Here is a 57,671-nt window from a genome sequence, read left to right as displayed (position 1 = left end):
TACTAATAAAATCAGGGGAAGCTTTAGAAATTGCCCATCACGTTGATACTATCGTATTAGATAAAACAGGAACTATCACAACCGGTACTCCAACTATAACAGATATTCTCCCTTACTCACTAGACCAAAACCGACTATTATCCTTGGCCGTAGGAATGGAAATAGGCAGTGAACATCCTTTAGGCGAAGCCATCAGATCTTATGGCAAACACCATAAGATCACACCTACAACTGTAGATACGATGAAAGCGATTTTTGGTAAGGGAATAGAAGCCACCATTCAAGACAGAATATATTACGCTGGCAATACAACATTACTACAAGAAAAACACCTTGATTTAACATCTATATTACCAAAAATACATCAATTATCGGACGAAGGAAAAACGCCTTTGATCTTTGCCTCAGCCACACAAATACTCGGTATCATTGCAGTTGCTGATCCCCCTAAGCAAACTAGTGAATCGGCTATCAATGCATTAAAAAAGCTTGGATTATCAATAATTATGCTTACAGGTGATAATCAACGAACAGCAAATGCACTAAAAAAACAATTAAAAATTCCCCGTGTCATAGCCGAAGTACTCCCGCAAGATAAAGAAACGCACATTGCTAACTTACAATCGGAAGGACATGTAGTAGCAATGATAGGAGATGGAATTAATGACGCCCCAGCACTAGCTAGAGCCGATCTCGGAATAGCCCTTAGTGCCGGCACAGATATTGCCATGGACAGTGCCGATGCCATCTTGATAAAAAATGACTTAAATGATGCCGTCAACGTTATTCGTTTAAGCAAATGCGTTTTACGCAATATAAAGGAAAATTTATTTTGGGCATTTATTTATAACATCATTGGGATTCCTTTAGCTGCTGGCCTATTATATCCATTATGTGGAATAAAATTAAATCCAATGATTGCCGCTGCTGCTATGAGTTGCAGTAGTATTTGTGTCGTATTGAATGCCTTGCGCCTTCGCCATTTTAATACAGAGCATAAATTATAAACTCCTTATCTAGTGTCATCTTCTTGATTCATCTATCACGATGCCACCTTGTTTCACGTGAAACAAGGTGGTATTTTATATAGCCTTCCTCAAAAAAAGAAGACTAATGTTTCACGTGAAACATTAGTCTTCTTAACATATATTCTTTAATTATTCTATATGCCCATGGGACTCTACATAACTATCCTCCCGAATAGTATTATCCTTATTTAATAACAACACTGTTGGTTTATGCTGTTTCGCTTCGGTTTCATCCATCCATGCATACCCCATAATGATAACAACATCATTTACTTGAACACAACGTGCCGCCGCACCATTTAAACAAATAACTCCAGAATTTCGTTTTCCTGGAATAACATACGTTTCTAACCGAGCACCATTATTATTATTAGTAATCTGTACCCGTTCATTAGGCAAAATATGTGCTGCTTCCATTAAGGCTTCATCGATAGTAATACTTCCCACATATTGTAAATTAGCTTCTGTAACCGTAGCACAATGAATTTTCGACTTTAACATATGCAAATACATCTTTTATTCCCCCAATATAATATTATCGATCAATCTAGTTTTACCAATATACACAGCAATAGCAATAATAATTTTTCCCGTATAAGAAGAAAATTCTTCCAACTCAGGAAACGTATATACTTGAACATAATCAACAACAGCCATTTTTTCTTGTGCCAATGTTTCTGTTACTACTTTTATCAAACATTCTCTATTCCGTTCCCCAGCTAAATATGCTGTTTTAGCTTTTTGTAAACTTTGAGAAAGAATCAGTGCTTGCTTTTTTTCTATACTCGATAAATAGGTATTGCGAGAACTATAAGCTAAACCACTAGGTTCACGTACAATAGGTACCATATGAATCTGAATTGGCAAATTTAAATCAGCCACAACACGCGATAATACAACCACTTGTTGTGCATCTTTTTGTCCAAAAAAAGCATGTTCAGCTGCGGTAATATTCATCAGCTTTGTCACCACAGTTGCAACCCCACGAAAATGGCCGGGTCTCTTTGCACCGCACAATTTATTTGTGAACTCGTTTTCTACTTCAATATATGTATGGTATCCTTTAGGATACATTTCCTTGACCGATGGACAAAACAAAGCGTCCACTCCAACTTGTTCCAAGGCTGATGCGTCACGCTCAATTTGACGCGGATAAGCATCATAATCTTCATTAGGCCCAAATTGTATAGGATTAACAAATACTGATGCAATAACCACATCACAATTTTTTTTCGCTTCTTTCATTAAAGTCAAATGTCCCTCATGTAAACATCCCATCGTTGGAACTAAGCCAATCGACTTTCCTAATGCCCGTTGTTTTCTACTATATTCGTGCATCTCTTGAACCGTACTAAATAATTGCATAATACACCCCTTTATGATATTTTGGCAAAAGAAAAACCTTTTTAGCCCAAGCCAAAAAGGTCAACGACACCAGGTTCCTCAAATAAGACTCCCCTACCGTGGATAACTTCCTGTCTCAGTCCTTATGATCCAAGCAGTAAAACATATCTATATAAAATTCATTGCCGTATCATAGCATATCTTTTTTAAAGTATAACTCACTTATGTGATGCTATCTTTTGCCTTATTTGTATAATAGCATATTTACTACCACCATATCAATAGTGATTTACTTCACGTAGCATCTCTTTTGCTCTCATCGCTAATACTAAAAATATACTATCACTGTCTAAGTACTGCGGTCATAAGATTACTTGCCGTCAAAAAAAGAGGTCATCCCCATTTTCTTGATGACCTCTTTGGGTTCTATGCCTCCATGTTATGTTTCCCTATTATTGGTACAATTGACGTAATTCTTTTAACTTATTCTGAACCTGACTAGCTGCCTCATTAATAGGTACAACATATTTTTCACCAGTTCGCCGAATTTTAATTTCTATATTTCCCTGTTGTACCGCATCTTTACCTACTATTACTTGTATAGGATAACCTATAAGATCGGCATCCTTAAACTTAACACCAGCTCTTTCATTGCGATCATCTAACACAAATTCATCGTTATCTACCATTAATTGTACATAAAGATTTTGAGCAATCGTTACCATCGATTCATCTTTCATATTTAAAGGTAATATTACTCCTTCATAAGGTGCAATAGCAACTGGCCAAATAATTCCATTTTCATCATGATACTGTTCAATAGATGCTGCCAATGTACGCGTTACCCCAATGCCATAACACCCCATCACAAATGGTTTGGCCTTGCCGGTTTTATCTAAAAAAGTAGCTTGTAACGCTTCGGAATATTTTGTTCCTAACTGAAATACTTGTCCTACTTCAATGCCATGAGCCCGTTGAATGGGTGCATTACAAAGCGGACATTGATCCTGTTCCGTCATAAAACGAATCGTTTCAACGCGAACGTCCGTAAAATCTCGTTGCGGAGTGACATAACGATAGTGATAGCCTTCTTCATTTGCTCCAGCCACCCCATTATATATTTGCATTACGGTAGGATCTACCAATATGACAAAAGACTCATCTGTTTTATTAGCTCCAATAGGACTCATATATCCTGGTACTAATCCATGTTGCTTAAGTAATTCGGCACTTGCTGTCGTAACATCATTGCCCCCCACAATACGCTGTACCGCCACATCATTTACATCATGATCACCCCGGACCATACACAAAGCCAATACTCCGTCTATATCAAAGGCGACAGCTTTAATTGTTTTTTCAATAGGAACAGCTGCAACCTTAACTAACTCTTCAATCGTTGAGCAATGCGGCGTCGCAAATTTACTAAGTTCTACCATTGGTTCTACGTCCATAGTTAAAGTCTTTGGTTCAGCCTGTTCAATATCGGCAGCATACTCACAGTGCGTACAAGACACCACTTCTGCTTCCCCTGATTGAGCTAATGCCATAAATTCATGGCTATATTTTCCGCCGATTTGTCCAGAATCAGCCAAAACAATACTATATTGCAATCCGCAACGAGTAAAAATACGGCTATACGCATTATACATATCTTGATAAGTAAGTGCTAATCCTTCTTCATCCATATCAAAAGAATAAGCATCCTTCATCACAAATTCACGACTTCTCATCAAGCCAAACCGCGGCCGAATTTCATCCCGATATTTATTTTGAATTTGATATAAGTTAATAGGCAATTGTTTATATGACCGTAATTCATTACGTACCAATGTCGTAATCAATTCTTCATGTGTCGGTGCTAAACAATGTTCTTTTCCGTGGCGATCCACTAATTTAAACATTTCTTTACCATATACATCCCAGCGACCAGATTCTTGCCAAATTTCTGCGGGTTGGACAATCGGCATCATAATTTCCTGCGCTCCCGTTTTATTCATTTCCTCACGTATAATTTGTTCTATTTTTAAAATAGAACGCCGTGCAAGAGGTAAAAAAGAATAAAAACCCGATGCATTTTTACGAATCATACCAGCCTTTAACATATATTTATGACTAACTATATCCGCTTCTACCGGATCATTTCGTAATGTAGGACAATATAATTTTGATGCTAACATACAAAAACCTCCTTGAATATCGGGATTACCAATAATAAACACATAGAAAACTGCGGTCTTGTCCACCAACACCGCAGTTAATATAATCTCTTGTCATTTTATAACGACAACCTATAATACGTCAATTACTACCCAAGAAAATATTTTAACTATGGTTTTATATCTCTCCCCCATGTTTTACCGCTTCTACCGTATGCTCTACAAACAATTTACGAATCGCTGCATTTTCTCCTAAGCCATGCATATATGTATGAACCGTAAATCCTGCTGCTTTTAATAAGTGTAAATGCGACCCTTCATTCTCACTAGCCATATCATTATGTGCATGATCGCCCGCCACCAACATCATCGGTATTAAAACTATATCGGTAATTTTCAGTTTTACTAATTTCGGGATAATATCTTGCAACTCCGGCCATCCTTCTATGGAATAAATAAATACAGGTCGAGTTGTTAATTCATCTAATTTCGCCTGTATCACCGCATAATAGGCATTAGCAGGGTGATTCGTACCATGTGCCATAAGTAAAATGGCTGTTTTATCCGAATACGATAAAAATTGACTTTCCAATGCTTCAATAAATAATTTTACGTCATCACGACATGCTGACTGTCCCATCCAATATAACAGCGGAGTACTTAAAGTAATCTGTGTAAACGCCTGCTTATATGCTTCTAATAAAGCCATTTTATAAGTATATTCAATACCTGGAATAATATCTAACGACACCATCACCACTCGCGTATAACCTTCCGCTTGTAACTGGTCTAACGCTTCTTCAGGAGAAAGAATATCAATTCCTTTTTGTCTTAACCGCTTAACAATAATTCGTGAAGAAAACGCAAGTACCACTTTTGTATCAGCATATCGATGCTGAATATCTTGCACAATAGAATCAATCGTTACTTTTTTAGTATGTTCATAGGTCGTTCCAAAACTTAACACCAATATAGCATCCTTAGTTGGGTAAATTGCTTTGCCATATGTTTTTACTCCTAATCGAGTTTCTTTTATGATATTCATACTACTCCTTCTGCGAAAATAAATCGTATATAACTATACATGTATCCCTACCTTACAATGGATTCTTTGCTGCTACCTTAGGCTTACGAGGATATTTTTTTGGTGCTGATGCTATTTTGCGAATATAAATAATAGCACGCTTATCAGCAAACTGTCCCAATTGCACAGGGCGCACTTCCTCAATCATTCCACCTAAAATCTCAATCGCCTTTTGTGCTTCTTTGATTTCTACTTCATATTGAGCACCTTTAAGTGCTATCATATAGCCACCCTTTTTTACATAAGGTAAACACCATTCTGCCAATATAGGCAACCGTGCCACAGCCCGACTGGTAACTATATCAAACGCTTCACGATACCCTTCCTGATGGGCCATATCTTCTGCTCGTCCATGCAAATACGTTAATTGCTGTTCACTCAACCGCTGAATGACCGATTCGATAAAATACAGCCTTTTTTGCAAAGAATCAAAAAAAGTAATCTCCAAATCAGGATTATATATAAACAAAGGCACCCCAGGAAACCCCGCGCCACTACCAAGATCTAACACTTTTTTGTGACCTAAAAAATACCGTTCATCATAACAAGATAAACTATCTGCAATATGCTTCCATGCCACATCCGTAGACGATGTCAAAGCAGTTAAATTCATCACTTTATTCGTTTCTACCAACGCCTCAAAAAACAATGTATATTGTGTGATTTGTTTCTCCGTAAGTGAAATGCCTATAGCTTGCATCGCTTTCTTAAGCTCATTTTGAAACATATTCTTTTCTCTCCCGTTGATGTTGTTCCAAATAAATTAATAAAGCCGTAATATCTGCCGGCGATACTCCAGAAATTCGTGCAGCCTGTCCTAATGAACGAGGACGAATTTGAGCTAACTTTTGTCTACCTTCAACCGATACCGTATCAATGCTTTCATACTTCACATCCGTTGGCATTAATTTTTGTTCTAATTTATTTAATTTTTTAACCTGTTCTTGCTGTCGTTCTATATATCCCTCATACTTCACCATGATTTCAATTTCTTCCATTACTTCCACAGATACAGTAGGTAAAGAAAAAATAGATTGCAACGACGCATACGTAACATCTGTGCGGCGCAATAAATCATAAGCCGTTGTTCCCGTTTTAATTGGAGCGGTACCTATTTGAACTAATTTAGCTTGACTATCTGCAGTCGGTGTAATAACCGTTTCTTTTAACACGTTAATCCCCATTTCTAAAGCCTGCTTTTTCTTTTTAAATAAGGTATAACGTTCTTCCGTAACTAATCCTAAATCATATCCTTTTTGCGTTAACCGTAAATCCGCATTGTCTTGTCGTAATAACAGACGATATTCTGCCCGACTCGTCATCATTCGATAGGGTTCTTGCGTCCCCTTAGTAACCAAATCATCAATTAAAACCCCAATATACGCTTCTGCACGTGTTAAAACAAATGGTTCCCTTCCTTGTACATATAAAGCCGCATTAATTCCTGCCATCAATCCCTGTGCCGCCGCTTCTTCATATCCACTCGTACCATTTGCTTGGCCCGCTGAATACAATCCTTTTTTTCCTAAAACGGCTAACGTTGAATCTAATTGCAACGGATCCAAACAATCATATTCAATTGCATAAGCAGGCCGCATGATTTTAACGTCTTCTAATCCTGGAATTGTCTTTAAAAAAGCATATTGTACATCTACAGGCAAACTAGTACTCATGCCTTGAATATACATTTCGTTTGTTAAAGCTCCTTCAGGCTCAATAAACAATTGATGCCTTTTTTTATCAGCAAATCGCTGTATTTTAGATTCAATCGACGGACAATATCTCGGTCCAATTCCCGTTACAGCACCATTGCAAGTCGGTGCCCGATGCAAATTTTCACGTATAATCCGATGTGTTTCTTCATTTGTAAAAGTAAGCCAACAGTGATCCGAATTTCGATTTTTCCGCATAGATAAAAACGAAAAAGCATGTCCATCGAGATCCCCTTCTTGTATATCCATTTCTTTCGTCCGCAATGTTCTTCTATCTACACGTGCAGGAGTTCCCGTTTTAAATCGCATTAATCGAATCCCCATTTTACGTAAAGAAGTAGACAATTGGTCGGCCGATCGTTGCCCCATAGGACCACTAGCATATGAACAATCCCCAATTAAAATTTTTCCTTTTAAATAGGTCCCCGTTGCTAAAATAACACAACAAGCTTTATATATTTCCCCTAATTCGGTAACCACGCCAGTAATACGATTATTTTCATATAATAGCTCCGTTATCATAAGCTGTTTTACATCTAAATGATCTTGATCTTCTAATCTTTTGGTCATCATCATTTGATATAACTTTTTATCTGATTGTGCACGTAACGAATATACAGCTGGTCCTTTACCTGTATTCAACATACGCATTTGTATACAAGTTTTATCCGTATTAATTGCCATTTCTCCACCAAGTGCATCAATTTCACGCACTAAATGACTTTTTCCTGGCCCCCCAACAGCAGGATTACAAGGCATTAACGCAATATTATCCAAATTTAACGTGGCAATTAATGTTCGTGCTCCTAACCGAGCAGACGCTAATGCCGCTTCACACCCCGCATGCCCTGCACCTATAACAATTACATCATATGAATCGACTACAAACATAGTTTGTAAGCCTCCTTTATTTTCCTAAACAAAATCTACTAAATATTTCAGTTATAATATCTTCTCCTACAGTTTGACCTGTAATAGCTCCTAGGGCCTCCCAAGCAGCTCGAATATCAATAATAGCTAGATCAAGCGGTAAGCCTGCATGAACCGTTTCTAACGCTCTGTCTATAGATAATTTGGCTTGCCTTGTTAAATCAATATGACGTGTATTCGCCAATAAAACACTACGCTCTCCTTGTAACCCCGCATCCATAATCATGTCAAGAATTGCCTGTTTTAATTCGCTTATACCTGTTCCCTGACCCGCAGAAATAGAAATAATAGGTAATCCATATACAGCTATATCATCTGCTTCAATCACGGGTGCTAAATCAGTTTTATTTAGTATAACAACGCAAGGCTTTTGTTGTTGCTGCATTAATAAATCTCTTTCCTCATGACTCAAAGAACGCGAACTATCTAACACAATTAAAATAATATCCGCTTTATCCATATAAGCTTGTGCTTTTAAAACACCGATTTGTTCTACTTTATCCTCCGTTTGTCTAATACCCGCTGTATCTACCAAACAAACAGGAATCCCTTGAATAGTAATCCATTCTTCAATAACATCTCGTGTCGTGCCTGGTACATCCGTAACAATAGCTCGCTCTTCCTCTAATAAACAGTTAAGCAAACTTGATTTTCCTACATTCGGAACACCATTAATAGCTACTAAAATACCATCACGAATACATTTCCCCGTTTGCGATTTTTTCAACATTTCCGCTAATAGTACTTGTATATTCTGCAATGCAGCAGAAATATCTTTTACTTCTATCTCTTCTAAATCTTCTTCAGGATAATCTACCATGACTTCAAGCCGTGTAATAAAATCCGTTAATGCTACTCTTACCTCTTGGATAGTTTTTGATAATCGCCCTTCTAATTGTTCTTCTGCACACGTTAAGCCACGTGAACTTTTAGCTTGAATAATATCCATAACCGCTTCTGCTTGAACTAAATCTATACGTCCATGCAAAAATGCCCGTTGCGTAAATTCACCCGGCCGTGCTAACCGAGCCCCATTTGCTAAAACAAGATTCAGTATATGTTGTAACACATAACGATTTCCATGGCATTGTATTTCCACCACATCTTCTGCCGTATACGAATGAGGCCCTTGCATTAGTAATAATAACACTTCATCGATTATCGTACCATCTGTATGTACAATATGTCCGTATTGAATACTACGATCTTGCCGCATTTTTAATGGGGTGGCTACATTACTTTGAAAAATAGCATCCCCAACAGAAAAAGCCTCAGGACCACTAATCCGAATAACCCCCACGCCGCTTTCTCCTAAAGGTGTAACAATGGCCGCTATTGTTTCATTAATTTCTATCATGCATGAACTCCTTTCAAAAAAACCGGTGCATAGCACCGGTTTTTTTTATAACTCATAATGAATGACCACATGACGATACGGCTCTTGCCCTTCACTATCCGTACGTACATTCATTTCATGTTGTAATGCTAAATGAATAATTTTTCGTTCATACCCGTTCATTGGCTCTAAAACAATTTTTTCTTTTTCTAAGCGCACTTTTTTTTGCTAATCGAAGTGCCAATTTTCGCAATGTATCTTCTCTTTTGCTACGATAATTTTCTATATCTAACATAATAAAATGGCGTTCCGTTTGTCCCTGATTCGTCGTCAAATTAGTTAAATACTGCAATGCATCTAACGTTTGTCCGTGTTTTCCTATTAAAAATCCTAAATTTTGACCATGCAAAGATAAAATAATTTTATCCGATTTAATCATTTTTTCTATCATGACCGATACCCCCATATTTTTTAAAATGGAGTATACAAATTGTTTCGCTTTAGTTGCTGCTTCTTCTTGTGTAAAAAGATGTTCCTTAACAGATTTTTCCTCTAATGGTTCCTCTGCTATCGTAGAAACTTCTCCCTTTTCATCACAAACAGTTGATTGTACGTTAACACTCGCTTTTTCCGTTAATCGTACCCGTGCTAATTTACTACCAAAACCTAAAAAACCGCTTTTAGGCTCTTCTAAAATTTCTATATCAACTTCATCTTGAATTAATCCCAAATGAACTAACCCTGAACGAATTGCATCGTCAATCGTTTTTCCCGTTCCTTCCACGCTTCTCATGTTTATTCTCCTTTACTCGTATTGCGAAACATGATCATTTGTTGAGCCCACTGAAAAACATTCGATAATACCCAATAAATAACTAAGCCACTAGGAAAACGCCAACTAATCCAACCAATAAATAAAGGCATCACAATTTGCATAATCTTTTGCTGTGATCCTTGTCCTTCACCTTCATTAGCCTGTACCCCAGTCATTTGTTTTTGAATTAAAAAAGTAGATACTGCTGATAATACAGGTAATACATGGGTCGGATCTGGTGCACCTAAACTAGATAACCACAAAAAGCTTTCAAAAGCTGGGTCATACGGATATGTACGCAATGCATAAAAAATAGAAATTAAAAAAGGCATTTGAATAATAATAGGTAAACAGCCTGAAAGAGGATTAACACCCGTTTCTTTATATAACTTTCTCATTTCTTCTTGTAATTTTTTCTGATTACCCTTATATTTCTTTTGTAACTCCTTAATTTTAGGTTGAATAACTTGCATTCCTTGCATAGATTTTATTTGCTTAGCCGTTAACGGAGATAAAATTAACTTAATAATTACCGTTAACATAATAATAGCAATACCGTAACTTGGATAACCTGCATGTTGTGTTACCGTATAACAGTAGGTTAAAAACGTTGTCATAATATATGTCAATGGGCTTATAAGATGTTCAAACAATTCTGTCAACTCCTGTCAGTTATAATCGTCCTATCAATGTATGACAATATGTTATGGTACTGGATCATACCCTCCTTTATGAAAGGGATGACACTTCAAAATTCGACGAATGGATAAATACAACCCTTTTCCCAAACCATATTTTTGTATTGCTTCTATAGCATATGCTGAACAAGTGGGCATGAATCGACAACACGGTCTATGTAAAGGAGATATCCATTGTTGATAAAAACGAATTAAAAAAATTGCTGTTTTTTTCATAATTTTTTATTATCTATCACGTTAGCTATATATAATAATTTTATAATATATTGTTCTGCTTGTATATAATTAGCATGTTTCAAGGCACTACGACCTATTAATATGAGATCAAATCCAGAAGGCAATTCATACTGATGTAAGCGATATACTTCTTTCATTAATCGGCGGCAACGATTTCTTTCTACAGCACACCCGATTTTTTTCCCTGTTACAAAGCCTATTCGTGTCGGTTGTTTAGAAGAACGTCGTAAAACATATAACACCACCAACCGACTTACATATGATTTCCCTCGACGATATACAAATTGATACTCTTTATTTTTACGTAACCTTTTTGCTTTTATTAATTCATACATATATCAAATCCCAAAAATATCAGAAGAACAGAAAAATCCACACTGGACCTTTCTGTTCCTTCCTAAAAATAATTAAGCAGAGAGTTTTTTACGTCCTTTTAAACGGCGTCTTTTTAATACCATGCGTCCGCCTTTCGTTTTCATACGTTCACGAAAACCATGCGTTTTCTTTCTCCACAATGTATTTGGCTGATATGTTTGTTTCACAAGAGACACCTCCTTTATTACATATATAGGCAATATGAATTTACACCATAACAGCATAATTATATTGAAAAAATATACTACTGTCAATTATTTTATATTCTCTTATAAAAAAAAGAACAATTTATTTTTAAATGTAGTTGCTTAAAATAATAATTTTATTGTAAAATGTGGATAGATGAACAACTTATCAACAACTTATTCACATTTTGTGGATAAGTTGTTTTATCGAAACACGATGTATATAACCTGACTTATTACTTTTTTTTCGCATCTATACACAATACTTATAAATAATTTATCCACTATCGATTTTTTTATCTCTAATCACACACATTTTATCCACACGTTATCCGCTTTTATTATTTAACCTCAAAATAATAACTATAGCGTATAATATTAAGCCGCACGACATTTTTATATATTAAATTATGCACAATATATCCACTTTTTTTATTACACATAGATAGGATGAATAGACATGACTGAATTAGATGTAACGACTTTATGGATTGGAATGTTAAATAAATTAAAAGAAACAATTCCACCTAATTTATACACAATATGGATTGAATCTTCTATTATTCCTTATTCATATGAAAACAATATACTTATCTTAGATACTTCACAAAAATTTTTGTGTTCCTATCTTTCTAATAATTATTTAGACGACTTAAAAAAAGCAGCATTTTCCGTCACAGGTGTACCTACAACGGTAAAATTAATTTGTAGTGCAAAAGAATCTCCAGATACAACTACTCCCTCTAAAACAGTAGACAAATCTGACCTTCAACCTATACCAAAACAGGTAAAAGAAACCCATACTGATTTTGAATTAGTACCTGTAAATATGACCCTCTCGACATCGGAGAAAAAAAAGGAAACGCCATCATTATCAATAAAAGAAGCAAAAAATATATCGATTCCATCAACAGAAAATCAATTAGATACAACCTATACCTTTGATTCTTTCATTGTCGGTAATAGTAATCGTATTGCTTTTGCCAAAGCATTAGCAGTTGCTGAAGCACCTGGACGAAAAGAATTTAATCCTTTATATATTTACGGTGCTAGCGGTTTAGGCAAAACCCATTTAATGCATGCCATTGGTCATAGTATTTTAAAAAAATTTCCACATATGCGTTTACGTAGCATTACTAGTGAAGACTTTGTAAACGAATTTATTAAATGTATTCAAGATAAAAATACAGAAAGCTTTCGACAACAATATAGAAATATTGATGTCTTATTAGTAGATGATATTCAGTTTTTAGGTCGAGGTGATAAAGATAGCTCAAAAGAAGAATTTTTTCATACCTTTAATAAATTACAGCAAGATAAAAAACAAATTGTCTTAACCAGTGATCGGCCTCCTTTAGATATAGAACGAATGGAAGAACGATTAAGAAGTCGTTTCCAAAGCGGATCCGTCGCATGGATTGATCCCCCTGATTTAGAAACACGTACAGCTATTTTAAAAACATGGGCAGATAAATATAATCTTTCCATTGATAATGACGCAATCAATTATATTGCTTCTAATGTAAGTGAAAATATTCGTGAATTAAGTGGTGCTTTTAATAATATTCGTGATTTAGCATCTACTGAACATACATCAATTACCTTATCGTTAACGCAACGAGCATTACGATATTTGATTCAAAATAAAACAACTAAAAAATATATTTCCATAGAAGAAATCATTAATGTAGTATGTAAATTTTATAATATTAATTATAAAGATATTATGGGCAAAAAAAAGACGAAAGATATTGCTTTACCACGACAAATAGCAATGTATTTATGCCGCGAATTAACAGAAAATACATATCCATATATCGGTACATGTTTTGGTGGGCGCGATCATACAACCGTTATGCATGCATGTACAAAAATTAATACTAAATATATAGCAGACGAACGATTTAAAAATAGCATTGATAAATTAATTAATACAATCAAACAAGTGGATAACTAGGTATATATTTTTGTGGATGGTTTGTGATATTTTAATATATTCCGAAAAACAGTGGAAATGTGGATAATTAAATTTAAATTATCCACCGATTATACACATATGTGGATAGTGTAAAATAGCTTTATCTATACACATATCCACAATTTCACAATACCTATTATTAAGAATACGATCTTATAATAAATTAATTAAAAAAATATTCATCATAAAAAAGGGGATAATCTTATGAAATTACATTTAAAAAAAAATGATCTAAACAAAGGATTACAAGTTGTATCCAAAATTGCTCAAAATAAAAATAATAATATGAACACAGAATATGGTATATTCATTAAAGCTGTTAATAATCAAATTGAAATACAAGCAAATGATTATGCTATGGGTATAAAAACAATTATTCCTGGTATTATCGAAGAAGAAGGAGAAACATTTGTTGCTAATCCATATTTAATTGAATTAATTCGTAAAATATCAAATGATGATATTACTTTTATAAAAAAAGATACCGATTCAAAATTAATAATTACTGGTGGTAATTTAAAATTTGAATGTGCAACTATGAATGCAAGTGATTTTAATGCTGTTGAAATCGTAGATTTAGGCTATACTCAATTGGAAACAAATAGTTTAATTTTAAAAGATTTGATTGATAGTACTACTTTTTCTTGTGCTACTGATATGTCTAAAGCTATTTTTATGGGAGCTTATTTAGATATACATGATACGAATATTTCTATGGTAGCAACAGATACACACCGATTAGCCATAAAAAAAGCATTACTTGAAACACCAATTGAAACACCATTACAAGTAGTTATTCCGAGTAAATTATTAGCAGAAATTTCAAGACAATTACCCGTTGATATACCTGAAATTGTAACTATTACAGCTATTCGTAATTATGTAGCTGTTCGTTTTGGTAATGTATATATTAAAACACAGTTAATTGAAGGAAATTTTCCTAATTATGAACGCGTTATTCCTACAGATTTTCAAAGTGAAATTATCGTAGATAGAGATATCTTTGCAGGTGCAGTCGAACGTACTTCAGTTGTAGCCAAAGATGCACAATATAATGTAATTAATTTTACTTTTTCTAATCAAAAAATTAAATTAATGAGCCAACATCCTGAATATGGTATTGTTGAAGACGTGGTCCCATGTACAATGACAGGTGAAGATTTAACCATCTCTTTTAATGGTAAATATATAATTGATATTTTAAAGCATTGTCGTCAAGATAAAATTTCTTTAAAAGTAAAAAATAATAGCCCCATGTTAGTAACGGATCAAGATAAAACAGATTGTTTATTTGTTGTAACACCAATGAGGAATAAATAAATGAAAACAATTACTATACATACAGCGTATATACAATTAGATCAATTTTTAAAATGGGCTAATATTACTGCTAATGGTGGAGATATACGTTTTTTTATAGAAGAAAAACGTATTTTAGTGAATAATGAAATTTGCTTAGTAAAAAGAAAAAAATTGTATCATGGTGATATTGTTACTATAAAAAATATAGGTACATGGAAAGTATTAAGGTCTGAAATATGATTATAAAATCTATACGTTTGCTTAATTTCCGTAATTACGAACAAGTAAATATAGAATTTCCTAAAATGATTCATGTATTGTATGGAAAAAATGGACAAGGAAAAACGAATTTATTAGAAGCTCTATATATGATCGGAACGAGTAAGTCATATAAAGGGATACATGATCAAGATTTAATTAATTGGCATCAAATAAGTGGATCTATTATTGTACATTGTATTCGTAATGATGTAGAACAAGAAGTAAAAATTATTCTTTCACGAGTACAAAAAAAAGAATTATGGATTAATAATACAAAATATTCATCAAAAGATTTTTTTGGCTTTGTCAATGAAGTATTATTTTCACCTGATGATTTGCAATTAATCAAAGGAACTCCTTCGTTAAGAAGACATTTTATTGATATGGAAATATCGCAAGCAAATGCTGTTTATTACAAGGATTTATTACAATATAATAGGGTACTAAGTCAACGAAATTTTATTTTAAAAGAATTAAAAAGTGGCAAACATATATCTTTAGAGGAATGGGATAAACAATTAGCGATATTAGCAGCAAAGCTTGTTAGAAAAAGAAAAGAAGTAATTTATAAAATTAATGTATTAGCTGGAATGATTCAACATCGGTTGACGAAAAAAGAAAGTATTCATTTAGTATATTATCAACCTTATGTATTAACAAAAGAAGCTCAAGAAGCAGATATATTATATGCTAAATGGTATTATGAGGCATTAAAGGCGAATGTAAAAGAGGATATATATAAAACGTATACATCTATAGGTCCGCATAGAGATGATTTTATCGTTCATATTAATGGACAGGAAGCTAAAAAATATGCTTCTCAAGGACAACAAAGAACTGCTATATTATCATTAAAGTTATCTGAATTAGAATTTATAAAATCAGAAACAGGAGAATATCCTATTTTATTATTAGATGATGTAATGAGCGAATTAGATGAACAACGTAGACTAGCTTTAATTAAATTTGTGCGAAATCGCATCCAAACATTTATTACAACTACGGATCCCTTTTTATTTTCATCTATGTCTGATTGTTATTATTTAGGTATACACCAAGGAAGGGTTTCGCATTATGGAGAAAAAGCAGAATGAGTTAAAACCAATTGGTGACTTATTACCAAAATTGTTAAAAGAGTATAAATTAGATATTCCATTAAAAATAATGAAGTTAAAAACAGAATGGGCACAAGTTGTAGGGGAGAAAATAGCATCTTTTTCATATGTCCAACATTATAATAAATCGATTTTGTATATCGGGGTTTTAAATTCAGTATGGATGCAACATTTATTTATTCAAAAAAAATCATTAATTTTTAAAATTAATGATTTTTTAGGCGGTACATTTGTTTATGATCTATGTTTTAAAAGAAGTGGGATAAAAAAAAATATATCTTCTTCAACAATACAACCAGTAGAAGAAGATAAAAAAATGGAATATGATTCATCTATCAAAGATTATGTTTTATCTTCACAAACCATAGCTAAAATAAAAAAAGATACAGAAACTATTATATCTCCCTTACGAAGACAATGGCGTAATATTCTTGTTTTACAAGAAAAAAAGAAACAGGTATTATTACAAGAAGGAAAAAAAACATGTCCTATTTGTGGTAATTGGTTAGAAAATAAAGAAAAAATATGTTTACTTTGTCAATTAAAAAAAAGAAGTGAATATAAACGCGAAATACGACAATGTTTACAACTTATGCCTTGGTTATCATTAGAAGAATTTGTTGAGCAAGGACATATTCCTAAAGGTTGTGAAAATTATATTGAATTATATAGGGAAGTTAGACGAGATTGTATTTATCATTATATGGAGAAAATTTATTTAAATGTGGATACACTTGAAGATAATATGATGCTTGCTTTATTTATTACTCAATCAAAGCCTTATGAAATAACGGATGAATTTATTGAAAGACTTACTAAAAAATATCATATGAGAAATAATAAAAATAAAAAAAAGAGGTAAGATATGTATTTACATATTGGTGGTAATTATATGGTTGATATCCATAATATTGTTGCTTTTTTTTAAAACAAATCCGAAACGCATAGAAAAAACAAATTCATTACAAAAATATTATAGACCTTTTATTTTTGTAGAAGATGGTACAGATACAAAAATACGTTCTTATATATTAACTGATAATTATATTTATGGATCACCTTTAACCTTAAAAACAATTATTCATAGATATAATCAGTTATTTAAACTTTTAAAGCGTCCTATTTGACTAGCTAAGATAAGAATATGTATAATTAAGTGTTAATAGTGTAGAGGAGGAACTTATTCATGTCGGAAGACCAACAGAAAAATTATGGTGCTGAACAAATTCAAGTATTAGAAGGGCTAGAAGCTGTTAGAAAACGTCCGGGTATGTATATTGGTAGTACATCACTGCGTGGATTGCATCATCTTGTATATGAAGTAGTAGATAATAGTGTTGATGAAGCATTAGCTGGATATTGCACTCACATAGAAGTAAATATAGAAGCTGATAATAGTATTATAGTTAAAGATAATGGTCGTGGTATTCCTGTTGCTATGCATAAAATAGGAAAGCCAGCTGTTGAAGTTGTTTTAACGGTTTTACATGCGGGTGGAAAATTTGGCGGCGACGGATATCCTATTTCTGGTGGTTTACATGGTGTTGGTATTTCTGTTGTGAATGCATTAAGTGAGTGGACTAAAATAAAAGTAAAACGAGATGGTTATTTATGGGATATTTCTTTTGCAAGAGGTATAACGAATACCTCTTTGGTTCAAGAAAGACCGTTATTAGATAATGAAGAAACGGGTACAGAAGTTCATTTTAAACCAGACCCAGAAATTTTTCCTGATATAGTTTATGATTTTGATACATTAAAAACGAGATTAAGAGAATTAGCTTTTTTAAATAAAGGTTTACATATTACCTTAGAAGATAAACGAATCAAAGATAAAAAAGAAGAATATTGTTATAAAGGAGGTCTGGTTTCTTTTGTTGAATTTTTAAATACGAATAAAGAAAACGTTCATCCGACAGTAGTTCATTTTGAAGGACAAAAAAATCAAGTCATAGTTGACATTGCTATGCAATATAATACAGGGTATAGTGAAAATATTTTAACGTTTGTTAATGATATTTTTACAGAAGAAGGGGGAACACATTTAAGTGGATTTCGTACAGCTTTAACGCGTTTAATTAATGATTATGCTCGAAATATGGGAATTTTAAAAGAAAATGAAGAAAATTTATCTGGTGAAGATGTGCGGGAAGGTTTAACAGCCATTGTTAGTGTAAAAGTAAGAGAACCACAATTTGAAGGACAAACAAAGACTAAATTAGGAAATAGTGAAGTAAAAGGCGTTGTTGATACTATTTTTTCTGATGGATTACGTGAATTTTTTGAAGAACATCCGGTAGAAGCAAAAAATATTATTAATAAAACAATTTCTGCTTCTAGAGCTAGACAAGCTGCTCGTCGTGCAAGAGAATTAACGCGTCGTAAAAATGCTTTAGAAATTAGTAGTTTACCAGGAAAATTAGCAGATTGTTCTGAAAAAAATTCAGCTTATACGGAAATTTATTTAGTAGAAGGCGATTCAGCAGGCGGTTCTGCAAAACAAGGAAGAGATAGAAAGTTTCAGGCTATTTTACCTTTGCGAGGAAAGATTATTAATGTAGAAAAAGCTCGGTTAGATAAAATTTTGGCCAATGAAGAAATTCGTTCGATGATTACTGCTTTTGGAACAGGAATTGGAGAAGAATTTGATATTTCTAAGCGGCGTTATGATAAGATTATTATCATGACAGATGCTGATGTAGATGGATCTCATATTAGAACCTTATTGTTGACCTTTTTCTATCGGTTTATGAAACCGTTGATAACAGAAGGACATGTGTATATTGCACAACCTCCTTTATATCAAGTTCGTAAGGGAAAGCAAGTATGGTATTTTTATACGGATGAAGAAATGAACGAGAAATTAGATGAATTAGGTCGCGATACTAATAATATTGTTGTACAACGATATAAAGGGTTAGGTGAAATGAATCCAGAACAATTGTGGGAAACAACAATGGATCCTCAATATAGGACTATGTTAAAAGTAGAATTAGAAGATGCGATTAAAGCAGATCGTATTTTTTCGGTGCTTATGGGAGATAAAGTTGAACCACGTCGTCAATTTATCCAAGAAAATGCTAAAAATGTTCGTAACCTTGATTTATAAATGTATGATTGTATAGAAAATCCCCCTATACCGTAATTACGGCTGGGGGTTTTTTATAAGAAAGGATCGATAATGGAAGTTTCATTAGGAAAACAAATTTTAGTTATTTTAATTTTAATTATAGCCAATGGTATATTTTCATTGTTAGAAATGGCTATTGTTAGTTGTCGAAAGACAAAATTAGAAACGATGGCGGAGAATGGCAATTCAGCTGCAGCAATTGTTTTAAAATTACAAGAAAATCCGAATAAAATGTTTTCAATGGTACAATTCGGTATTACTGTTATTGCGTTATTGACAGGTGTATATGGTGGAACAGAATTAGTTAAACCGTTATCTATGTATGTAGCACAAATTCCTTTCATTAATATGTATGCCCATATTATTTCGTTAGTGGCTATTATTGGAAGTATTACTTATTTATCTATTATTTTAGGAGAAATCGTACCTAAACGCATAGCCATTGATAAACCAGAGAAAATCGCTTGTATATTAGCTCGTCCTATGTTGTATTTTTCTTTACTCTGTACGCCTATTATTTGGTTTTTAGCTATATCTACTCAGTTTTTTACAAAACTATTTGGGATATCAACGACAACTGCTAGACCCGTAACGGAAGAAGAAATTAAAATTTTATTAGAACAAGGGGCTAAATTAGGTTCATTTGCTAAAGAAGAATCAGTCTTGATCGATCGTGTTTTTCGTTTATCTGATATGGATGCTAGTGATATTATGACGAATAAAATGCAAATAGAATGGTTAGATTTGGATGATGATGATAATACTATTATGAAAGAAATGATGTCTTTTACACACAGTAATTTACCCGTTGGTAAGGGTTCGTTAGATGAATTTTACGGTATGATTTCAATTAAACAAGTATTTAAAACGTATTATGAATTAATCCAAAATAAGCATAGTATATCTATTCAGCATTTATTACAACAATGTTTATATAAGCCTATTTATATACCCGAATCAATGAATATCATAAATGTCTTAAGTTCCTTTAGAGAGCATAGTGTGCATGCTGGTATAGTATTAGATGAATATGGTAATTTTACTGGTATTATCACGTTACATGACATTTTAGAAGAATTGGTAGGTATTATGCCAGCAGGGGAAGAAGAAAAGAAAGAAGAGGCAAATAAAATTATACAAAGAAATGATAATGAATGGCTTATTGATGGCATGGTAACGATTGAAGAGTTTAAAGATTATTTTCATATCATGGATTTATTGCCAGAAGAAGATGATGATTTATATAAGACGATAGCAGGTTTTATTATTTATGGATTAGGAAGAATTCCCATTGAAACAGATTGTTATAGTTGGCGTGGATTTACTTTTGAAGTTATAGATATGGATCATTTGCGAGTAGATAAGGTATTAGTTACAAAAAAATCATAGCGAATTATAAATATGTTTACAAATAAGGAAGAATATGGTAAACTATTAATAGTAAAAATCATTTTCGATTTAAATGTGAGAGAGTTTTTTTGAGGAGGTAATAGTAATGGAAAAATTGATTGAAAAATTAAACATGCATATGTCTAATTTGGCTGTATTACATCGTAAGTTACAAAATTATCATTGGAATGTAAAAGGACCTGAATTTTTTGTTTTACATGCTAAATTAGAAGAATATTATGATCATATTAATGATAGTATTGATGTTGTAGCTGAAGAAATTTTAAAATTACAAGGTCAACCATTAGGAACGATGGCAGATTATTTAAAAGTAGCTACTTTAAAAGAAGCTGAAAATAAAAAAGTATCAGGTGCTGTTATTATTAAATCTTTAATTGAAGATTTTACGTTTATGAAAAAAGAAATTAGCGATATTAAAGCACTTGCTGATGAAAATAATGTTTATGAAGTTTCTGCTATGGCAGATAATTATATTGGTGAATATAGTAAATCTATTTGGATGTTACATCAGTCACAAGAATAATACAGTACAAGATAAATTATAATATAAAATAGAGAATAATGTATTTACATTATTCTCTATTTTTGTGATTAGCCGGAGGAGAAGATATATGGATACATTAGCAGGTGTTAGTTCTACATTATTGATTCCTTTATATGTTCGTGCACAAGATGCTATGCAAGATAATCCTATTTTGGGTGACATGAAGGCGATAGATATTTATTATTCTTTACGAGAAAAATATGATTTTAGTATTTTTAAGGGAAAGAAAAAATCTTATTATGGTATTTTAGCAAGAGCCACTGTGATGGATAGGGAAGCTAAAAAATTTTTAATGAAATATCCTAATAGTATTGTTATCTCTTTAGGAGCAGGATTAGATAGTCGATTTTATCGTATCGATCAAGGGAAGATAGAATGGTACAATGTTGATTTTCCAGAAGTAATACAATTAAGAGAGAGGTATTTTTCTCCTCATGAACGAATTCATAATATTGGGAGGTCTTTATTAGATTCTGATTGGGTATATGAAGTAAAAAATAAGAATAAACCTATTTTGTGCATGAGTGAAGGTGTTTTTATGTATTTTCATATTGATGAAATACTAGCATTATTTCGTATTTTACAAAGTGCTTTTTCATCATATACAATTCATATTGATTTACTTTCAAAATATTTAGTGCATAAAGAAAATATTCATGATATGTGTAAAAATATGGATATTCCTTTTACTTGGGGATCACAAACGGGAAAAGAATTAGTTGAATTAGTTCCACACTTAAAACAAGTAGATCTTATTTCTTTTACACCGACATTATTAGCAATAGGGCCATGGTATTGGAAGTTATTCGCACCTATTATGTATATGATGAATAATCGATTAGGCATTTATGAATATTCTACTAAAAACTAGGTTGTTCTCTTAGAGAACAACCTAGTTTTTAGTTATGAGCTAATGCCCTTATAATGGCTTGTGTATATTCTTCTGTTGTTGCTGTGCCACCGATATCAGGTGTACGAATAGTCGTATTTTTTAGTACATGTTGAATCGCTGTACGAATTTGTTCTGCTATGTCATTATGGTTTGTATGGTCTAATAATAAACAAGCTGATAATAAAAGAGCAGTTGGATTAGCAATATGTTTTCCTGCAATATCCGGAGCACTACCATGTACAGCTTCAAATAAAGCATAATCATCACCAATATTCATAGAAGGAAGTAACCCTAGACCACCGATTAAACCACTAGTGAGGTCAGATACAATATCACCATATAAATTAGGCATGACTAATATATCGAATTCGTCTGGTTTCATTACTAATTGCATACAGAGATTATCTATAATTTTGGTATCACTTTGGATATGGGGGTATTCTTTAGCTATTGTATTAAAACATTCTAAAAATAAACCGTCACTCTTTTTTAAAATATTTGCTTTATGAACACAGGTTATTTTTTTTCTTTGATGCTTTTGTGCATATTGATAGGCCGCGTTTATAATTCGCAAACAAGCTTTTTTGGTTATTTTTTTTATTGCATGAATTGTATCGGCATCCATATTATATTCTACGCCAATATATAAATCTTCTGTATTTTCTCTAAATGTAATGATATCAACATGAGAAAAAGGTGTTTTGATAGCTGGGGTACTTTTTGCGGGACGAATATTAGCAAACAGATTGTATTTTTCACGTAATAGTACATTTAAGGAGCGAAATCCACAGCCAATAGGAGTAGTAATAGGTGCTTTTAATAATAGTTTTGTTTTTTCAAAGGATGCAAAAGCTTGTGGTGGAATTAGAGCACCATGGGAATGATATTCCTTTTCACCCACTTCAAATATTTCATAAGTAAAAGGAGCTTTTACTTCGTTTAAAATAGTTAGTACGGCATCGGTAATTTCAGGGCCAATGCCATCTCCTCTAAATACGGTAATTGGTTTCATTATCTTTCCTCCCAAGGTATATATGATTCTGTATTGCCTACATATTTTGTAGCGGGTCGGACAATACGGTTATCGTATAATTTATGTTCTATATTATGGGCTAACCAGCCTACAAAACGGCTAATAACAAATAATGGTGTATATAAATCACGTGGTATACCTAGTAATTGATAAGCAAACCCACTGTAAAAATCAACATTTGTGCAGACCGCGGTTTGATTTTTTTCAGATAAAAATGATTTAGCTAATTTTTCAAATCGTACATAAAAATCAAATAATTCTTTTACTTCTGTACGTTCTTTTGATAATTGTTGGCAATACATTTTAATGAGTTCTGCCCGTGGATCAGTTAAGGTATATACAGCATGACCAAAGCCGTATATCAATCCTTGGTTATCAAAAAATTCATGATTTATTATTTTCTCAATTATTTTTTTTATTTCTTTTTCTGAAGCATGTAAGCCAAGCGTTTTTATAATTTCTTCCATCATAAGGGATACTTTTATATTAGCACCACCATGACGAGAACCCTTTAAGGCACCGATAGATGCAGCCATACTGGAATATAAATCGGTGTTTGTAGAAGAAACGACTACATTGGTAAATGTAGAATTGGTACCGCCACCGTGATCGGCATGTAGAAATAAGAGTAAATCAAGTAATCGTGATTCTTGTGGTGTGAATGTTGACTGTGGTCTGAGAATAGATAAAATATTTTCTGCGGTAGAATAATCTGCTCGGGGATAATGAATAATAAGACTTTTGCGATGATAGTAATGCATTTTTGACATATATGCATATACTGCAATAGAGGGTAATTTACCCATAATGTTAAGTCCTTTTTGCAATGTAGGATATACTTCTGTATTATCAGGATCGCTATCATAATTATAAAGTGTTAACAAAGCATGTTGTAGTTTGTTCATTAAATGTTTTCCCGGCAAGCGAAGTAAGTTCATTTCTAAAAACTCATGAGGTAATTCGTAATTTTTTTGTAAGATAGAACAGAAATCGTCGAGTTCTTTAGTTGTGGGTAAATACCCAAATAATAGCAAAAAAGACGCTTGTTCATATAAATATTTTTGGTATATATCGTTTGTTACTAATTCATTAATATCTATACCACGATAATAAAGAACGCCATTACAATTTATTTTGTTGCCTGTATCATCACGAGTGTAACCGATAACATCGGCTATACGAGTTAAACCAACGAGGACGCCTGTATGATCTTCATTGCGTAATCCTCGTTTTACATTATACTTATTATATAAAGTACGGGAGATTTTTGTGTAATTTTGTGATTTCCCATAAAATTGAGCTAAGCAAATATTATTATCAATCATAGCCATACCTCTCTTATTGATGATTTAAAAATTGTAATTATAGTATATTATATCATAAAAATAAAAAAAAGGTGATTATTTTTGAATTATATGATATTATATGTAATAAAATATCATTTTATTTTATAATAAGAAAATAATACTATATTATTTTTTATAATAAGAAAATAATAATAAAAAGGTGATTTTATATGATTATATTGCATGATGATGGCGTATATGTATTGCAAGGAAAAAAATGGATAGAAAAAGAAATATATGAAAAAAAATATGGACGAGAAGAAAAAATAATAATGCGAAAACGAGCAAAAAAAGGAACTATTTCTTATGGAATTTTGCAAAAACATAACATGGGAACTGATAAAAATGCGTTACGTCTTCGGTTTGATGCGATGGCTTCACATGATATTACCTATGTGGGGATTATTCAAACGGCAAAAGCTTCAGGGATGGAATCATTTCCGGTACCGTATGTATTAACAAATTGTCATAACTCATTATGTGCTGTGGGTGGTACGATTAATGAAGATGATCATGTTTTTGGGTTATCTGCTGCAAAAAAATATGGTGGTATTTTTGTACCACCTCATATTGCCGTTATTCATCAATATATGCGTGAACGAATGGCAGGTTGTGGAAAAATGATCTTAGGTTCAGATAGCCATACGCGTTATGGTGCGTTAGGAACCATGGCGATTGGTGAAGGTGGCGGTGAACTAGTTAAACAATTATTATTGGATACATATGATATAGCTTATCCGGAAGTTATTGGAGTATATGTAACTGGTAAACCCTCACCTGAGGTAGGCCCGCATGATATTGCGTTAGCTATTATTGGTGCTGTTTTTAAAAAGGGGTATGTAAAAAATAAAGTAATGGAATTTATTGGTCCAGGAATTCAATATATGAATACAGATTTTCGTAATAGTATTGATGTTATGACGACAGAAACAGCTTGTCTTACATCTATTTGGCAAACGGATGAAGATACGGAAGAGTATTTAGCGTTACATGGACGAAAAGAAGCGTATGTAAAATTAGAGCCACGTGAAATTGCGTATTATGATGGTTTTATTGAGATTGATTTATCTACGATAAAGCCGATGATTGCTTTGCCTATGCATCCGAGTAATGTATATACAATTGATGAATTTATACAACATGCTAGCGATATTTTACGTACTGTTGAGAAAGAAATTGAAGAACGCATAGGGATTAATATTGACTATTCGTTGACAGATAAATTAAAAAATGGTCGATTTTATGTACAACAAGGTGTTATAGCCGGGTGTGCTGGTGGAAATTATGGTAATATTGTAGCGGCTACACATGTGTTAAAGGATGCTAATTGTGGAAATGATCTTTTTTCCTTAGAAGTTTACCCGTCTTCACAACCTGTATATATGGATTTAATTCGTAATGGTTGTGTAAGTTCACTAATGGCGGCCGGTTCGGTTGTGAAAACGGCCTTTTGTGGACCTTGTTTTGGTGCAGGCGATACGCCAGCAAATAATGCGTTTAGTATTCGGCATACGACTCGTAATTTTCCAAATCGTGAAGGCTCTAAACCAGGAAATGGACAATTTTCAGCAGTTGCTTTAATGGATGCTCGTTCTATTGCGGCAACGGCTAGAAATGGTGGCTTTTTAACATCGGCAGAAGGCTATTTTGATGATTATGTAGAAACTTCTTACGCATATGATAATACGTCTTATGAAAAACGTGTGTATGAGGGATTTGGTAAGAAAAAAATAGAAAGTCCTTTGATTTATGGGCCGAATATAAAAGATTGGCCAATATTACCGCCTTTATCGGAACATTTAGTGTTAAACGTTTGTGCAAAAATTATGGATGCTGTTACTACTACAGATGAATTAATTCCTTCTGGAGAAACCTCTTCTTATCGTTCTAATCCGTTAGGATTAGCAGAATTTACGTTGTCAAGAAGAGAGCCACTTTATGTATCACGAGCTAAGGCCGTGGCAGCATTAGAAAAAACACGCCGTCAAGAAAATGAGATGTTAGCATATACAGATAGCACATTAATTGAAATAGGCAAAAAAATAAATACACTTGAAGGTAAGGCAAATTGGAATAATACAAGCATAGCAAGTTTAATTTATTGTGTTAAGCCTGGTGATGGATCTGCGAGAGAACAAGCGGCCAGTTGTCAACGTGTGTTAGGTGGGGGTGCGAATATTTGTCAAGAATATGCAACCAAAAGATATCGCTCTAATGTTATTAATTGGGGCATGTTACCTTTACAAATGAAGGATATACCTATGTTTGATGTGGGTGATTATATTTTTATTCCTTATATTCGTCAATATGTAATGGAAGGGCGAAGGGAATGTAAAGCATATGTTTTAGGAGAACAAATATACGAAATTACATTATATATGGAAACGCTTACAGATATGGAACGGGATATTATATGTGATGGTTGTTTAATTAACTTTAATAAGAAGAGAAAATTAAACATAGAATAACAAAATATTTTCATATATTATTTTCTAGTTTCTATAAAATTAAGTATAATGTAAGTAGTAAAGGAGGAAGATTTATGAAATTTGTGAAAATGCATGGTTTAGGAAATGATTTTGTTTTTTTGAAGATAAAAATGGAATGAATAAGGATTTTTCACAAGTAGCTATTACGTTGTGTGATCGGCATACTGGTATAGGTGCAGATGGCATTATCGTTATTGTGCCTAGTAATGTAGCAGATATACGTATGCGTATTATTAATGCGGATGGTAGTGAAGCTGAAATGTGTGGTAATGGTATTCGTTGTTTTGCTAAGTATGTATATGACAATGGCTTTATTAGCAAAAAAGAGTTTACCGTAGAAACATTAGCTGGTATTATGAAACCAAAAGTTATTGTCGGGGAAGATGGTAAGGTTAGCTTAGTTACTATTAATATGGGAAAACCTTATATGGAACGGGAACAAATTCCTATGAATGGACCAGAAGGAAAAGTCGTTAACGAACCATTAATTATTGATGGTGACACTTATTATATTACGAGTATTTTAATGGGTGTTCCACATACAATGACATATGTAAAAGATGTAGAAAAAGTTGATTTACTTACACTTGGACCAAAATTTGAAACTAATCCTGTTTTTCCTAAAAAGACCAATATGAATTTTGTTCAAGTGATAGACGATCATACGATTAAAGTTCATACATGGGAACGCGGTGCTGGTGCTACTTTGGCGTGTGGAACGGGATCTTGTGCTTGTGCTGTTGGATCCTATTTAAATGGATTTACAGGGAGAAGTGTTGATGTCCAATTGTATTTAGGCACCTTACATATAGAATATAATGAAGACGATGGAAATGTTTATATGACGGGACCTGCGGCTGTTTCGTTTGTAGGGGAATGGAAAGAATAAAATAAAAAGGCATAATTGGTAAGGTTGTTTACGATTATGCCTTTTCCCTTGCTAAATATTTATTAATAAGCTATAATAATATAGCTTATTAATAAAAGTACTGATGTATGGTAATTCGTTGGGGCCTATGCAATGAAAACCTATGAACCTCGTCAGGTCTGAGAAGAAGCAGCGATAAATAGTTATTTTTATGTGCCATGGGGAAACCTGGCGAATTATCATACACGAGTACTTTTAAAATAGAGTGAAGCAGCGGTAGCTGCTTTTTTTGTATATTATGAGAGGTATCTTATGGCTTATATTGCGTTATATCGTAAATGGCGTCCTAAAAGTTTTTCCGATGTAGTAGGACAAAAACAAGTAACAGAAATATTGCAAAAAGCTATTTGCTTAGATAAGATTGCCCATGCTTATTTGTTTTCAGGCCCTCGTGGCACAGGAAAAACAAGTATGGCTAAAATATTTGCAAGAGCTATTAATTGTGAACATGAACAAAATGGAAATCCCTGTAACACTTGTTCTATTTGTACTCAAATTATAGAGGGAGATTCATTAGATGTAGTAGAAATTGATGCAGCTTCTAATCGTAGTATTGAAGATATTCGTACCTTACGTGAAACGATAAAATTTTTACCTGCAGAAGGTAGAAAAAAAATATACATTATTGATGAAGTACATATGCTTACGATTGAAGCTTTTAATGCATTATTAAAAACATTGGAAGAGCCACCAAGTCATGTTATTTTTATTTTAGCAACAACGGAGCCGGAACGTATTCCGATTACTATTTTATCTAGGTGTCAGCGGTATGAGTTCCATCGTATTTCTAGTGACGATATTATGTCTCGGTTATTATATATTGCTAAAGAAGAAAATATATCTTTAACTGTTGAAGCGGCAAGGCTTTTGGCTGTACAAGCTGAAGGAGGTATGCGAGATGCGTTGAGCATGTTAGATCAATGTGTGGGAAATGGTACACAATATATTGATGATAATATGGTCCGACAAGTTTTAGGATTATTGGGAAAAGAGTGGATTTTTTCTTTAAGTACGGCTATATTTCATAATCAGGGTAAAGAAATTATAAAACAAATAGATCACATTATTCATTTAGGAAAAGAGCCATATATTATCCTGTCTAGTTTTATTGAACATATTCGGGCATTAATGTTTATGCAAGTTCATGCTACATCAGACGTCATGGCAGATTATGCCGAACAAATGCAAGAATTAGAAAAACAAGCACAATCAATAACATCGGAACGATTGTTTTATATATTAAAAGTACTACAAGAAACCCTGTTACAAGTTAAAACATCGCCTATGCCGAGAGTTATTGTAGAAATGGGTTTATTAATGGCGGCACAAGGAGAAAATAAGAATACCAATATAAGTGATAGTGCCTTAGCTTTGCAGGTAAATCAATTAGAAAACATGGTATTACAATTACAAACAAAGGTCGATACATTAATAAAAAATAAACCGATTATAACCTCTGTAACTTCAAATATACCTGAAGATAAGGATGAAATTGATGATTATGAAGAGGATTATACAGTTGCTTCTGAGATAGATGTACCATGTAGTCAAGACAATATAAAAGAAGCACGCACAAAAGAAGCAAAAGAAGCAAAAGAAGCAAAAGAAGCAGTAGTTTTATCAGAAAAAGTGGTTTCTACGGGGAATATAACCAATAAAACTACATCTGAAAAGAAAGAAAAATTATATTCTTCTATAGAATACGAAGAAATTTTTCAACAGGTATTAAGGTATTTAAATGATAAAAAAAAGAAGAGAATTGCTTATGCTTTTGGACAGGGAAAAATCGTATGCATAGAAAAAAATACGATTGTGATAAGTTTGAATGATAAATTTAGTTTTGGTTTTAATTTACTTAAAGAAGAGAATGCTCGGAAGATGCTAGAAGAGGCCTTTGGTTCTATTTTACAAGTTACATGTTATGTACAAGTTTATTTAGATAGTGACTCTCAAATAAAAGTATGGGAGAAAAAAAGTACCGCTTTATTAAAAAAAAATAATGATAATGTACAAAAAAAAGAGGTTCTTTATCAAAAGAAAGAAACGCTTGCAGCAGTAGTATCAGCAACTCATGTGCATATGGATAATGCTGAAACGAATACAGTGCTTGATGCACAAGTGAACGATGTAAAAAAAATGAATTTAAAAGAAAAGAGTGTTGTCGAACCATTGCTCAAAAGGTTAGGAGAATGTAATATATATATAGAAGAAGATCCTTATAAAGGCGAGCATGAATAGGAGGAAATAATATGTTTGGTGGAAATATGCAAGGTATGATGAAAAAAGTACAAAAAATGCAAAAAGAAATGCAAAAATTACAAGAAGATTTAAAAAAACGTACGGTCGAAGTGACTGTTGGCGGTGGTGCATTGGTTGTTGTTATGAATGGAGAAAAAATGCTTGAAGCTGTTCATATTGATAAAAATATTTCAGTTGAAGACGATATGGAAATGTTAGAAGATTTATTTTTAGCTGCAGTAAATGAGGCAAATAGAAAAATAGATGAATTAACAGCAAAAGAAATGGGAAAAATTACTGGTGGCATGAATATTCCGGGGCTCTTTTGATGGATCATTCATTAGAACGATTAACCGAACAATTTCGTCGTTTACCTGGAATTGGTGTAAAAACAGCACGTAAATTAGCTTATTATATTGTGCAGGAACCGAAAGAAAAGGTTGATGAATTTATTAGTGCGTTGCAACAAGCGAAGGCAAGTATGTGTTTTTGTTCCCAGTGTTTTAATTTGTCTGATCAAGATCCTTGTCCTATTTGTAGTGATGTAAAAAGAGATCATACTATTATTTGTGTGGTTGAAACAACACAAGATGTGTTGGCTATCGAACGTAGTGGTAATTATCATGGTTTATATCATGTTTTACAGGGAGCTTTATCTCCGCTTGATGGCGTGAGTGTTGATGATTTGCGTATTAAAGAATTATTGCAACGGTTAGGGAATACGGATATTAAAGAAGTAATACTTGCAACGGATCCGGATGTAGAAGGCGAAGCAACTGCGTTATATTTAGCAAGATTATTAAAAACAGCAGGTATAAAAGTAACAAGAATTGCTCGCGGTATTCCTATGGGGGGCGATATTGAATATGCCGATGAAGTGACCTTAGCTGGTGCCGTAGAAAATCGACAGGAGATGTGAGAATAATAATGCAGTATGGATGGATTATAGGGGGTATAATTATTTTATTTATTATTAATAAAATATTTTTAATGCCATTGCGTAAATTGACTATGCATATTATTATGGGAATTGTTGTGTTATATGTTATTAATACCTATGGTTCTATAATTGGCTTAGCAACTGTTCCTATTACAGCTGTTACGGGAATCATTATAGGTATTTTAGGATTTCCCGGAACTATATTGTTGACATTGTATTATACGTTTTTACAATAGATAGCGGAGTGATATTGTGCTAGGTAAAAAATGGATAAGTTGTATAGTTATCATAGTTTCTATTGTTATTGGAATAACGGGATGTCATACGAATGGAAAAATGCAGGTTGAAAAGATTTCTGTTTCCAATCAACCTGCAGTGGTAACATTAGAGGGACATATATCACCTTTAGTAAGTATCAATATTATACCTAATATATCAGGAAAGATAGTGACTAAACCGTTAATAAAAGGTCAATTGGTGAAACAAGGAGAATGTATCGTTAAAGTGGACGATACATCTTATAAGAAGCAGTTAGCTTTATCTCAGCAAATGGGCACATCACAACAATTAGTAGCAGCTCATAAAGTAACGATAAAAGAAAAAGAAGAACAAGATAAATGGTATCGTTTATATAAAGAAGGTATTATTTCGCGAGTAGAATATGATTCGTTGACACAGCATATGAAAACATCTAATGTAACGACATCATCTACCTCTACGGCATTACAAGAAGCGATGAAAAATGCTCAGTTTATGGTTCAAAATGCTACGATTATAGCACCTGTTAGTGGATGTATTACTATGGTTGCTAAAAATCCAACGATGGCTGTTGCAGGGCAAGTGCTGGCTATGATTCAACAGACTTCTCCGTTATTAGTAAGTGTAGCTATACCTGAACAATACATAAGTGTATTAAGAAAAGCACAGCAAACAGGTAATTTAACAATTCATATAATATCTGATATAGGAATGATGGAAGAGGGAAAATTGACTTATATATCAGCTTCTAAGGATCCGTTGACAGGACTTTTTGTAGGTAAAATTTTATGTAATAATAGTAAGCAAATTTTTCGTTCGGGAGAAGTATGTAAAATTAAGTTGATAACCAATCAATTAACGCCTCAAATTACAGTTCCTAAAATGGCTATTCGTACTAAAGATAGCGGAGATTTTGTATATATTGTAAATAAAAAAGGTATTGTTGATGTTCGCTCTGTATTAACGGGAGAGGTTATAGGTGGCCGTGTTATTATTTTATCTGGTTTAAAAAAAGGCGATACTATTGTGGTTAATCCATCTGCTACATTACAGATTGGAATGCGTATTACATAGTTGGCATGGAAAGGAGAGCATAGTGCGAGATATAGCATCACATTCAATGGTTTTATTAAAATCGTTAGAAAAAAGCTTAGATGTGTTAGATATTTTTTTAGAATGTAATAAAGAAATGAGTCTTAATGCTATTGCTAATAGAGCAAAGTTAAATATATCAACGACATTTCGTATTGTAAGTACATTAGAACGGCGGCAGTATTTACAACGAGATCCAATCTATCGAAAATATAAATTAGGCCCTAAAGCATTAGCTTTAGGGTATTCGTCACATTGGACAGAAAATATTGTAACATTAGCAAGACCTTATTTATATAGGTTACAACAAGATTTTAATGAAACAGCTAGTATTTATGTAGCTGAAGGAGATAGTCGTATTTGCTTGGATTTTGTTGAAAGTTCTCGTTCATTACGACGAGTTATTCCGGCGGGAGAGTCTCTACCTATATACAAAGGGGCGGCAGGTAAAGTATTATTAGCTTGGTCGACAGAAGAGGTACAACAACGTATTTGTGAAGATTATGGTGTGGTAACATTAGCTGATTTAAATGTTATACGGCATAATGGTTATGCTGTTACACAGGATGAAAGTGAACACGGACTATTTGCTATTTCTGTTCCCGTTTTCAATTTTAATAGCACTATTGCCGCAGCTTTAACTATTGCTGGTCCAACGATGCGTTTTTATGAGTCCGTACGCCAAAAAATGTTATTTGCGTTAAATCAATATGCAGGAGAATTATCTCATTTATTAGGTCATCAGCGAGGCATATAATGTATATACCGTGGAAGTATACCGATTTTCAAGATAAGGCAACAAATGTTGCTCAAAAATTATTAGGTATGTATTTAATTCATCGTACATCTGAAGTAGAATATATTGGTAAAATTGTAGAAACAGAAGCATATGGGGGGAGTTATCAGGGGAAGATAGATGATGCTTCTCATGCCTGGAGAAAACGGACGAATAGAAATGAGCCAATGTTTCAAAATGGTGGTATTAGTTATGTATATTTGATATATGGCATGTATCATTGTTTTAATGTTGTGACGAGCCTTAAAGATGATGCTCAAGCAGTATTAATTCGTGCTATTGAACCCATTCAGGGAAAGGAATATATGTTGGTGAATCGAAAGTTGTCTATACCAGACAAACGTATTTCTAATGGTCCAGGAAAACTTTGCATAGCAATGAATATTACGATAAAAGAAAATAGTATTCCATTATGGAAAGCTCCTTTGTTTATTGCTACACCGACTAACAAGGAAATGATACGCATTGTAAAGGGAAAGCGTGTCAATATTTCGTATGCTGAAAAAGGAAAGTATTTTCCTTGGCGTTTTTTTATTCAAGGTAATCCCTATGTTTCAAAGGGATAATCATTCGTATTAAGGAGGAATTATTATTATACAGTTTAAAGAAATTGGGATAGAGGATAAAATTATTTTAGATTCATATTTTCATCAAAGGAGATATGAGCAGGCAGATGCTACATTTATGACCTTATTCGCATGGCAAAAACCTTATCAAATACAATGGGCAGAGGAAAATAATATTTTATATATTCGGTCTGGTCGGGGAAATAAACAGTTTTGGATTCCTCCGTTTACTCGTAGAGATAGTGATTTTGCGAAAGGTATGGAACGCATGCAAAAATGGTTTAAAGAACATGATTATCCTTTTTTGTTAAAAGGGGTTACGCCTAAAACAGCACAACGAATATATGAATGCTGTCCAGATTGTTATGTTTTTACGCCTGATCGTGATAACTATGAATACGTTTATTTGACACAAAATTTAATTAATTTATCTGGAAAAAAATACAGACAAAAGAAAAATAATTTAAATCATTTTCGTAATGAATATATTGGTAAATGGGAATATGTTTCTATTACGGATGAGCTTTTTGAAGAATGTTTAGCGGCGGAAATGAATTGGTATAAGCAGCATCAAGATAAAGACGATGCAGAAGATCTGGCAGGAGAAAGACAAGCGATTGAAATGGTTTTTAAACATTGGAATGAATTGGGCGTTACGGGTGGAGCTATTCGTATTTTTAATCGTATTGTTGCTTTTTCTATTGGTGAAATGATGAATGAAGATACAGCTATTATTCATTTCGAGAAAAGTGATCCTACAATTAGAGGTTTATATCAGGCAATTAATCATGAATTTGTAGTACATGCATGGAGCCATACTACATATATTAATCGAGAGGAAGATATGGGTATTCCGGGGTTACGACATTCAAAAGAATCTTATAATCCCTGTCATTTTGTAGAAAAATTTGAAGTGACTTTGCGTAATACGTAAGAGGCATGAATGGCTGTAAGGAGAGGATAATATGAATTTTCGTATATCTACATTAGCAGATAAAAATCAAGTTGAGAATTTATGGGCATATTGCTTTGAACCTCGAGAAGATCCTTTTTTTCGCTGGTATTTTACGCATTATTATCGACCTGAGCAGGTATTGATTGGAGAAGAAAACGGAGTCATGTGTTGTGTAACCCATTTAAACCCGTATCGCTTGGTTCTGCGGGGAATACAAGTGAATACATCATATGTTGTAGGGTTAGCTACACATCCAGCGGCACGTTCACAGGGCGTAGGAAAACAATTATTGCAGGCTACGTTGGAGGAAATGAGAAAGAAACAAGAATATGTTCAGATTTTGATGCCGTCTAATGCAGGTTTTTATCAGATATATGGGTATGAATTATATTGTCACCAGTGGCAAGAAACGAGAAATGTGGGATCATTATGTGTAAAAGTTCCGGACTCTCTTCAATATGCATTCATTTCTTCTCCTGAACAGTGGCGTTATTTAGCGTCCGTATATGAGCAGTATACGCAAGGATTGTCGGGATATGCTATACGGGATGAAGTTTCTTGGCGCAGTCATATTGCGGCACAATTGGCAGAAGGATATATTGTTGCTTGCTTTATGGATAAAATGCCTATTAGTTATGCTTTTTATCGTATTAATACACCTATGATTCAGTGCGGTGAGTTTATATATACATCTTTTCAAGGAAAAAAAGGTTTGCTTCATTATATGTATAATCATCGTTCTCAAGGGGAGATTTTGCAATGGAATGAAGGGTTGCATGATCAATCATACCGATTTTATTCTGATGGGAAAAAGGGACATCAAACTATTCCTTTTATGACTTGTCGTATTGTAGATGTGAAGGGAGCATTAGAAATGATTCCTTATCCCGCTGAATGGACAGGAGAAATTATTTTTCACATAAAAGATCCGTTGGTAGCATGGAATGGTGGTAATTGGAAGTTACAGGTTAACCATGGACAAGGACATGTAAAACGAACAGAGGATACGCCGACTGTAGAAATGTCAGTAGGTGCGTTAGGAATGTTAATTTTTGGCACGGTTTCGGCGAAAGCGTTAGCATATAATGAAAAAATACATGGAAATGATGAGGATATTTTAATGTTAGATAAGTTATTTCCCGTAGAGCATTGTTTTATTAATGAGTGGTATTAGTAGTGCATAGTGAGATAAGTTAAATCTTTTAAAATTTAATTAAAAAATACGGTTATATTAAATTTGAAGTATACCATATACTATCGTATAATAATTTTGTGATTTTAAGATAGACATATTATTTTGAAAGGAAGTTTTTGTTATTGTGAAAAAATTAGGGTTAAGTACACAAATTTTAATAGGTCTTATTCTAGGTGCTATTGTTGGATATTTATTTCCTGATGTGGGAGATAAATTAAAACCATTTGGTGATGCTTTTTTAAGATTAATTAAAATGATTGTTGTACCATTGATTTTTAGTACGTTAGTTATGGGGATTGCTGGAACGGGTGATTTTAAAAAATTAGGTCGTTTAGGAGGAAAATCAATTATTTGGTTTGAATTTGCTACGACTATCGCACTGGCTATTGGCTTGATCGTTATGAATGTAGCTGAACCTGGTGTAGGGGTACATATTACAGCAGCAGCGGGAGACGCTGATAAAGTTGCTACTGCAAGTCAACATAGTATTAATTTAGTAGATTATGTGGTACATATTATACCTACGAATATCATTGATGCGGCAGCTCGGCAAGATATGTTGCAAATTATTTTATTTTCGTGTTTCTTTGGTGTAGGTGTAGCCCATATTGGTAAAGATGGAGAGAGCATCGTTAATGCTTGTCGTTGCATTGCTGAAACCATGTTTAAAGTTACTAGTTATGTAATGCATTTAGCACCGATTGGTGTATTTGCTATGATTGCTTATACAGTAGGTAGTTATGGTATTGAGATGTTAATTCCTTTAGGCAAGCTGATTCTTTCTGTTGCAATTGCAACGCTTATTTTTATTTGTATTATTGCTTTAGTGGCGAGTGCTTTTACTCGGATTAACTTCTTTTGTTTATTAAAAGCGTTGAAAGACATTTTGTTATTAGCTTTTTCAACTGCTAGTAGCGAAGCGGCATTACCAGGAGCGATGCAACGCCTTGAAGAATTAGGCGTGCCTAAAAATATTGTTACCTTTGTTATGCCTACGGGATATTCTTTCAACTTAGATGGATCTACTTTATATAGTTCCGCATGTATTTTATTTATTGCTCAATTATATGGTATTCACATGCCGATGGAACAACAAATTTTGGTGATGTTGACTTTAATGCTTTCCACGAAAGGGATTGCTGGAGTTCCTGGAGCAGGTATTATTGTTGTAGCCGCTACGGCCGTAGCTTTTAATTTACCAACTGAAGGAGTAGCTATTTTATTAGGGATTGATCGTTTGTTAGACATGATTCGTACGATTTGTAATGTTAGTGGCAATTGCATGGCAACGATGGTAGTTGCTTGTTGGGAAGGAGATATGAATAGTCAAAAATTCAAGGAGAGGTATCATTTATTTTTGGCAGAAAAAAGATAAAAAATATAGTCATTATTGATTAAATCTGTTATACTATATACAAATAAGCAATTCATAAGAAGTTTCTGACGAAAAGCTTTATATTTACGCATTTGTTCTTACTTGTAAAGAGCTGTCTGCACAAGCAAGGCGAAAGCACTTAAACATATACTAGGCTCTGTGCTTTCGCATGGAGTCTTTTTTTGGAGGTATATTTGATGGATACTAGACTAGCATTAATTGGTATTATTGTAGGTAAGCGTAATATTACGGAAAAATTAAATGAAATTTTACATGAATATGGAGAATATATTGTTGGACGGATGGGCATTCCTTATCATGAGAGAGGTGTGCATGTGATTAGTATTATTGTTGATGCACCGCAGAATATCATTAGTGCATTATCGGGAAAATTAGGTATGCTTCCAGATGTAAGTACGAAAACAATTTATCCGCCTATGCCTTAAAGGGAGGATGTATGTTAAAAATTGCTGTGTATGGTAAAGGCGGCATAGGCAAATCAACGATTACGAGTAATTTGTCGGCGGCTTTTGCGTATAAAGGTATGAAAGTAATTCAAATTGGTTGTGATCCTAAAGCTGATTCTACCTTTAATTTATTGGGTGGAAAGCCATTGGAATCGGTAATGCAATATATGCGTGTTCACGATGAAGATCCGCAATCATTAGAAGATATCTCTTGTAAAGGGTATGCAAATATTTTATGTATTGAAACAGGGGGACCTACACCTGGTTTAGGTTGTGCTGGAAGAGGTATTATTGCTACGTTTGATTTATTAGAAGATTTAGGTTTATTTGAAATATATAAGCCAGATATTGTTTTATATGACGTATTAGGGGACGTAGTTTGTGGCGGTTTTGCAGCACCGATTCGTGAAGGATATGCTGATGATGTATTGATTGTTACATCGGGAGAGAAAATGGCTTTATATGCTGCAAATAATATTGCGATGGCAGTTAAAAATTTTGCTGATCGTAGTTATGCGAGCGTACGAGGAATTGTTTTAAATAGGCGTAATGTGCCAGATGAAGAAAAAAAGGTGAACGCTTTTGCTTCACAAATTGAGGTTCCGATTGTTGCAGATATTCCGCGTAGTGATGATATCAATCACGCTGAAGAACAGGGAAAAACTGTGATTGAAGTAGATGTTAATCTTATGATCAGTCAAAAGTTTATTGCCTTAGCAACGTTATTAAGTAGTAATGATAGTGCAAGGAAAGGGTAAGATATGAAACCATTAATACCATATAGTATAACCATTGAAGAATTAGCACAGTTAGGGAGTGCGAATATTCCAAAGGAACTTATTTCTTCATCACATTTAATATATAATTCGCCAGCTGCATTGGCTTTTAATTCGCCAGGAGCACAAGGCTTTGGCGTGAAACGTGCAGGATTAGCTATACCGGGTTCGATTATGTTGTTGATTGGGCCAGGATGCTGTGGCCGTAATACGACAATATTGAGTGAAATGGGTGGATATAGTGAGCGGTTCTTTTATTATCAAATGGATGAAACAGATATTGTAACAGGCAGACATTTGCGGAAGATAGCAAGTGCGATAAAAGAAATATTAGCCACTCAAACGGTCTGTCCATCTGTTGTTATGGTTTGTATGACCTGTGTCGATGCATTATTGGGAACCGACATGGAACAGGTATGTAAAAAAGCGACGCAAAAAATAGGTGTGCCTGTTGTTCCTTGCTATATGTATGCATTGACGCGAGAAGGTCGTAAACCGCCTATGGTAGATGTGCGGCGTGCCGTATATTCATTGTTGGAAAAACAAACGAGAAATAGAAGAACTGTAAATTTAATTGGTTATTTTTCACCTTTACAGGACGATTGTGAACTATATGAATTATTAAAAAATATGGGAATTCATACTATTCATGAGTTAGCTCGTTGCAAGGATTATGATTCATATAAAACCTTATCTCAAGCTAATTTTAATATTATTTTACATCCCGAAGCTCGGTTAGCGGCACAGGATATGCAGGAACGATTAGGCATTCCCAGTATTGAATTAACTCGTTTGTATCAAGTCGCTAAAATACATACACAGTATCAGGCTTTGGGACGTACATTGGGAGTTTCTGTCGAAGACACCGCTTGGTGGGAACAAGCAAAGGAAATTGTTTCTGAAATAAAACAACGTTGTGCTGGTATTCGTGTTTCGATTGGGGAAATGCAAAATGGCAATGCTTATGAAATGGCATTAGCACTTACTAAATATGGTTTTGCGGTAAAAGAAATTTTTGCTAATATTTCAGAAAATGATTATGTATATATCCGGCATTTAACAGAGCTTACACCGCTTACAAAAGTGTATTCTAATTTATCACCTAGCATGATTTATTATGAGGATGGACATGAACATATTGATGTAACGATAGGTAAAGATTGCTCCTATTATCATCCACATGCAGTGCATGTACATTGGGATGAAGATATCCAGCCCTTTGGGTATGCTGGGGTGATTTCTTTATTAAAAAGAATACAATTTTCCCTCAGAGAAAGGAACATAGCATGAAAGGATTATGGAAATATATCTCGCCCTTTGCTCCTGACCAATCGGGGGCGGCCTCTGTTTTTTATGGATTACAAGGCATTGTTGTGATTTGTGATGCAGGAGGATGTGCTGGCAATATTTGTGGTTTTGATGAGCCGAGATGGTTTAGTGGTCGCAAAAGTGCGGTATTTAGTGCGGGTCTTCGTGATATGGATGCTATTATGGGACGAGATGATCGATTGGTAGCGAAAATATGTCAAGCCGTAGATCATGTGCAAGCTGCTTTTATTGCTATTGTTGGGACACCTGTACCATCGGTTATTGGTACGGATTATCAAGCTTTAAAAAGAATGATTGCGAAGAAGGTATCTATTCCCGTTATTACAGTCGATACAACGGGTATGGGGTTATATGATAAAGGAATGGAAGCAGCATATAAAGCCGTTTGTTCACAATTCATTGAACCTTTAGCTGTACCAAAAAAAAACATGGTGGGTGTATGGGGAGCGATTCCGTTAGAATTTATGCATCCTATGGATGGAAATAAAATAGTAGATATATTACAAAAAGATGAGGTTGATAAAGTAGTATTATTTGATTGTTTAGATGATTATCGGCAGGCCGGTACGGTAACGAAGAATATAGTTATATCTCCGGCCGGCTTAGAAGCAGCACAGTATGTGTATAAGATATTTGGGATTCCTTATGAATGTAGGTATTTTGGTAATGATAATCTTCTTACTAATGATATAGTATTGCAAGATAAATCTGTTTTGATTGTACATCAGCAAGTAGCGGCCTTGGATATGGCAAAAAAAAGTACGTGCTTTAGGTGCAAAGCAGGTTATAACAGCTTCTTGGTTTATGGCAAAAAAAGAGTTGTTGTCATTTCCTCATATTTATCTTAAAGAAGAAGATGATTTTTGTCAGTTAGTACAGGAGGGCTCATTTGATGTAATTATTGGTGATATTTATTTTAAACGAGCTATCCCGCATTTTACAGGTGTTTATATTGATTATCCTCATTTTGCTGTTTCGGGAAGGGAGTAAAGGATGAAAACGGAGCGAGTATGTGTGGTTGGAATTGTTCAAGGTGTTGGTTTTCGTCCTTTTGTTAGTCGCGTCGCGATGAAATATCAGTTAAAAGGGACAGTTTGTAACAAAGGGTCTTACGTAGAAATATTAATTCAAGGAAATGAATTTGCTAAAAAACAATTTTTAAAAGACCTTAAAGACAAAGCACCAGCTCGTTCGTCTATTTTGCAGGTTAAAGTAGAAACGATAGATGTTTCTGCATATACTTGTTTTTCAATTGTTGAAAGTGAACGGAAAGAAGGAGATATTTTTGTTTCTCCAGATATTGCTACCTGTCTTACTTGTCAAAAAGAATTATTTGATCCATCGAATAGAAGATATTTACATCCTTTTATTAATTGTACGGCTTGCGGGCCACGTTTAACGATTTTAGAGGGCATGCCATATGATAGAGAACGAACGAGTATGAATGATTTTCCTATGTGTCATGAGTGTGCAGCTGAATATGTTGATTCTCATAGTCGTCGTTATGATGCACAACCAGTTTGCTGTCCTAATTGTGGTCCTCAAGTATATATATTGGATAGGAAAGAAAAAAATAAAGACGCTATACGAGCAGCACGACGAGCTATTTGTGCTGGAAAAATTATCGCTGTAAAAGGATTGGGAGGATTTCATTTTTGTTGTGATGGTACGAATGAACAGGCTGTGTCTTTGTTGCGTAAAGTGAAACATAGACCAGTTAAACCTTTTGCGGTTATGATGAAAAACCTTGCTGTTGCTATGAGAGAATGTGTCGTTCCATTATCGGTTAAAGAAACCTTAGATGGACATCAAAAGCCAATTATATTATTAGAAAAGAAGGAAAATTCAAAGATAGCCCCATCTATCGCTCCCGATAATCCCAAGGTGGGAGTAATGCTTCCTTATACGCCGTTACATTTGTTGTTGTTTACATATGATGATGGGTTAACTATGCCTGATATATTGGTTATGACAAGTGCCAATCAATCAGGGGCACCTATTTGTAGAACGGATGAGGATATTCGTACGGAAGTTCAAGGATTGTGTGAATTAGTTTTATCTCATGATCGACATATTAGGTTGAGGGCTGACGATTCGGTAATGGATTGGTACGATGATAAGCCTTATATGATTCGTCGATCGCGGGGATATGCACCATTGCCTTTTTTTCTGGGAAAACGCAAAAATAAAGAAGTGCTCGCGATTGGGGGCGAGTTAAAAAATTGTTTTTGTATGGGAAAATATAATTTATATTACTTATCTCCATATATAGGAGATATGAGCGATACTAGAACGATGACCGCTTTAAAAGAATCTGTTCAGAGATTAACGACTCTTTTAGAAGCGAAGCCTCAAGTAGTTGCTTGTGATTTACATCCTAACTATAATTCGCGAGCCGTAGCAGAAACGTTAGGTATTCCGGTGATATCGGTACAACATCATTATGCCCATGTTCTTTCTTGTATGGCGGAAAATGGGTATACCGATAGTGTCATTGGCGTTTCTTTTGATGGTACTGGCTATGGGGGAGATGGAACTATTTGGGGTGGTGAAATTTTACTTTGTGATGTACATCGGTTTTCACGATTTGCTTTTATATCTCCTTTTTGGCATAGGGGGGGAGATATCGCCTCTAAGGAAGGATGGCGGATAGCTGTTAGCATATTAGATAGTTTATACGGGCAAGAAAAGCGTAAGGAGATACGAGATATTTTATGGCGATTAACGAAAGGAGATGATAACGCGTTAAATGCGCAATTGTTTTTAGCAGATCAAGGAATTAATAGTATTATTTCTACTAGCATGGGACGTATTTTTGATGCGGTTAGTGCGATATTGGGATATTGTCGTATATCTACGTTTGAAGGAGAAGGGGCGATGAAGTTACAATTTGCCGCAATGAGATGGGAAAGAAAACATCCGTTAGAGGCTGTAAAACCGTTATTACCTAAAGTTTGTCAATCTCAGCGGATATTAGATGTTAATTCTTTTATTACTTATTTGATTCGAAAAATAGGGGAAGGCGTTGCGGCAGAACAGTTAGCCTTTGAATTTCATGTATATATTGCCCGATTAGTAGGAGGTGCATGTTTAGCTGCAAGACAGGAAACAAAGTTACAGACGGTCGTTCTTACGGGTGGGGTATTTCAAAATACATTACTATTAAAATTGTGCGAACAAATTTTAGTAGAAGAAGGATTTTTGGTATTAAAACATAGTTTAGTTCCACCGAATGATGGTGGCTTAGCATTAGGACAAGCGGTATATGCAATGTATCATGATTAAATAATTTATTTATAATTAGGAAAATGTATGTCGATAAATTAGGAGGGATAGTATGTGTGTAGGATTACCAGCACGTGTTATTAATATAAAAAATGGAATGGCTTTAGTAGATGCTTCGGGGGCAAAGCGGGAAATTTCAGCAGCATTAATTTCCAGTTTAGATCCGGGCGATTATGTCATGGTGCATGCTGGCATGGCTATTGCTAAAATTACGAATAATGAAACGGATGAAACGGACGATATTTTGGAGGATTTGTAAGATGGATGGGCAAAAAAAAAGAACGGCCTTGGAAATTATTCAGGGCTATGATGGACCGCCTATTCGCATTATGGAGGTTTGTGGAACACATACGCATGAAATATTTAAGTTAGGAATTAGACAAATTTTACCACCGCAAGTTGAACTTATTTCAGGGCCAGGGTGTCCCGTTTGCGTGACTCCGATTGAATATGTAGATGAAGCACTTTGGTTAGCTTTAGAGAAGAATGTAGTTGTATGTACATTTGGCGATTTATTGCGTGTACCAGGTACGCATATGAGTTTGGCCGATGCACGGAGTAAAGGGGCGGATATTCAAATTGTCTATTCTCCGATTGATGCTTATGATTATGCTTTAGCAAATCCTGATAAAGAGGTTGTTTTTTTAGCCGTAGGCTTTGAAACGACTACACCGGCGTCTTGTTTAGCTGTTAAACAAGCTGCCGCAAAACATATAAATAATTTTTCGCTATTAACGGCAAATAAGACTATGCCGATGGCTTATAATTCGTTACAGGGAAGTGCTGATGTATTTTTATATCCAGGACATGTTGATGCTATTATGGGTACGGAGTATGCGGAAGCATTGGTGAAACAAGGGGTATCTGGAGTTGTAGCTGGTTTTACGAGTAAAGAGTTAATGACGGCTTTTGCCGTTATTTTAGCAAAGTATACAAAGGGGACTCCATTCTTTGTTAATTGTTATCCGCGTGTGGTTACACGTGAAGGAAGTATTGAAGGTAAGAAATTAATGGCTGAAGTGATGGAGCCATGTGATTCAGAATGGCGTGGATTAGGGGTTATTCCCCTTTCGGGTTTGATGTTACGCCCCGTATTTGCTTTATATGATGCTCGTAAAAAATATGAAATTCCTACGTTGAAAGGAAAAGTTAATCCGTTGTGTCGGTGTGGTGACGTATTGCAGGGAAAATGTAGACCACCGCAATGTAGTGTTTTTGGTAAAGGGTGTACACCGGATCATCCGATTGGTGCATGTATGGTTTCGCAAGAAGGTGCATGTTCAGCATATTATCAATATGGAGGAATATAATTATGGAAAAATTTATTACCTTGGCACATGGAGCAGGTGGAAAGCATACAAGTGAGTTAATTGAAAGTGTTTTTAAGGCACATTTTTATAATCCCTTATTTACAGGAGATGATGCAGCTATACTACCTATCCCAGGGGAAAAGTTAGCTTTTTCGACCGATGGTTTTATTGTTTCACCACCAGATTTTGCTGGTGGAAATATAGGAAAATTAAGTATTTGTGGTACGGTCAATGACTTAGCTTGTATGGGAGCTAAACCAATGTATTTATCTTGTGCTATGGTTATTGAGGAAGGATTGCCTGTTGAGGATTTAAAGCGGTATGTTACCTCTATGGAAGATACAGCAAAAGAAGTAGGGGTTTTGATTGTTGCAGGTGATACGAAAGTTGCGGGTAAGGGACAGGTTGATAAATTATTTATTACGACGACGGGAATAGGTAAAGTGACACCAGGATTATCCCTTTCGGGGACAAAAGCAAAACCAGGTGATGTGATTATGGTTACTGGTGATATCGGTCGCCATGGATGTACGATATTGTTAGCACGAAATAAATTTGGTATTGATGCAGAAATTACTAGTGATTGTGCACCATTATGGTCGTTAGTAGACAATATGCTAAAAGCAACAAGGGATATTCACGTCATTCGAGATGCTACTCGCGGTGGTGTGGGTACAGTATTATATGAAATTGCTGCACAAAGCAAAGTAGGTATTTGTTTGAAAAGTACAGCAATTCCTGTTCATCCTTCTGTTCGTGGTGTTTGTGGTTTATTAGGTTTAGAGCCGTTATATTTGGCTTGTGAAGGGCGTATGGTGATTATTGTTCCAGAAGCACAAGCAATGAAGGCGCTAGATACGTTACGTCATTCGCCACATGGTGAAGAAACGGCTATTATTGGACGCGTAACAGATGAATTGGTAGGACATGTTGTGATGGAAACAGAAATTGGTACGAAAACGATGTTACCTCCACCGCGGGGGGAATTATTACCTCGCATATGTTAAGGGCTGGGGTATAGATATGGAGTATATTATATGAGAAAAATAGCCATTTATGGTAAAGGTGGGATTGGCAAATCGACAACGGTTTGTAATATGTCCGCAACGTTAGCCGATATGGGATTAAAAGTTATGCAAATTGGTTGTGATCCAAAAGCTGATTCGACATCTACGTTACATGGAAAGGGAAAAATATCAACAGTACTTGACTTAATTCGTGAATATGAAGATGATGTACCATTAGAAAAAATGGTTACTTTAGGGTATAAAGATATTGTTTGTGTAGAAGCGGGGGGACCTATACCTGGAACAGGCTGTGCAGGTAGAGGGATTATTGCCGCATTAGAGATGTTAGAAGAACAAGGTGCGTATGATGTTTATCAACCAGATGTAGTTTTTTATGATGTATTAGGTGATGTTGTATGTGGTGGATTTTCTATGCCTATGCGTAATGGTTATGCTGATACAGTTTATATTGTTACGTCTGGGGAAAATATGGCTATCTATGCAGCCGCTAACATTGCTATGGCCATACATAGTTTTCGTGATCGTGGGTATGCTCGATTAGGTGGCCTTATTTTAAATAAACGCAATGTACATCACGAAGAAAGAAAGGTTAATGAATTAGCACAGGAAATACAAGCACCTATTTTGGGTATATTAGATCGCAGTGAAACCGTAACGAAAGCCGAAGAATTAAAAAAAACAGTTGTTGAAGCATTTCCTGAAAGTAAGATGGCACAAGAATATCGTGTGTTAGCTCAGGCAATATATAAAGATGCGTTGAGGTGAGATGATGTTAGTACATGTTCAAGAAACAGAAAAAAAGCAAAAAAATTGCTTTGTTCTTCCTATAAAAGACGCATCTTTTCCTACTTTTTTTTATGATGGGTTGCAATATTCACCGCCCGCAAGAGGTACGTGGAATATTGTGCATACGAATATGTTAGTGCCTGGATCACATCAAATTTATATTTGTGCATTAGGATGTTTGCGTGGGGTTGTATTGACAGCTGCAGAAATGGGGGCTTTATCACGTTTTTCTTCTATTGTTATCGAAGAAAAACAATTATTCGATGGTACGATGGAAGATGTTATTATTCGTGGTATTGGAGAAATCATAGCACGCTTACCAAGTATGCCGACAGCTTGTTTTTTATATCCTTCGTGTGTGCATCATTTTATGGGATGCGATTTACGAGGCATATATAAACAACTAACAACCTTATATAAAGAAACAAAATTTGTTCTTTGTTGGATGGATCCCATTCGGCGTAATTCAAAATTAACAGCGGAAATGCGTACACGAAGGCAAATTTATAGTTTAATTGAACCGCAACAAAAAGATCCCTTGGCGATTAATATAATTGGTAGCAATTTACCTATTCTGAATACTTGTCAATTATATGAGTTGTTACAACAAAATGGATATCATGTGTATCAATTGCCGACATGTAAAACGTATGATGAATATCAAAAAATGGGGTCTAGTATATTAAATATTGGGCAAGAACCATTAGCTCATGTAGCGTTGGATGCCTTAGAACAACGATTAGGACAAGCACAACTATATATTTCTAATGCGTGGAATTATGAGGAAATAGAACAGCATTTACAACAAGTAGCAATGCAACTTCACATTCCATGTCCTGCGTATGAGCAAGAAAAAAAACAATGTGATGCAGCCTTGTTAGGGGCATTACAAGTGGTGCAAGATAGACCTATTGCCATTGATTTTACGGCTGTAAGTAGACCATTTTCTTTAGCTAGGTTGTTGTTAAAACATGGTTTTTTGGTAGATCGTATATATTGTGATGTAGCCAGTGCTGATGAAGCGGCCGATGTTTCGTTTTTACAGATGCATTATCCAGATGTCATGATTTACTCAGTTCGGCATGTGAATATGAAAGGGCAGGTGGAAAAAGGTCAATCGGAATATGTAGCTATTGGGCAAAAAGCGGCTTATTATACAGGAACTAGTCATTTTGTGAACATTGTAGAAGGTGGCGGCTTACGAGATTTTGCAGGTATTATTGAATTAGCGAAAAAATTATCTGAAGCAGTTCGTCAGGAACAGCGAGCGGAAGAGGTTATTCAACATAAAGGGTGGGGGTGTACATTATGTCAATGAAAGAAGTCGTAAGTCGTGTTTCGACTTATTCGGCAGATACTTTTGGGGTCTGTTCGGCGTTGTTTGAATTGGGTGGAATGACGGTTATTCATGATCCTTCTGGGTGTAATTCTACGTATACAACACATGATGAACCACGTTGGTATCATTCAGATAGTTTAATTTTTATTACGGGACTGACTGAAAAAGATGCGGTTTTAGGCAATGAAGAGAAAATGATTCAAGATGTTTTACAAGCGGCGGATACATGTAAACCACGATTTATTACGTTGTTATGTACGCCTGTACCGTTAATGATGGGAACGGATTTTAAGGGAATGGCAAAGCTTATTGAAGAAAAAGCACATGTACCAGTATTTTGGGCAACAACGAATAGCATGAATACGTATGAAAAAGGTATCTCATGGGCATATGCGATGATTGCGGAACGATTAGTTACGGCACCAAAAACGGCATTTACTTGTTGTTCGTGGCAGCCTTCTTTTGCTAGTGCAGGACAAGGTAACAAGATTAATATAATTGGTATGACACCGCTTGATTTTGCTCTTAATGGTAGTGAAAAGGCACTTCGACGCTGTTTAACGAGGATGGGATTAGTCGTGACATCTATTTGGTCCATGGGAAGTGTTTATGAAGAAATTATAGGTTCTGCTATGGCTGATGTAAATTTAGTTGTTTCATATGGAGGGGAAAGGGCTGCAAAGATATTGCAGCAACGTTTTGCCCAACCGTATGTCGTAGGCATTCCTTTATATCCGATACAGTCGGTGTTAGAAAAAGCGATTTATAAGGCAATAGAAACGAAGCGTGTACAATATCCATTAGTAGAGATAAGAGCAAAACAAAAGGGTGAGCATGTAATTCTTGGTGAAAGTGTATATGCTACATCTATTGCTGCTGCTTGGGAGCAATGTACGGGTCAACATATGGATGTATTTTGTCCCGTTACACCAGCAAAAGGAACACTTCTTGAAACGGATTGGCAGATTACTTCAGAAGGGGAATTGATGGAACGATTACAGTCGTATAAAATGATTATTGCAGATCCATTATATAAAGCGATTATACCGTCATCTGCTACGTTTGTACCCTTAGGTCACGAGGCTTTTTCAGGTCGTATGTATCAAGATGACATACCTAATTTAATGAAAGCGTTTAATGATTTTTTTGCGACTTATATAGAAAGTGTGAATATACATGGGAATGAATGAAACGCCGTCGGGAGAACGTATTCATATTGGTTTTTTTGGGCGACGAAATGCGGGAAAGTCAAGTTTAGTCAATGCTATTACAGGGCAAACTGTTTCTATTGTTTCCGCTGTAAAAGGGACGACGACGGATCCAGTGAAGAAAGCGATGGAAATTTTACCGTTAGGTCCAGTAATGTTAATTGATACACCGGGGTTTGACGATGTTGGTGTATTGGGTAAGAAACGAATAGAGCGAACCGAAGCGGTACTTCATCAAACGGATATAGCAGTGGTGGTGGTAGATGCTACGCTCGGCATGACGGATTTAGAAAAAACGTTGATTGAGCTTATTCATAAAAAAAATATTCCCTATCTACTGGTATACAATAAAGCTGATAAAGTGATTTCTTATCAGAAGCATGGCGATGATAAGGCGGTGTATGTAAGTGCGGTTACACGGGAAGGTGTAGAAGAAGTAAAACAAAGGCTTATTCAATTGAAGCCTAAAGAAGAAGACTATCCTATTGTGAAGGATATCGTAACGGTCGGACAATTTATTCTTTTGGTGGTTCCCATTGATACGGCCGCACCTAAGGGACGGTTAATTTTACCGCAACAACAAACGATTAGAGAATTATTAGATGCACAGTGTACCGTGTTGGTCGTACAAGATGTGATGCTAGAAGCCACGTTAAAAAAATTGCAATATAAAGTAGATATGGTGATTACTGATAGTCAAGTATTTTCATTAGTCGCACAAGTAACACCGGTAGATATTCCTATGACTTCTTTTTCCATTCTTATGGCTAGACATAAAGGTTTTTTGGAAACGGCTATTCGTGGCGTAGAAAAGATTCGCCATCTTCAAAATGGTGATAATGTGTTAATTTCGGAAGGTTGTACACATCATCGTCAATGCGATGATATTGGTACGGTAAAATTACCGCGGTGGATAGCAGAGTTTACGGGAAAAAAATTACATATCCATACTTCTTCGGGAAATGAATTTCCGTCTTGCTTAGATCAGTATGATGTAATTATTCATTGTGGCGGGTGTATGCTGAATAGTAGGGAATTGCAACATCGCATGGAAAAAGCAACTCGACAAGGTGTATTCATTACAAATTATGGCACGGCAATTGCTTATATGAAAGGTATTTTAGGAAGAAGCTTAAGTGTTTTTCCCGAATTGCAAAAATTAATAAAATAAAGATGATTTTTATAAAAAATAAAATGACGTTGTCTTGACGGCGTCATTTTTTTAGTGATAAAATTTTATTATCATAATAAAGGGGTAAGGTGCGATGAAATCTATTACAGAATATATTCCGCTAGTTCATTTTTTAGGTAATGCGTTAGGTAAACAATGTGAAGTTGTTTTGCATGATGTGACGAATTTAGAACATTCGATTGTAGCTATTGCAAATGGTCATGTTAGTGGTAGACAAGTAGGGGGACCGTTAACGGATTTTACGTTAAAATTATTAAAAAATGAGGTTACGAAGCATGAAAACTGGGTAGTTAATTATTGGAGTCAAAGTAAAACGGGTCGAAAATTTAGATCGTCATCTTATTTTTTGCGGAATGCGAAAGGACAGGTCATCGGAGTATTATGTCTAAATTATGATATTCAGAATTATTTAGATATAAGAGCAGTATTAGATAAGTTGGTATTAGGTCCTTTAGCTGTAGATTTTATGGAAAAACAAAGTCGAGCGTGTGAAAATTTTAATACGGATGCACAAAGTGTAATAGATGCTATGATTATGAAACGATTAGCACCTTATGAAATAGAGGCAAAACGATTATCTGTGGGGGAACGGATTAAAATTACAAAGCAATTAAATCATGATGGTTTATTTTTATTAAAAGGGGGAATTAGTGCTTTAGCACGGCATTTATCTGTATCAGAACCGACCATTTATAGATATTTACAACAGATACGGTAATATAGGGGCATAAGAGGTGATGAGGATGAAAAAGGATTGGGAAAAAATAATTGATATATTGCATGATGAGGTAGTTCCAGCTACGGGATGTACGGAACCCGTGTCGTTAGCATTTGCTGCAGCAGTGGCAGCTAGTAAGTTACAAGAACCGGTAGTACGTATACAAGCAAGAGTATCACCTAATTTAATGAAGAATGGAATGGGGGTGATGGTGCCTGGTACGGGTCGACCAGGGTTATATATTGCTGCGGCAGTAGGGGCATTAGGGGGAAATCCTAATGCTGATTTACAGGTTTTAGAAGGTATTACACAAGATCATGTGAATAAAGCTATAGATATGGTTGAACAGCAATTGGTTTCTGTAGATATCGCCTATGATGTGCCTTATGTGTTATATGCAGAAGCGGTTCTTATAGGGAAAGCACATTGCGTCAAAGTTTGTATTTCTGATAGGCACACAAATGTTATATATATAGAAAAAGACGGGAATGTTTTATTTCAAAAATCAGCAGATGATACGAATGACAAGGAAAATAAAGAAGCATTTTTACAGTCATTGACGATAAATAAGATTATTGATTTTGCAGAACAGGTGCCGATAGAAGCGATTCAATTTATAGCTGAAGCGGGTGATATGAATGAAACACTTTCACAGGTAGGTCTAGCCGGAAAATATGGATTGCAAATTGGTGCAACCTTAATGAAGCAGCAACAAAGTGGTCTTATGGGAACGGATTTACAATCAAATGTTATTATCCGTACGGTAGGTGCTTCCGATGCTAGAATGGGTGGAGCCAAGTTACCGGCGATGACCAATTCTGGTTCGGGAAATCAAGGAATTTCTGCTACGATGCCTGTTGTTGTGGTGGCTGATTATGTACACGCCACTACGGAAGAGCGGTTGCGTGCTATGGTTTTATCTCATGTTACAGCTATTTATGCTCATGCGTTTTTGCCTAAGTTATCGGCACTTTGTGCAGCGATGACGGCTTGTATAGGTGCAGCCGTTGGTATGGCCTGGCTACTTTCTAAAAAACATGAACGTTCGGTTATTTGTAATGCGATCTGTAATATGACGGGGGACTTATCTGGCATGATTTGTGATGGTGCAGCAAATAGTTGTTCTATGAAAGTCGCCTCGGCGAGTGCGGCCGCATTTAAAGCGGTGCTGTTAGCGATGGAAGGGATCCGTGTCAGTGGGCATGATGGGGTAGTGGCGTTTGATGTGGATGAATGCATTCGTAATATAGGTATATTGGCTACTTCTGGTATGAAGCAAACGGATGAAGAAATTCTACATATCATGTTAAATAAAAATAAAATGAAAGTGTAGGCATTCATAGTAGGTATAGTTATTCTACTATATAGGCTGTATGTATAGGATACAGGTGGTATAATATACATAGCAATAAGCATAACGGAGATGGTGAGGTGTATATTATGCAAAAAAGAAAAGTTGCTGTAATTGGAGCTGGTCATGTAGGATCTCATGTTGCTTTGAGTTTAGCTCAAGCAGGAACAGCAAATGAGATTGTTTTATTGGATTGCGTAAAAGAAAAAGCTGTCGCACAAGCAATGGATATAGATGATTGCTTAAGTGGAGCTTTGTGTGGTTATTCTGTTTCTATTGCGGCAGGTACTTATCAAGATATAGAGGATGCGGATATTTTGATTCTGGCATTTGGGCGTAGTCGTCGTGCTGGTGAAAATAGATTGGATTTATTTGATGATTCTATTCGTATGGCTAATGATATTATTAAACATTTGAAAAGCATACAGTTTAAAGGTATCATGATTAGTATTTCTAATCCCGCCGATATTATTTGTGAATATATCCGACGAAAAATGGGATGGGATAGAAAACGTTGTTTTTGTACTGGTACAGGGTTAGAAACATATCGTTTATTACGGGTATTATCCAGACGTACGGGTATTAATCGACGGGATATCAATGGATTTTGTATGGGTGAACACGGAAACTCGGGATTTATTGTGTGGTCGCATGTATATTTACGCAACACCCCTATTTTGCATATTCACAAAGATGCGTTTTCTGAAGATGTTTTGGATAAACAGACTATTCAAGAAGAAGTTCGTTGGGCTGGCGATATGGAAGTTGAAAATAAAGGATGCACTGAGTTTGGGATTGCTAATGTAGTCAATCAATTAGTGGCGGATATTTTTGGTGATCAAAAAAGAATGCATCCTTGTTCGGTGGCCTTAAAAGGAGAGTATGGACAAATTGATGTTGCTGTTGGGGTTCCTTGTATAGTAGGAAAAAATGGGATTGAAAAAGTACTTGAAATACCTTTGACAGCGGAAGAACAAGAAGCGTTTGTACACACGTGTGAGATTATCAAGGGATTTTTAAAACGTGCCGATGAAGTGCAGTAATGGGATAAATCAACCGTATGATAAAGTAACTTGATAGGGAAAGGTTAAATTGCTCTTTCTTTTTTATCAGCATATCTTGACTACATTGGTATAGTATTTTATAATGTAGAATAATAAAAGATATTTATAATTAAATGTATAATAAAAAGCTGGTCATGATGTAATCATGACCAGTTGATGTATAAGGAGAACAATATGAAAAAAATTATGGCATTTTATTTAACGGACTGTCCTTATTGCAAAAAGGCTAAGGAAGCATTACAAGAGTTAAAAAATGAATATGATGAGTATCGTGATATTATGGTGGAATGGCATGAAGAAATGCAAGAACCTGAAATGGTTACAGGGTATGTTTATACGTATGTACCTGTTATGTATTGGGAACAGGAAAAATTATATGAAGCTCAGCCAGGACAAACATATGATGAAATTAAGGCATTTGTAAAAGCTGCATTAGATAAAGTGTCAAAAAAGGGTTAATACGGTAAGATTGACTCTATAGCGGTAGCACATTTTTCGACAGCAATACGCAATGTTTCTTTTGATATAATTAAGGGAGGATTAAAATATAAGACATCGCCGATAGGTCGTAAAACGAGTCCGTCTTTCATGGCATTTCTAAAGATATGCCAACCGATTCTTCGCGTGGAATTAAAAGCTTTTTTTGTTTTTTTATCTTGTACTAATTCGATGGCGTTAATCATATTTATATGACGTATTTCCCCTATATTGGGATGATCTTTTAGACGATTTTTTAAGCAAGTATGTAAATAAAGTGCTTTCTCTCTTGATTTTTTTATTACTTGATCGCGGTTGAGTATTTTTAATACTTCTACAGCCGTGGTACAAGCTAGTGGATTGCCAGCATAGGTGTGACTATGCATAAATGCCTTGTGCTTATTGTAATCAGCATAGAATGATTGATATATTTCTTCGGAGGTAATCGTCAAAGCCATGGGTAAATAACCGCCCGTTAGTCCTTTAGAAGTACATAATATATCGGGACTTACATGGGCTTGTTCAATGGCAAACATTGTTCCCGTTCGACCGAAACCTGCTGCAATTTCATCGTCAATTAATAATACGCCATAGGCCGCACACAATTCTTTTAATTTTGTTAAATAGGCAGGCGGATACATCCGCATACCAGCAGCACCTTGTAATAATGGTTCAACGATGAGGGCAACCGTGTCTTGCCCGTGTAGAGCAAATGCGTGTTCCGCATATTCAAAACATTCACATTGACAAGTCGTGCGTGTTTTATGATAAGGGCATCGATAGCAGTCTAAGCCGTCAATGCGAATATTTTCCATTAATAGAGGCTTATACAAACGGGCATATAAATCCATCGCACCCACGGATAAAGCACCGATGGTTTCTCCGTGGTAGGCGCTATTTAGACACATATATTTTGTTCGATGGGTTTGTCCAATTTGTAATTGATATTGAAAAGCCATTTTTAAGGCACATTCTACGGCGGAGGAACCGTTATCACAAAATTGAAAACGAGTTAACCCTTCCGGTAAAAGTGGTAATAAGGCTTGGCAAAGTCGTATTGCTGGCTCATGGGAAAAATTAGAAAAAATAACATGTTCCAAGGTGTCGAGTTGTTTTTTTATAGCTGCATTGATTTCAGGATGACAATGACCAAGTAAATTACACCACCAAGAACTAATGATATCAATATATTCTTTACCCTCATTGTCATATAAATAGCAATCTTTGGCATGATCAATAATAATAGGGGGGAAGACTTCTCCGTCTTTCATTTGTTGTGCTGGATGCCAAATGTGCATCTTATCTAGCATTGTTAAATTTGTTGATAACATGGTTATACTCCTTCATATAAGGCGGCTAGTTTAGTTATATCTGCATCGAGTAATTGGGCATTTTCTGGAACTTTGGCGATGAGAGGTAATTGTGTTAATTCTTGTATGAGTGCGATATTATCATTTTCCATCAAGGTGTCATGATAACAGTTGGCAATGAATCCTTTTACAGGAAGATTATAAGATTTCATATAGTGGGCAGTTAAGAAAAAGGCGTTGATAGAACCTAGCCCAATAGTGCCAACAATGATAGACGGGATGTGCAACCAACGAATAATGTCGGCTAAATAGTAGGATTGAGTAGAATCGTGACGAATAGGACAAATAATTCCGCCACTACCTTCTACGGTTACATAAGGATAGGTAGATAATACTTGCCTCCAGCCAGTTAAAATTATCTCTTTTTCAATTGGTCGGTTTTCTAGTTTACTTGCTAAATGAGGAGAAACGGCATGTTGAAAAAGATAAGGAACTAACATACTTTCGGGTTCGTTGATTTGAGCGATACGGTTTACGTAGCCTGCATCACTTTCATATAGCGACGCAGCACCACTAATAGCGGCTTTATAATAGCCAACATTGTAATTGGCTTGGCGAAGTGTTTTGATTAATAGGGCAGTTATATAGGTTTTTCCTACATTTGTACCTGTTCCGGTTATGAATAATCCGTTAGACATAATAGACTCCTTTTTATAAAATTAACTTATTGAAATGTAATTTTTTGGCAATTAGGGCAGCTAATGCACAAAGGCAAATATCGCCAGGAACGGCTAGAATAAAGCAGTATAAAAATAATGACCATAGTGTCATTTCCTGACCTAAATATAAGGTGGTTATAGCATATAGATATACCATTCCACCAGCGTAGACAATTAAAAGTCCTATGATATTAATAAAAAATAAATTAATAAATGACCAATGGGATATCCGTCTAGACAGATAACCAATGGTAATTGAACCAAGCATAAAGCTGAGTAAATAACCAAAGGTAGGTTGGAAGATATATGCAGGACCACCACCGGCAGTAAATATAGGTAATCCGAAAAGACCTAATATAATGTAGAGTCCTACGGCAAGACCACCACCATAGCTACCCAATAATAGTCCAGCTAATGTAGTAAACAATAATTGAAGTGTAAATGGACATATAGGAACGGGAATGCGAATAAAAGCACCGATAGCTATTAACGCGGTGAAGATAGCAATAAATACTAGTAATCTTGGATTTGATAAAGAGTTTGTTGATGTGTTTTTCATTAAAAGACACTCCTTTTTTTGAAAGTATGATTTTTCCGCCTATTAGTATACGAATAAAAAAAAGATGTGTCAACGTTTGTCATCACAATTAAAGTTAACAATACAAGCGATTTTGATACTTGATTAGGAGGATAATATGCGTGTTGGAGAAGGAATTATAGAAGAAATTTTAGAAGATGGGTTGGCTAAAGTTAGAGTGAATAAAGATAGTGTATATGTAGTGTGTGGGTCTTGCTTTGGTGCGGAACGAGTGGTTATTACAGCACATAATAAAATTGGTGCACAAAAAGGTGAAAATATACAGTATCATGTAGAAGATAGCCATTTAATTTATGGATCTTTTTTATGTTTTATATTGCCTTTGTTATTTATTGCTGTGGGAGCAGGTAGTGGCTATGGTATTGGTATAGAATTAGGATATAATATGGTTCTTTGTGCGATAGGAGGAGCTATTATCGGCATTTTAGTATCTATGGGATTTTGGAAGTTAGTAGATCGAAATATTTCTGCTATGGTAGATTCTAGACCTTGTATTTGTAAGATTTTAGAATCAGAAGAAAATGATGGGATGGAAGAAGATATATAAAATAAGTAGGAGAGCGTCTACGCTCTCCTACTTATTTTATTCAAAAAAAAACTCCTCATAAAAGGAGTTTTTGGAGCCACTTATTGGATTTGAACCAACGACCCTCTCATTACGAATGAGATGCTCTACCAGCTGAGCTAAAGTGGCAAGTTCTTGTTTAGTATAATATTTAAAACTAGTTTTGTCAATACATTGCAAAGGAACATTGAAGGAGAAATGAGGAATCGGTATGGCGTATAAGATTACATCTAGGTGTGTGCTTTGCTATTATTGTGTGCAAATTGCTCCTACGGTGTTTTTTTATGATTCAGAAGCAAAACATATATGTATACAAAATATTGTGAACGATGAATCAACGGTGGAATTGTTAGAAGATGCTCGCAGCTGTTGTCCGACGGGAGCTATTATAAAATGATTTAGAG

General features: G+C 34.8%; 57 protein-coding genes, 1 tRNA gene, 1 other RNA gene and 1 pseudogene (1 of these 60 running past the window's edge). 41 read left to right on the top strand and 19 right to left on the bottom strand.

Annotated features, from left to right (window positions below; translation table 11 throughout):
- A protein-coding gene (locus HMPREF1040_RS06775; RefSeq protein WP_007393205.1) for a cation-translocating P-type ATPase crosses the window boundary here: on the top strand, nucleotides 1-1,007 show its final stretch. The gene continues 1,285 nt to the left of window position 1, outside the view; 1,007 of the gene's 2,292 nt are visible here — the last part of the coding sequence; its start codon lies off the left edge, out of view; the stop codon is at nucleotides 1,005-1,007.
- A gap of 150 nt (nucleotides 1,008-1,157) precedes the next feature.
- Here HMPREF1040_RS06775 and panD read toward each other — a convergent pair whose 3' ends face one another.
- From panD to rpmH, 13 genes are all read right to left on the bottom strand, one after another.
- A complete protein-coding gene (gene panD, locus HMPREF1040_RS06770) occupies nucleotides 1,158-1,541 on the bottom strand; it encodes an aspartate 1-decarboxylase (protein ID WP_007393184.1) in 384 nt (127 codons plus the stop codon).
- A 3-nt stretch (nucleotides 1,542-1,544) separates the two neighbouring features.
- Nucleotides 1,545-2,393: a pantoate--beta-alanine ligase gene (panC, locus tag HMPREF1040_RS06765; RefSeq protein ID WP_007393242.1), complete on the bottom strand. Its 849-nt coding sequence runs from the start codon at nucleotides 2,391-2,393 to the stop codon at nucleotides 1,545-1,547.
- Between the two features lie 431 nt (nucleotides 2,394-2,824).
- Complete coding sequence (locus HMPREF1040_RS06760; protein WP_007393192.1) at nucleotides 2,825-4,552, bottom strand: proline--tRNA ligase; 1,728 nt, start codon at nucleotides 4,550-4,552, stop codon at nucleotides 2,825-2,827.
- 157 nt (nucleotides 4,553-4,709) lie between these two features.
- Nucleotides 4,710-5,576: a sirohydrochlorin cobaltochelatase gene (locus HMPREF1040_RS06755; RefSeq protein ID WP_007393248.1), complete on the bottom strand. Its 867-nt coding sequence runs from the start codon at nucleotides 5,574-5,576 to the stop codon at nucleotides 4,710-4,712.
- A 52-nt stretch (nucleotides 5,577-5,628) separates the two neighbouring features.
- Entirely contained in the window at nucleotides 5,629-6,342 is a 714-nt protein-coding gene (gene rsmG, locus HMPREF1040_RS06750; protein WP_007393189.1) for a 16S rRNA (guanine(527)-N(7))-methyltransferase RsmG, read from the bottom strand.
- A complete protein-coding gene (gene mnmG, locus HMPREF1040_RS06745; protein WP_007393208.1) occupies nucleotides 6,329-8,218 on the bottom strand; it encodes a tRNA uridine-5-carboxymethylaminomethyl(34) synthesis enzyme MnmG in 1,890 nt (629 codons plus the stop codon). The genes rsmG and mnmG overlap by 14 nt, the downstream gene beginning before the upstream one ends.
- Nucleotides 8,219-8,234: 16 nt before the next feature.
- On the bottom strand, nucleotides 8,235-9,614 hold the full coding sequence (gene mnmE, locus HMPREF1040_RS06740; protein WP_007393190.1) for a tRNA uridine-5-carboxymethylaminomethyl(34) synthesis GTPase MnmE: 1,380 nt from the start codon (nucleotides 9,612-9,614) through the stop codon (nucleotides 8,235-8,237).
- Nucleotides 9,615-9,659: 45 nt separating this feature from the next.
- Complete coding sequence (locus tag HMPREF1040_RS08410) at nucleotides 9,660-9,776, bottom strand: R3H domain-containing nucleic acid-binding protein (protein ID WP_369688069.1); 117 nt, start codon at nucleotides 9,774-9,776, stop codon at nucleotides 9,660-9,662.
- Complete coding sequence (gene jag / locus HMPREF1040_RS06735; protein WP_007393230.1) at nucleotides 9,763-10,386, bottom strand: RNA-binding cell elongation regulator Jag/EloR; 624 nt, start codon at nucleotides 10,384-10,386, stop codon at nucleotides 9,763-9,765. The genes HMPREF1040_RS08410 and jag overlap by 14 nt, the downstream gene beginning before the upstream one ends.
- Nucleotides 10,387-10,388: 2 nt before the next feature.
- Nucleotides 10,389-11,024, bottom strand: a complete 636-nt coding sequence (locus HMPREF1040_RS06730; RefSeq protein ID WP_050791372.1) for a YidC/Oxa1 family membrane protein insertase — start codon at nucleotides 11,022-11,024, stop codon at nucleotides 10,389-10,391.
- Between the two features lie 87 nt (nucleotides 11,025-11,111).
- A complete protein-coding gene (gene yidD, locus HMPREF1040_RS06725) occupies nucleotides 11,112-11,321 on the bottom strand; it encodes a membrane protein insertion efficiency factor YidD (RefSeq protein ID WP_007393235.1) in 210 nt (69 codons plus the stop codon).
- Entirely contained in the window at nucleotides 11,318-11,677 is a 360-nt protein-coding gene (gene rnpA / locus HMPREF1040_RS06720; RefSeq protein WP_007393223.1) for a ribonuclease P protein component, read from the bottom strand. Before rnpA ends, yidD begins: the two co-directional genes overlap by 4 nt.
- A 72-nt stretch (nucleotides 11,678-11,749) precedes the next feature.
- Entirely contained in the window at nucleotides 11,750-11,884 is a 135-nt protein-coding gene (rpmH, locus tag HMPREF1040_RS06715; protein ID WP_007393186.1) for a 50S ribosomal protein L34, read from the bottom strand.
- A gap of 478 nt (nucleotides 11,885-12,362) precedes the next feature.
- On the opposite strand from rpmH, the gene dnaA reads away from it, so the two are divergent.
- From dnaA to HMPREF1040_RS06665, 9 genes are all read left to right on the top strand, one after another.
- Entirely contained in the window at nucleotides 12,363-13,859 is a 1,497-nt protein-coding gene (gene dnaA / locus HMPREF1040_RS06710; protein WP_007393177.1) for a chromosomal replication initiator protein DnaA, read from the top strand.
- A gap of 225 nt (nucleotides 13,860-14,084) precedes the next feature.
- Nucleotides 14,085-15,200: a DNA polymerase III subunit beta gene (gene dnaN, locus HMPREF1040_RS06705; protein ID WP_007393195.1), complete on the top strand. Its 1,116-nt coding sequence runs from the start codon at nucleotides 14,085-14,087 to the stop codon at nucleotides 15,198-15,200.
- Nucleotides 15,201-15,422 carry an RNA-binding S4 domain-containing protein gene (locus HMPREF1040_RS06700; RefSeq protein WP_007393210.1) on the top strand — a complete coding sequence of 74 codons (222 nt, stop codon included), beginning with the start codon at nucleotides 15,201-15,203 and terminating at the stop codon, nucleotides 15,420-15,422.
- Complete coding sequence (gene recF / locus HMPREF1040_RS06695) at nucleotides 15,419-16,537, top strand: DNA replication/repair protein RecF (RefSeq protein ID WP_007393146.1); 1,119 nt, start codon at nucleotides 15,419-15,421, stop codon at nucleotides 16,535-16,537. Before HMPREF1040_RS06700 ends, recF begins: the two co-directional genes overlap by 4 nt.
- Nucleotides 16,518-17,420 carry a DUF721 domain-containing protein gene (locus HMPREF1040_RS06690; protein ID WP_007393181.1) on the top strand — a complete coding sequence of 301 codons (903 nt, stop codon included), beginning with the start codon at nucleotides 16,518-16,520 and terminating at the stop codon, nucleotides 17,418-17,420. The genes recF and HMPREF1040_RS06690 overlap by 20 nt, the downstream gene beginning before the upstream one ends.
- Before the next feature lie 324 nt (nucleotides 17,421-17,744).
- Nucleotides 17,745-19,667 (top strand): DNA topoisomerase (ATP-hydrolyzing) subunit B, encoded by a 1,923-nt coding sequence (gyrB, locus tag HMPREF1040_RS06680; protein WP_007393157.1) that lies wholly within the window; start codon nucleotides 17,745-17,747, stop codon nucleotides 19,665-19,667.
- A gap of 72 nt (nucleotides 19,668-19,739) precedes the next feature.
- Complete coding sequence (locus tag HMPREF1040_RS06675; protein ID WP_007393139.1) at nucleotides 19,740-21,077, top strand: hemolysin family protein; 1,338 nt, start codon at nucleotides 19,740-19,742, stop codon at nucleotides 21,075-21,077.
- A 106-nt stretch (nucleotides 21,078-21,183) separates the two neighbouring features.
- The gene (locus HMPREF1040_RS06670; protein ID WP_007393218.1) at nucleotides 21,184-21,621 is read left to right on the top strand and encodes a Dps family protein; all 438 of its coding nucleotides are present in this window, start codon (nucleotides 21,184-21,186) and stop codon (nucleotides 21,619-21,621) included.
- Between the two features lie 88 nt (nucleotides 21,622-21,709).
- Nucleotides 21,710-22,513: a class I SAM-dependent methyltransferase gene (locus tag HMPREF1040_RS06665; RefSeq protein ID WP_007393191.1), complete on the top strand. Its 804-nt coding sequence runs from the start codon at nucleotides 21,710-21,712 to the stop codon at nucleotides 22,511-22,513.
- Between the two features lie 28 nt (nucleotides 22,514-22,541).
- Here the strand turns inward: HMPREF1040_RS06665 and HMPREF1040_RS06660 are convergent, their stop codons facing one another.
- Both HMPREF1040_RS06660 and HMPREF1040_RS06655 read right to left on the bottom strand, forming a co-directional pair.
- A complete protein-coding gene (locus tag HMPREF1040_RS06660) occupies nucleotides 22,542-23,546 on the bottom strand; it encodes an isocitrate/isopropylmalate dehydrogenase family protein (RefSeq protein ID WP_007393141.1) in 1,005 nt (334 codons plus the stop codon).
- On the bottom strand, nucleotides 23,546-24,892 hold the full coding sequence (locus tag HMPREF1040_RS06655) for a citrate synthase (RefSeq protein ID WP_007393159.1): 1,347 nt from the start codon (nucleotides 24,890-24,892) through the stop codon (nucleotides 23,546-23,548). The genes HMPREF1040_RS06660 and HMPREF1040_RS06655 overlap by 1 nt, the downstream gene beginning before the upstream one ends.
- A 191-nt stretch (nucleotides 24,893-25,083) precedes the next feature.
- Between HMPREF1040_RS06655 and HMPREF1040_RS06650 the strand changes: the two genes are divergently transcribed.
- The 29 genes and pseudogenes from HMPREF1040_RS06650 (at nucleotide 25,084) to HMPREF1040_RS06515 (ending at nucleotide 54,057) form a co-directional block, all read left to right on the top strand.
- Entirely contained in the window at nucleotides 25,084-27,381 is a 2,298-nt protein-coding gene (locus HMPREF1040_RS06650) for a hydratase (protein ID WP_007393150.1), read from the top strand.
- A 74-nt stretch (nucleotides 27,382-27,455) separates the two neighbouring features.
- Nucleotides 27,456-28,291 (top strand): annotated as a pseudogene (gene dapF, locus HMPREF1040_RS06645) (diaminopimelate epimerase).
- 46 nt (nucleotides 28,292-28,337) lie between these two features.
- An RNA gene (gene ffs / locus HMPREF1040_RS07860) (signal recognition particle sRNA large type) lies at nucleotides 28,338-28,546 on the top strand.
- Nucleotides 28,547-28,582: 36 nt separating this feature from the next.
- A complete protein-coding gene (dnaX, locus tag HMPREF1040_RS06640) occupies nucleotides 28,583-30,568 on the top strand; it encodes a DNA polymerase III subunit gamma/tau (RefSeq protein WP_007393229.1) in 1,986 nt (661 codons plus the stop codon).
- Nucleotides 30,569-30,579: 11 nt separating this feature from the next.
- Nucleotides 30,580-30,897, top strand: coding sequence for a YbaB/EbfC family nucleoid-associated protein (locus tag HMPREF1040_RS06635; RefSeq protein WP_007393198.1), 318 nt, complete (start codon nucleotides 30,580-30,582; stop codon nucleotides 30,895-30,897).
- Nucleotides 30,897-31,487: a recombination mediator RecR gene (recR, locus tag HMPREF1040_RS06630; RefSeq protein WP_007393153.1), complete on the top strand. Its 591-nt coding sequence runs from the start codon at nucleotides 30,897-30,899 to the stop codon at nucleotides 31,485-31,487. The genes HMPREF1040_RS06635 and recR overlap by 1 nt, the downstream gene beginning before the upstream one ends.
- The gene (locus HMPREF1040_RS06625) at nucleotides 31,484-31,744 is read left to right on the top strand and encodes a pro-sigmaK processing inhibitor BofA family protein (RefSeq protein ID WP_235808660.1); all 261 of its coding nucleotides are present in this window, start codon (nucleotides 31,484-31,486) and stop codon (nucleotides 31,742-31,744) included. Before recR ends, HMPREF1040_RS06625 begins: the two co-directional genes overlap by 4 nt.
- A 16-nt stretch (nucleotides 31,745-31,760) precedes the next feature.
- A complete protein-coding gene (locus tag HMPREF1040_RS06620) occupies nucleotides 31,761-32,840 on the top strand; it encodes an efflux RND transporter periplasmic adaptor subunit (protein WP_007393243.1) in 1,080 nt (359 codons plus the stop codon).
- Nucleotides 32,841-32,862: 22 nt separating this feature from the next.
- The gene (locus HMPREF1040_RS06615; RefSeq protein WP_007393240.1) at nucleotides 32,863-33,615 is read left to right on the top strand and encodes an IclR family transcriptional regulator; all 753 of its coding nucleotides are present in this window, start codon (nucleotides 32,863-32,865) and stop codon (nucleotides 33,613-33,615) included.
- Nucleotides 33,615-34,220: a DNA-3-methyladenine glycosylase gene (locus HMPREF1040_RS06610; protein WP_007393225.1), complete on the top strand. Its 606-nt coding sequence runs from the start codon at nucleotides 33,615-33,617 to the stop codon at nucleotides 34,218-34,220. The genes HMPREF1040_RS06615 and HMPREF1040_RS06610 overlap by 1 nt, the downstream gene beginning before the upstream one ends.
- Nucleotides 34,221-34,239: 19 nt before the next feature.
- Complete coding sequence (locus HMPREF1040_RS06605) at nucleotides 34,240-35,154, top strand: DUF2156 domain-containing protein (protein ID WP_082718216.1); 915 nt, start codon at nucleotides 34,240-34,242, stop codon at nucleotides 35,152-35,154.
- Between the two features lie 31 nt (nucleotides 35,155-35,185).
- Nucleotides 35,186-36,349 (top strand): enhanced intracellular survival protein Eis, encoded by a 1,164-nt coding sequence (gene eis / locus HMPREF1040_RS06600; RefSeq protein ID WP_007393140.1) that lies wholly within the window; start codon nucleotides 35,186-35,188, stop codon nucleotides 36,347-36,349.
- Nucleotides 36,350-36,494: 145 nt separating this feature from the next.
- Nucleotides 36,495-37,745, top strand: coding sequence for a dicarboxylate/amino acid:cation symporter (locus HMPREF1040_RS06595; RefSeq protein WP_007393174.1), 1,251 nt, complete (start codon nucleotides 36,495-36,497; stop codon nucleotides 37,743-37,745).
- A 197-nt stretch (nucleotides 37,746-37,942) separates the two neighbouring features.
- On the top strand, nucleotides 37,943-38,191 hold the full coding sequence (locus HMPREF1040_RS06590; protein ID WP_007393163.1) for a TM1266 family iron-only hydrogenase system putative regulator: 249 nt from the start codon (nucleotides 37,943-37,945) through the stop codon (nucleotides 38,189-38,191).
- A gap of 11 nt (nucleotides 38,192-38,202) precedes the next feature.
- Entirely contained in the window at nucleotides 38,203-38,970 is a 768-nt protein-coding gene (locus HMPREF1040_RS06585) for an AAA family ATPase (protein WP_007393216.1), read from the top strand.
- Between the two features lie 3 nt (nucleotides 38,971-38,973).
- A complete protein-coding gene (locus HMPREF1040_RS06580) occupies nucleotides 38,974-40,278 on the top strand; it encodes a nitrogenase component 1 (RefSeq protein WP_007393180.1) in 1,305 nt (434 codons plus the stop codon).
- A complete protein-coding gene (locus tag HMPREF1040_RS06575; protein ID WP_007393203.1) occupies nucleotides 40,275-41,165 on the top strand; it encodes a nitrogenase component 1 in 891 nt (296 codons plus the stop codon). The genes HMPREF1040_RS06580 and HMPREF1040_RS06575 overlap by 4 nt, the downstream gene beginning before the upstream one ends.
- A gap of 145 nt (nucleotides 41,166-41,310) precedes the next feature.
- Entirely contained in the window at nucleotides 41,311-43,602 is a 2,292-nt protein-coding gene (gene hypF, locus HMPREF1040_RS06570; RefSeq protein WP_007393194.1) for a carbamoyltransferase HypF, read from the top strand.
- A 52-nt stretch (nucleotides 43,603-43,654) separates the two neighbouring features.
- Nucleotides 43,655-43,861 carry a HypC/HybG/HupF family hydrogenase formation chaperone gene (locus HMPREF1040_RS06565; RefSeq protein WP_007393221.1) on the top strand — a complete coding sequence of 69 codons (207 nt, stop codon included), beginning with the start codon at nucleotides 43,655-43,657 and terminating at the stop codon, nucleotides 43,859-43,861.
- Nucleotide 43,862: 1 nt separating this feature from the next.
- Nucleotides 43,863-44,912 (top strand): hydrogenase formation protein HypD, encoded by a 1,050-nt coding sequence (gene hypD, locus HMPREF1040_RS06560; RefSeq protein ID WP_007393211.1) that lies wholly within the window; start codon nucleotides 43,863-43,865, stop codon nucleotides 44,910-44,912.
- A 2-nt stretch (nucleotides 44,913-44,914) separates the two neighbouring features.
- Nucleotides 44,915-45,919: a hydrogenase expression/formation protein HypE gene (gene hypE, locus HMPREF1040_RS06555; protein ID WP_007393219.1), complete on the top strand. Its 1,005-nt coding sequence runs from the start codon at nucleotides 44,915-44,917 to the stop codon at nucleotides 45,917-45,919.
- A 30-nt stretch (nucleotides 45,920-45,949) separates the two neighbouring features.
- Entirely contained in the window at nucleotides 45,950-46,705 is a 756-nt protein-coding gene (locus HMPREF1040_RS06550; RefSeq protein ID WP_007393156.1) for a nitrogenase iron protein NifH, read from the top strand.
- Nucleotide 46,706: 1 nt separating this feature from the next.
- Complete coding sequence (locus HMPREF1040_RS06545) at nucleotides 46,707-48,044, top strand: nitrogenase component 1 (RefSeq protein WP_255261338.1); 1,338 nt, start codon at nucleotides 46,707-46,709, stop codon at nucleotides 48,042-48,044.
- Nucleotides 48,035-49,255, top strand: a complete 1,221-nt coding sequence (locus tag HMPREF1040_RS06540; RefSeq protein ID WP_007393246.1) for a nitrogenase component 1 — start codon at nucleotides 48,035-48,037, stop codon at nucleotides 49,253-49,255. Before HMPREF1040_RS06545 ends, HMPREF1040_RS06540 begins: the two co-directional genes overlap by 10 nt.
- A complete protein-coding gene (gene hydF / locus HMPREF1040_RS06535; protein ID WP_036257875.1) occupies nucleotides 49,242-50,444 on the top strand; it encodes a [FeFe] hydrogenase H-cluster maturation GTPase HydF in 1,203 nt (400 codons plus the stop codon). The genes HMPREF1040_RS06540 and hydF overlap by 14 nt, the downstream gene beginning before the upstream one ends.
- Nucleotides 50,445-50,538: 94 nt before the next feature.
- Entirely contained in the window at nucleotides 50,539-51,183 is a 645-nt protein-coding gene (locus tag HMPREF1040_RS06530) for a transcriptional regulator (RefSeq protein WP_007393175.1), read from the top strand.
- A gap of 25 nt (nucleotides 51,184-51,208) precedes the next feature.
- Complete coding sequence (locus HMPREF1040_RS06525) at nucleotides 51,209-52,516, top strand: serine dehydratase subunit alpha family protein (RefSeq protein ID WP_036257872.1); 1,308 nt, start codon at nucleotides 51,209-51,211, stop codon at nucleotides 52,514-52,516.
- 107 nt (nucleotides 52,517-52,623) lie between these two features.
- On the top strand, nucleotides 52,624-53,577 hold the full coding sequence (locus HMPREF1040_RS06520; RefSeq protein ID WP_007393239.1) for an NAD(P)-binding domain-containing protein: 954 nt from the start codon (nucleotides 52,624-52,626) through the stop codon (nucleotides 53,575-53,577).
- 195 nt (nucleotides 53,578-53,772) lie between these two features.
- Entirely contained in the window at nucleotides 53,773-54,057 is a 285-nt protein-coding gene (locus HMPREF1040_RS06515; RefSeq protein ID WP_007393142.1) for a glutaredoxin domain-containing protein, read from the top strand.
- Here HMPREF1040_RS06515 and bioA read toward each other — a convergent pair.
- From bioA to HMPREF1040_RS06500, 3 genes are read right to left on the bottom strand one after another with little or no spacing between them, the layout of a single operon-like run.
- Nucleotides 54,054-55,406, bottom strand: a complete 1,353-nt coding sequence (gene bioA / locus HMPREF1040_RS06510) for an adenosylmethionine--8-amino-7-oxononanoate transaminase (protein ID WP_007393158.1) — start codon at nucleotides 55,404-55,406, stop codon at nucleotides 54,054-54,056. The two genes, HMPREF1040_RS06515 and bioA, sit on opposite strands and share 4 nt — an antisense overlap.
- 2 nt (nucleotides 55,407-55,408) lie before the next feature.
- Complete coding sequence (bioD, locus tag HMPREF1040_RS06505) at nucleotides 55,409-56,083, bottom strand: dethiobiotin synthase (protein ID WP_007393183.1); 675 nt, start codon at nucleotides 56,081-56,083, stop codon at nucleotides 55,409-55,411.
- A gap of 13 nt (nucleotides 56,084-56,096) precedes the next feature.
- Entirely contained in the window at nucleotides 56,097-56,663 is a 567-nt protein-coding gene (locus HMPREF1040_RS06500; protein WP_007393204.1) for a biotin transporter BioY, read from the bottom strand.
- Nucleotides 56,664-56,799: 136 nt separating this feature from the next.
- On the opposite strand from HMPREF1040_RS06500, the gene HMPREF1040_RS06495 reads away from it, so the two are divergent.
- On the top strand, nucleotides 56,800-57,249 hold the full coding sequence (locus HMPREF1040_RS06495) for a SoxR reducing system RseC family protein (protein WP_007393143.1): 450 nt from the start codon (nucleotides 56,800-56,802) through the stop codon (nucleotides 57,247-57,249).
- A 71-nt stretch (nucleotides 57,250-57,320) separates the two neighbouring features.
- On the opposite strand, the gene HMPREF1040_RS06490 is transcribed toward HMPREF1040_RS06495, so the two are convergent.
- Nucleotides 57,321-57,396, bottom strand: a tRNA-Thr gene (locus tag HMPREF1040_RS06490).
- An 82-nt stretch (nucleotides 57,397-57,478) separates the two neighbouring features.
- On the opposite strand from HMPREF1040_RS06490, the gene HMPREF1040_RS06485 reads away from it, so the two are divergent.
- Nucleotides 57,479-57,664: a ferredoxin gene (locus HMPREF1040_RS06485; RefSeq protein ID WP_007393193.1), complete on the top strand. Its 186-nt coding sequence runs from the start codon at nucleotides 57,479-57,481 to the stop codon at nucleotides 57,662-57,664.
- Nucleotides 57,665-57,671 lie beyond the last annotated feature (7 nt).

The sequence above is a fragment of the Megasphaera sp. UPII 135-E genome, assembly GCF_000221545.1.
In the GTDB taxonomy this organism is placed as follows: domain Bacteria; phylum Bacillota; class Negativicutes; order Veillonellales; family Megasphaeraceae; genus Megasphaera; species Megasphaera hutchinsoni.
The sequence above is the reverse complement of the archived record's forward strand: the minus strand, read 5'-3'. Positions and strand labels throughout refer to the sequence as shown.

Bases quoted from the DNA above. Each gene is read 5' to 3' on its own strand.
- panD (WP_007393184.1), bottom strand. From the start codon at position 1,541: ATGTATTTGCATATGTTAAAGTCGAAAATTCATTGTGCTACGGTTACA.
- panC (WP_007393242.1), bottom strand. From the start codon at position 2,393: ATGCAATTATTTAGTACGGTTCAAGAGATGCACGAATATAGTAGAAAA.
- HMPREF1040_RS06760 (WP_007393192.1), bottom strand. From the start codon at position 4,552: ATGTTAGCATCAAAATTATATTGTCCTACATTACGAAATGATCCGGTA.
- HMPREF1040_RS06755 (WP_007393248.1), bottom strand. From the start codon at position 5,576: ATGAATATCATAAAAGAAACTCGATTAGGAGTAAAAACATATGGCAAA.
- rsmG (WP_007393189.1), bottom strand. From the start codon at position 6,342: ATGTTTCAAAATGAGCTTAAGAAAGCGATGCAAGCTATAGGCATTTCA.
- mnmG (WP_007393208.1), bottom strand. From the start codon at position 8,218: ATGTTTGTAGTCGATTCATATGATGTAATTGTTATAGGTGCAGGGCAT.
- mnmE (WP_007393190.1), bottom strand. From the start codon at position 9,614: ATGATAGAAATTAATGAAACAATAGCGGCCATTGTTACACCTTTAGGA.
- HMPREF1040_RS08410 (WP_369688069.1), bottom strand. From the start codon at position 9,776: ATGAACGGGTATGAACGAAAAATTATTCATTTAGCATTACAACATGAA.
- jag (WP_007393230.1), bottom strand. From the start codon at position 10,386: ATGAGAAGCGTGGAAGGAACGGGAAAAACGATTGACGATGCAATTCGT.
- HMPREF1040_RS06730 (WP_050791372.1), bottom strand. From the start codon at position 11,024: ATGACAACGTTTTTAACCTACTGTTATACGGTAACACAACATGCAGGT.
- yidD (WP_007393235.1), bottom strand. From the start codon at position 11,321: ATGAAAAAAACAGCAATTTTTTTAATTCGTTTTTATCAACAATGGATA.
- rnpA (WP_007393223.1), bottom strand. From the start codon at position 11,677: ATGTATGAATTAATAAAAGCAAAAAGGTTACGTAAAAATAAAGAGTAT.
- dnaA (WP_007393177.1), top strand. From the start codon at position 12,363: ATGACTGAATTAGATGTAACGACTTTATGGATTGGAATGTTAAATAAA.
- dnaN (WP_007393195.1), top strand. From the start codon at position 14,085: ATGAAATTACATTTAAAAAAAAATGATCTAAACAAAGGATTACAAGTT.
- HMPREF1040_RS06700 (WP_007393210.1), top strand. From the start codon at position 15,201: ATGAAAACAATTACTATACATACAGCGTATATACAATTAGATCAATTT.
- recF (WP_007393146.1), top strand. From the start codon at position 15,419: ATGATTATAAAATCTATACGTTTGCTTAATTTCCGTAATTACGAACAA.
- HMPREF1040_RS06690 (WP_007393181.1), top strand. From the start codon at position 16,518: ATGGAGAAAAAGCAGAATGAGTTAAAACCAATTGGTGACTTATTACCA.
- gyrB (WP_007393157.1), top strand. From the start codon at position 17,745: ATGTCGGAAGACCAACAGAAAAATTATGGTGCTGAACAAATTCAAGTA.
- HMPREF1040_RS06675 (WP_007393139.1), top strand. From the start codon at position 19,740: ATGGAAGTTTCATTAGGAAAACAAATTTTAGTTATTTTAATTTTAATT.
- HMPREF1040_RS06670 (WP_007393218.1), top strand. From the start codon at position 21,184: ATGGAAAAATTGATTGAAAAATTAAACATGCATATGTCTAATTTGGCT.
- HMPREF1040_RS06665 (WP_007393191.1), top strand. From the start codon at position 21,710: ATGGATACATTAGCAGGTGTTAGTTCTACATTATTGATTCCTTTATAT.
- HMPREF1040_RS06660 (WP_007393141.1), bottom strand. From the start codon at position 23,546: ATGAAACCAATTACCGTATTTAGAGGAGATGGCATTGGCCCTGAAATT.
- HMPREF1040_RS06655 (WP_007393159.1), bottom strand. From the start codon at position 24,892: ATGATTGATAATAATATTTGCTTAGCTCAATTTTATGGGAAATCACAA.
- HMPREF1040_RS06650 (WP_007393150.1), top strand. From the start codon at position 25,084: ATGATTATATTGCATGATGATGGCGTATATGTATTGCAAGGAAAAAAA.
- dnaX (WP_007393229.1), top strand. From the start codon at position 28,583: ATGGCTTATATTGCGTTATATCGTAAATGGCGTCCTAAAAGTTTTTCC.
- HMPREF1040_RS06635 (WP_007393198.1), top strand. From the start codon at position 30,580: ATGTTTGGTGGAAATATGCAAGGTATGATGAAAAAAGTACAAAAAATG.
- recR (WP_007393153.1), top strand. From the start codon at position 30,897: ATGGATCATTCATTAGAACGATTAACCGAACAATTTCGTCGTTTACCT.
- HMPREF1040_RS06610 (WP_007393225.1), top strand. From the start codon at position 33,615: ATGTATATACCGTGGAAGTATACCGATTTTCAAGATAAGGCAACAAAT.
- eis (WP_007393140.1), top strand. From the start codon at position 35,186: ATGAATTTTCGTATATCTACATTAGCAGATAAAAATCAAGTTGAGAAT.
- HMPREF1040_RS06590 (WP_007393163.1), top strand. From the start codon at position 37,943: ATGGATACTAGACTAGCATTAATTGGTATTATTGTAGGTAAGCGTAAT.
- HMPREF1040_RS06585 (WP_007393216.1), top strand. From the start codon at position 38,203: ATGTTAAAAATTGCTGTGTATGGTAAAGGCGGCATAGGCAAATCAACG.
- HMPREF1040_RS06580 (WP_007393180.1), top strand. From the start codon at position 38,974: ATGAAACCATTAATACCATATAGTATAACCATTGAAGAATTAGCACAG.
- HMPREF1040_RS06575 (WP_007393203.1), top strand. From the start codon at position 40,275: ATGAAAGGATTATGGAAATATATCTCGCCCTTTGCTCCTGACCAATCG.
- hypF (WP_007393194.1), top strand. From the start codon at position 41,311: ATGAAAACGGAGCGAGTATGTGTGGTTGGAATTGTTCAAGGTGTTGGT.
- HMPREF1040_RS06565 (WP_007393221.1), top strand. From the start codon at position 43,655: ATGTGTGTAGGATTACCAGCACGTGTTATTAATATAAAAAATGGAATG.
- hypD (WP_007393211.1), top strand. From the start codon at position 43,863: ATGGATGGGCAAAAAAAAAGAACGGCCTTGGAAATTATTCAGGGCTAT.
- hypE (WP_007393219.1), top strand. From the start codon at position 44,915: ATGGAAAAATTTATTACCTTGGCACATGGAGCAGGTGGAAAGCATACA.
- HMPREF1040_RS06550 (WP_007393156.1), top strand. From the start codon at position 45,950: ATGAGAAAAATAGCCATTTATGGTAAAGGTGGGATTGGCAAATCGACA.
- HMPREF1040_RS06545 (WP_255261338.1), top strand. From the start codon at position 46,707: ATGATGTTAGTACATGTTCAAGAAACAGAAAAAAAGCAAAAAAATTGC.
- HMPREF1040_RS06540 (WP_007393246.1), top strand. From the start codon at position 48,035: ATGTCAATGAAAGAAGTCGTAAGTCGTGTTTCGACTTATTCGGCAGAT.
- hydF (WP_036257875.1), top strand. From the start codon at position 49,242: ATGGGAATGAATGAAACGCCGTCGGGAGAACGTATTCATATTGGTTTT.
- HMPREF1040_RS06530 (WP_007393175.1), top strand. From the start codon at position 50,539: ATGAAATCTATTACAGAATATATTCCGCTAGTTCATTTTTTAGGTAAT.
- HMPREF1040_RS06525 (WP_036257872.1), top strand. From the start codon at position 51,209: ATGAAAAAGGATTGGGAAAAAATAATTGATATATTGCATGATGAGGTA.
- HMPREF1040_RS06520 (WP_007393239.1), top strand. From the start codon at position 52,624: ATGCAAAAAAGAAAAGTTGCTGTAATTGGAGCTGGTCATGTAGGATCT.
- HMPREF1040_RS06515 (WP_007393142.1), top strand. From the start codon at position 53,773: ATGAAAAAAATTATGGCATTTTATTTAACGGACTGTCCTTATTGCAAA.
- bioA (WP_007393158.1), bottom strand. From the start codon at position 55,406: ATGTTATCAACAAATTTAACAATGCTAGATAAGATGCACATTTGGCAT.
- bioD (WP_007393183.1), bottom strand. From the start codon at position 56,083: ATGTCTAACGGATTATTCATAACCGGAACAGGTACAAATGTAGGAAAA.
- HMPREF1040_RS06500 (WP_007393204.1), bottom strand. From the start codon at position 56,663: ATGAAAAACACATCAACAAACTCTTTATCAAATCCAAGATTACTAGTA.
- HMPREF1040_RS06495 (WP_007393143.1), top strand. From the start codon at position 56,800: ATGCGTGTTGGAGAAGGAATTATAGAAGAAATTTTAGAAGATGGGTTG.
- HMPREF1040_RS06485 (WP_007393193.1), top strand. From the start codon at position 57,479: ATGGCGTATAAGATTACATCTAGGTGTGTGCTTTGCTATTATTGTGTG.